Consider the following 57671-nt stretch of genomic DNA (forward strand, 5'->3'; position numbering starts at 1 on the left):
ATATCCTTAAAACGGATTTTTTTGTTTGATTAAAAAGTATCTTTGCAGACTAAATTTATAGTATGATCCAATTAGGGGAATTTCACGAATTAATAATTATCCGGGAGACCGATCATGGTATTTACCTTGAAAATGATGAGGGAGATGAGGTTTTGCTTCCCAATAAGTATGTGCCTGAAGCATGGATGGTACATGATAAAATTAATGTTTTCGTCTACTTAGATCATCAAGAACGGCCTGTTGCAACAACCTTAAAACCGAAGATAAAACGTGACCAGTTTGGAAATCTTACCTGTGTAGAAGTAAGTAAATTTGGAGCTTTTTTGGATTGGGGACTGGAAAAGCACCTTTTTGTTCCTTTCAAAGAGCAGGTGATTCCAATGCAAAAAGGAGAAAGATATCTTGTTTTTTGTTATCTGGATCTCGAAACAGAAAGACTTGCAGCATCCTCCAAAGTACATTCATTTTTAGATAATTCGGTGTTGACCGTAAAACCTTTTGAAGAGGTTGATCTTCTGGTAAGCAATCATACAGATTTGGGTTTTAATGTGATCATCAATCAACTTCACCTGGGGCTTATTTATCACGATGAAGTTTTTAAGCCTTTACATATTGGCGACGAAATTAAAGGATTTGTCAAAAAGATAAGGGAGGACAATAAGATTGATATTACGCTGCAAAGACCCGGATACAGAAGTATAGAACCTAATGCTCAGAAAATTTTAGACAGATTGAATGCTGCCGGTGGCTTTTTAGATTTAACCGATAAATCTTCACCTGAAGATATTAAGAATAGGTTGCAAATGAGTAAAAAGAGTTTTAAAAAAGCTGTGGGAACACTTTATAAGCAGCGAATTATAGATATTAAAGACGATGGTATTCTTTTAAGGGAAGAATAGATTAATAATTATAATTATACGGTGAGGTGTACCTTCTGGCTCCAAATCCACGTTGATTATAACTATTCAAAAAGGTTGGATAATATGGATTCATAAAAATATCATCCTGATCCCTGGTTCTTACTTCACCCGAAATTTCAAAGATTTTCTTTTCTTTTTTCCGCTGAGGTAATGGAGAACCAAGATCTACTTCCTGTTGAACACGATTTCTATTCATTTTGTCTATCACTGCGAGCATATCAACCTGATCATCTTGAATATGAGCTTTTAGATGTAAAAAAGAGCCGTCTGGCAAATTGAAGTTGGATTGTGATTGCCAGTTGAAACTGAATTCTTTCCAGGTATTATCAATACTTCTGTTCCTTATTTCAAAATCTTCGCGATCCCAATATTCCTGGGCCTGGACGAAGGTTCCAAATAGAAAGAGTAATAAAAATAGCCGAAATTTCATTTAATCCTTTTTTGAATTAATATCAAAAACAATGCAAACCTATAGATTTTCCACATTGAAATTAAAAAATACTTAAAAAATATTAATGTCTTAATTTCCGAAATCCAATAAACGCTTATTTTAGTGAACAAGAATATAAACCAATTTTTATTATGATTATGAAAAAAATTATCCTTTGTCTCGGTATTCTTGCAATTAGCATCCCTTCTGTTGCGCAGGAGGCAACTAGTTTTGAGCAAAAAGCCGTAAAGCTTATAAAATTAACTGCCGGTCAGCAATTTGAAATTATGACTGAACCCATTATCGAAATGGTTCCGCAAGAAAAACGTGAGGCTTTTAAAAAAGAACTTGCTGAAAGCACACAGGGACTTTACACGAAAATGGCTGCCGTCTATACGGAAAGTTTTACTGAAGACGAATTAGATAAAATACTGGCTTTTTATGCTACGCCAGTAGGAGAAAAGATGGTCGCTGTAACTCCTGAGCTTACCAAAAAAGGAATGGAAATTGGCCAGGCCTGGGGGATGGAGCTTCAGCCGTTAATGGCAAAATATATGAATTAATTTTCTGAAGAGGTTGTCTATAAAGTTGGAAAACGTCAGTCTGTTTTGATAAATATCAGAATTATTTCAGGATCATAAAAATTAATTCAATCAAAAGCTTAAACGAATTGAGCTTGATGAAATAACCTCTTACAAAAGCTCTTTTTATTCAGCTTTCTGAAATAAAAGGAAAGCTCTATTTTTACATTAAAATACAAATCATGTCTAAAATTGACTGGGAAACAGTAAAAGAATACGAAGATATCACCTATAAAAAGTCTAACGGCGTTGCAAGAATTGCTTTTAACAGACCAGATGTTAGAAATGCTTTTCGTCCCAAAACTACTTCGGAGCTTTTAGATGCGTTTCATGATGCCCATGAAGATACTTCCATTGGAGTAGTCTTATTATCAGCAGAAGGACCTTCTTCCAAAGACGGGAAATGGGCTTTTTGTAGTGGTGGAGATCAAAAAGCAAGAGGTCACCAGGGCTATGTAGGTGAAGATGGTTACCATAGACTTAATATCCTGGAAGTTCAGCGATTGATCAGATTCATGCCCAAAGCTGTAATTTGTGTAGTTCCAGGTTGGGCTGTAGGAGGTGGGCATAGTCTTCATGTAGTTTGTGATCTTACTCTGGCGAGCAAAGAACATGCAATATTTAAACAAACAGATGCTGATGTCACCAGTTTCGATGCGGGATACGGTTCAGCATACCTGGCTAAAATGGTGGGGCAAAAGAAAGCACGAGAAATTTTCTTTTTAGGAAGAAATTATTCAGCCCAGGAAGCCTATGAAATGGGAATGGTAAATGCTGTTATTCCGCATGAAGAATTGGAAGATACAGCTTATGAATGGGCTCAGGAAATTATGGAGAAATCCCCGACTTCTATTAAAATGCTGAAATTTGCCATGAATATGACCGATGATGGAATGGTTGGTCAGCAGGTTTTTGCAGGCGAAGTTACGAGGCTGGCGTATATGACAGATGAGGCTAAAGAAGGAAGGGATGCTTTCCTGGAGAAAAGAAAGCCGAATTTCGATAAAAAATGGATTCCCTAATAGGCTGATTTTGCCTGTTCAATGATATGTTCTACAATTTCTTCTGGCACTTCTTCCTGTAAGAAGTGTCTGGAAGATAAAGGTATTATTTGTTGAGCATCAGTCATTTTTTTCACGTCCTCACCATACTGGTCTATATTCAGCGCAGGGTCATCTTCCCCCCAAATTGCCTGTACCGGATAATCTACATTTTTAAAACTGGTGGCACATAATTTTTGAAATTCTTCTGTCTGTTCGAAATTCCGCATTATTTTTAGAAAAGCTTTTCCATTGTCTTCGCGTTTTAAAAGATCTACATAGGCTTTGATTTCTTCATCTGGAACCCTGGAGGAGTGGTTCACTCCCATTTTGCTAAACATAATTGGCCAGGTAGCATGAGTGATCGATTTTAATTCTGCTTCACCTAAAATTTTCTTTTCAAAAGCTCTCATGACCAGCGGTTTCTTGAAATTCTTGATATCAACCATGGTATTCAATAGTGTAAGCGATAATATTTTCTCAAGGTTTTTAGCCGCTAAGGAAAATCCAACTGGTCCGCCAATATCGTGCACCACTAAATGGTATTTGTCGATTCCAAGTTCTTCAAGTGCTTCAGCCATGAAATCTCCGAAATTTGAAAATTTATAGTTGAAATTTTCCGGTCTTTCCGACAGCCCAAGGCCGGGTAAATCTATAGCAATACCTCGAAATCCTTTTGCAGCGATAGAGGGAACCATTTTCCTATAGAGATATGAGGAAGTGGGAACTCCATGTATACATACAATAGCTTCCCCGCTCCCGGAGTCCAGTAGAAAGGTTTTAATCCCTCTTACTGTAATGTACTTCCCTGTGGCTTCATGTTTCTTAACCACCATATCTATCTTCCCTTGTGTATCCATAATTCCAAAATTAAAAGACTTAAAGATACGTTTTGTGTTTTTTGAAAAGACAAAAGAAATGGTAAGTATGGGTTAAATATTTCCAAAAAAGAAAGCTGACATTTATGTTTTTCAACTAAAGGCCAGCTTCTTATTCTTAAAATATTAAATGTATTACCTAAGTTTTGGATATTTAGAGGGATTGGACTCATGCATAATCGCATAAATCTTTTCAAAGATATCTTCAGCAGATGGTTTTGAAAAATAATCTCCATCGGTTCCATAAGCGGGTCTATGTTCTTTTGCAGTAAGTGTTTGCGGCTTGCTGTCTAAGAACCTGTAAGCATTTTGTTCGTCGAGTATTTTTTGAAGGATATATGCTGAAGCACCTCCGGGCACATCTTCGTCTATAACTAATAGCCGGTTTGTTTTTTCAACACTCTTCACAATATCATGGTTAATATCAAATGGAAGCAAGGATTGAACATCTATAACTTCTGCATCGATATCAACTTCATTTAATTCTCTGGCCACTTCTTCCACAATTCGCAAAGTGGAACCATAAGAAACCAGCGTGATATCATTACCTTCTTTTACCGTTTCAGTAACTCCAATTGGTGTTTTCAATTCTCCCAGGTTGGTAGGAAGTTTTTCTTTTAAACGATATCCATTTAGGCATTCAATAACCATCGCCGGGGTATCAAGTTCCAATAAATTATTATAGAATCCGGCGGCTTTGGTCATATTCCTCGGAACAAGGACATACATTCCGCGTAGGAGATTCAACATGCCACCCATTTGCGATCCACTATGCCATATACCTTCTAACCGATGTCCTCTCGTTCTAACGATTAGCGGTGCTTTTTGTTTTCCTTTTGTGCGATAATGAACAGTAGCAAGATCATCGCTCATGCCCTGTAAGCAATACATCACGTAATCAAGATATTGAATCTCGGCGATAGGTCTTAGACCCCGCATGGACATTCCAATTCCCTGGCCTAATATAGTTGCTTCCCTAATCCCGGTATCGGAAACTCTAAATTTTCCATATTTTTTCTGAAGACCTTCCAGTCCCTGGTTTACGTCTCCAATTTCTCCAGAATCCTCTCCAAATATGAGGGTCTGTGGGTATTTATTGAAGATAGCATCAAAGTTATCTCTTAGAATAATTCGAGCATCTACCTCTTCAGCATTGTCCTCATAGGTTGGAAGTACTTCGACTTGTGTATCTTCCTTTATATATAAATGGGATGCATAATCATCATAAGCCTGTTCAGAAAAGTCGTTTAACCAGTTAAGAATGTCGTTCTTTTCAGTACTTTCTGAGCCTATTAAAAATCGTAATGTTTTCCTGGCAGCAGACACCAGATCTTTTTTAAAGGGCTCCTTATTGCCAGCAACCTCTTTTTTTATAGCATTGATGAAATTAGCATTTGAACTTGCCTGGGCAGCATTTTCAAGCAGCTTTACAAGTTCCTTTTGCTTTTTGAGTGCTGGCTTTAAATATGCGGTCCAGGCTTTATGTTTCGCGCCTCTAATTTCTTTTTTAATCTCCTTTTCCAATTCATCCAATTGCTCTGAAGTCGCGAAATCATTCTCTATCATCCATTCCCTGAATTTCAGGTTGCAATCATGCTCCTTTTCCCACTTGAGCCTTTCTTCAGATTTATATCTTTCATGAGATCCGGAAGTTGAATGTCCCTGGGGTTGTGTTAACTCAATCACATGAATAAGAACCGGACAGTGTTCTTTTCTGGCGATTTGTGATGCCTTTTCGTAAGCATCTACAAGTGCAGGATAATTCCATCCTTCCACCACAAGGATTTCAAATCCTTCATTATCTCTATCTCTCTGAAATCCTTTAAGGATCTCTGAGATATTTTCTTTTGTAGTCTGATGTTTTGCGTGAACTGAAATTCCATATTCATCATCCCACACGTTCATAACCATTGGTACCTGCAAAACTCCGGCAGCGTTGATCGTTTCCCAAAAATGACCTTCACTGGTACTCGCATTTCCTATGGTTCCCCAGGCAACCTCATTTCCGTTATCAGAAAACTTTTCAGCCTGAATTCCATCTACATTTCGGTAGATTTTTGAAGCTTGTGCTAAACCGAGTAATCTTGGCATTTGCCCGGCAGTTGGAGAAATATCTGCACTGGAATTTTTCTGTTCCATCAGGTTTTTCCATTCTCCTTTTTCATCAAGGCTATGTGTCATAAAATGACCTCCCATCTGGCGGCCACCAGACATTGGTTCATTTTCAATATTAGTATCGGCATATAAACCTGCGAAGAATTGTTCAGGAGTAAGTTCATTGATCGCCATCATAAAGGTTTGATCACGATAATAACCAGATCTAAAATCCCCATTTTTAAAGGCTTTGGCCATTGCTAACTGTGGTACTTCCTTTCCATCTCCAAATATCCCAAATTTCGCCTTTCCGGTAAGTACTTCTCTTCGTCCCAATAAGCTACATTCCCTGCTGGTTACAGCAATTTTATAGTCTTCAAGAACCTGAGACTTGAATTCATCAAATGAAATAGAATTTTCAGTTTGTGTTTCGCTTTGCATGAACATTGTTTTGAATGAAAACAAATGTAGCGAAAACTATGATTAAATACAATTCAAATTTTTCGGCAAAAATTGATAATAATGGAATTTTAACCTTTATTTATTATTTATTTTAGAATTAATCACGCCTCTATTAAGAATTTATTGATAATACTGAAATTAACCTACAGATGTTTTAATCTTTTTTATATCCATATTAATACCAGCGCCGGGTGAACAATCTAATTAATGTACTAATATCCAGGGCTACAATAAAACGAATTCTCTGGTCGTAATCGGGTTCTGTTATTTCCCAGCCCAAATTTGAATAAACAGGGAAAAAAACTTCAAAATAATCCTGTACCAGGCTTAGCCGTATACCAGAATCGTATAAAAATTTACCATTATCGCCTTTGTTTTTTACTATTCCCACATCGCCATAAGCGTAGATCCAATTCCAGATATTCGTGCTGGCATTTACCGTGGTTATCCATTCATTCGCATACTCCGGCTGAAGCTGGGACTTAAAACCTCCTTCAGCTACGATAATCTGCTGACTAAATAATCCGCTTCCCTGGCTACGGCCGTAATAATTATAATCAAATAAGTAATCGGTGGGTCGGTCTAAGGCAAAACTAAAGTAATCGTTGGACCTCACGTCGTTATATAAAAAAGTACCACCAAAAAACCTTAGGTTTATTTGCCTGTTATTGGTGAATAACTTTCTGTATTCCGCAGTTACTGAAACTTTACTGAACTTATCTGAAAGCTGGTAATCTAAAGATGCGGTGAGGTGCTTTAAGAAATTAGGATTGCTATAGCTGTAATTAACGTTAAGGACGTTATAATCTGGGAATAGCAAAGGGTCTTCCGGATTTTGATCACGCTTAACATTTATATTCCTTATGGAAAGCCGTTGTCTTTCGTTACTCCTTAAATAGGAGTTTCGAAAAGAAAATACCAGAAATGGAGTAAACTTCTCATAAAATAGGTTGTAGCCATATGAAAAACGCGATCCTCCAATTCCATAATAAATCAAGTTGAGGTCTTTGTTCTCAAACTGATGCGCGTTATAAAATGAAGCGGAACCTACAAAGGTTTTACTGGTAAAGCCGTATTTGGGAGATATGGAAAAATTAAAAGTCTTACTTAGAACTGTTTTATTATATAATTTAGGCCCAATGGAAACACCGTCATAGAGGTTATATTCAAATTCCGGCATAAAAAATATCTGGTTATACCTGGGATCTTCCACATCCTGAAAAAGCCGAAACTGTAGAGGTTTGTCAAATAATTTTGTTACCCCTTCATAATTATTCCTTTGGTTGAATTCCGGAATTTCCTGTTCATAATTTAACGCCAGGCGTTCAATATCATTATTAGGTATTTTAACGCTTTTAGTATCCCTTACTTTTTCAACCCATTGTTTGTAAACTACCTTTCCGTCATTAAGGCCATATAGGCTTATGGGCATGTCGTTATCCCTTAGATTTTTGATAGTAACTTTAAGGGAGTCGTGGAGTTTATCTACATTGGTGATTTTAAAATCTATTTTTTTATTGGTTCCAACATATTCTTCATAGAACCAGGATATATCTTTTTCAGCATTTTTCTGAAGCAGCCGAACAAAATCCTTCTCATTCACCGGCTTCAATTTGTACTCTGTATAAAATTCAGAAATAGATTTTTTAACAGATTCATCACCCAGGAATTCTTCCAGATATTTTATTCCAACTCCTGCCTTATAAGCATTGGCTATATTTTTATTGAACTTCACCAAAGAATCCTGGCTCGTGGTAAGAGGCTGATCTATGTTCATCCTGGCCACATTCATATAGAGGAACTGGTACTGGTCATTAAATTCCAGATCTGCTGCGTGAAACCATCTTATTCCAATTATGTCACTAAGGTTGCCAATGAGTTTCATTTTCGGGTAATACTCATCTACATAATCCATCATTAGAGAAACCATAATGGCATCTGTCACCCATTTTTCCGATCGTGGATTAATAAATATAGTATTGTCGAGATAATTCCTGGTGATGGTTTTAAAAAGTTTGATATCGTATTGAAATCCGTCTGGGAAAGGCCGAATAAAACCGGGAAGTTGATTCAGCCCATATATGGGGCTGTTTAAATAATCTTCCTGGGTCACAAAGATGTTCCTGTGAGGGTATTTACCAAGTCTTTGGTGCAAAAAATCGAATGTTCTTTCCAGAAGGCTATTTTTGACCTCAAATGCAATATCCTCATCTTCTATATTGGTAATAACCTGGTTGGAATTGGCTTTGATAGATTCAAAAATAAAAGATTTTGTAAGGTACATCTTGGTATCTACCCGTTCATCGCCAGAAAAAGTAATGGTCTTGTAACCCTGACGCGTCTGGGTCTTCAATAGGTTGAGACCTGAAGCAGCATAAAATTCAGTAGGAATATCTATTGAAATATTTATTTTATGCGGTTTTACATATTGAAGGCCAAGATCTTTGTGGCTATACAGTTTCCAGCCATTATCCAGCGGTGCAGGCACCATGTACCAGTATCTTAATTTATAATTACCCTCATCGTCCCTTCCGTAGCGGGTGAATTTATCATCGGGTACTTTAATATTATAACTTAAGTTCAGCGTAATAGAATCTCCCGGAGCTAATGGTTCGTCCAGTTTAATGCGCAAAAGATCCACTACATTCCCGGGTCTGTCCCATTCCAGACTGTTCCCTAATTTTTTTTCTACGGAATTAATGCTGGTGTAGCCTCGCTCCCTGTCTTTGGCAAAATGAAAACGCCTGGCAAAATCTTCAGCAAAACGTTTTGCAAGGGGAGAAGTTTTGGAACTAAAAGCATTATTCCAGTCATTAAGGTAGAGACTTACCAGTTCCCTTTCTTCGGTATTAACGAAGGTAATTTCCTGATCTATTTCTATAGTGTGAAGGCTGTCAATAAGGCGTGCGTTCACATTGATGACATTCTGTGCAGAAAGCCAACCTGAGCAAACGAAAAAGATCAGGAATAACGAAGGGTTTTTCAACTAGCAATAGGTTTAGTACTGATAAGCAATCAGGGCTAAATATAAACAAACTTTAATACCTTCAATAAACCTATTAACTAGAAATTAGGACTAAGGTTATATTCATCATAGAATTGATCCAGGATTTCAATGACTTCATCTTCGGTATCTACCACCTGAACCAGATCTATATCTGCTTCGCTTATATTCTTAAAGCTATCTAACAAAGTAGTTTTAATCCAGTCTACAAGGCCTCCCCAGAATTCTCTACCGACCAGAATTATTGGAAATTTGTCTATTTTATGTGTTTGGATAAGCGTTATCGCTTCAAAAAGTTCGTCCAGGGTTCCAAACCCTCCTGGCATTACCACAAAACCCTGAGAATATTTTACAAACATCACTTTTCTTACAAAGAAATAATCAAAATCAAGGCTTTTGTCATTGTCTATATAAGGATTATCGTGCTGCTCAAAAGGTAAATCGATATTTAGCCCCACAGAAGTACCTCCGGCAAGATGGGCGCCTTTATTTCCTGCTTCCATAATTCCAGGACCACCACCGGTGATCACTCCATAGCCATGATCAACGATTTTCTTGGCAACCCTTTCTGCCAGTTTATAGTATTTCATATCTGGCTTGGTCCTGGCCGATCCAAAAATGGATACACAGGGGCCTATTTGGCTTAATTTTTCGTATCCGTTCACGAATTCGCCCATGATCTTAAAGATCGCCCACGAATCGTTGGTTTTTATTTCGTTCCAGGCCTTATTACTACTATGTGTCTTCATAATTTTGGTTAGTTTAATTCCTTTTTCAGGAATTGTGCTGTATAGCTTTTTTTATTTTTAATAATTTCTTCCGGAGTTCCCGTGGCAACTACTTCACCGCCCCCTTTTCCGCCTTCATAGCCTATATCAATAATGTAGTCTGCCATTTTAATAACATCCATATTATGTTCAATAATCAACACAGTATTCCCTTTGTTGGTAAGCGTATTCAGCACATCCATTAGCACTCTGATATCTTCAAAATGTAAACCTGTTGTAGGCTCGTCTAAGATATAGAAAGTATTTCCGGTATCCCTTTTTGAAAGTTCAGTGGCCAGTTTAATTCGCTGTGCCTCCCCACCAGATAGGGTAGTGGACTGCTGTCCTAAACTAATATATCCAAGGCCAACATCCTGAATGGTTTTTAATTTTCTATAAATCTTCGGAATATTTTCAAAGAAGGGTGTGGCTTCATCAATAGTCATTTCAAGAATATCGGCAATAGATTTGCCTTTGTACCTTATTTCAAGCGTTTCGCGATTGAAGCGTTTTCCCTGGCAGGTTTCACATTCCACATACACATCGGGTAGAAAATTCATTTCTATCACTCTAAGTCCGCCACCTCGGCAGGTTTCACATCTTCCACCTTTTACATTGAAGCTAAAGCGACCGGGCTTGTAACCACGTATTAATGCTTCCGGGGTTTTGGCAAAAAGACTTCGAATTTCTGAAAACACACCTGTATAAGTCGCCGGATTGGATCTTGGTGTGCGACCAATAGGACTTTGGTTGATATCGATCACTTTATCAATATGATCTAAACCTTTAATACTTTTATAGGGTTTGGGCTTTTTAACCCCATTAAAATAATGCGCATTCATAATGGGGTAGAGCGTCTCATTGATCAATGTGGATTTACCACTGCCGGAAACTCCGGTTACTGCGATCATTTTCCCCAGGGGAATACTGATATTTACTTTTTTCAGGTTGTTTCCCGTAGCTCCTTTAAGTTCTATTTTCTTGCCATTTCCTTTTCGTCTTTTTTTAGGAACCGGGATTTCTCTTTTCCCACTTAAATAATCAGCTGTAAGTGTATCATGTTTCATCAGTTCTTCAGGAGGGCCTTCGCTAATGATCTCCCCACCATGTTTACCGGCCCTGGGGCCAATATCTATCACATGGTCTGCACGCTCAATCATATCCTTATCATGTTCTACCACGATTACGGTATTTCCAATATCCCGAAGCGATTCCAGAGAGTTTATGAGTTTCTCATTATCCCGTTGATGCAGCCCAATACTTGGTTCATCCAGGATGTATAAAACTCCGACTAATTGTGAACCTATTTGTGTGGCCAGACGTATTCTCTGAGCTTCGCCCCCTGAAAGGGATTTGGAACCGCGGTTAAGGTTAAGATAGGTTAAACCCACATCTAGTAAGAATTGGAGCCTTGTCCTTATTTCTTTTATGACTTCTTCGGCAATTTGAAGTTGCTTTTCGCTTAACTGTTTTTCAATTCCATCGAACCAATTATAAAGATCGGAAATGTCCAGGTGGGATAATTCGGCTATATTCTTATTATGCACTCTAAAATAAAGAGCTTCTTTCTTCAATCTGGAACCTTCACATTCAGGACAAATAACTTTGTCCATATATTCTTTGGCCCATCTTCTTAAAGAAGTGGAATCATTATTACGATAAGTGGTTTCTATAAAGGTTGCGACACCTTCAAAATCTATTTTATAGTCCCTGGTGATTCCCAATGCTTTGGATTCACGGGAAAATTTTTCTTTTCCACCATACAAGATCATTTCCAGAGCTTCTTCAGGAACCTTATTTATTGGATCATTTAAACTGAATTCAAACCTTTCAGAAATCAATTCCAGCTGAGAAAAGACCCAGTTTTTCTTTTGGGGGCCGTGAGGTGCCAAACCGCCGCCTTTTATAGATTTCGAAGGATCGGGGATAATTTTATTAGTGTTAACCGTATAAAGAGAGCCAATTCCGTTGCAATTAGGACAGGCTCCTTTGGGAGAGTTGAATGAAAAACTGTTTGGTTCTGGATTAGGATAGCTTATTCCGGTAGTGGGGCACATAAGATTCCTGCTGAAATATCTAATATTGCCACTTTCCTGTTCCAGGATCATTAAAGTGTCATCGCCGTGATACATGGCTGTTTTGATGCTTTCTACAAGTCTTTTATCTGAATCTGGTTTATCTTCTATCTTTAATCTATCTATAACGATCTCGATATCGTGGGTTTTATAGCGATCTAGCTTCATTCCCTTTTCGATATCCACCACTTCCTCGTCTGTTCGAACTTTCAAAAAACCCTGTTTTGCGATCTGTTCGAATAATTCGCGATAGTGTCCTTTTCGGCTTCTAATGACCGGCGCCAGGATACTCACCTTTTTTCCTTTAAAATTTTCCAGGATGAGTTCCTGGATCTGAGAATCGGTATAACTCACCATCTTCTCACCTGTATTATAACTGTAGGCTTCTGCGCCCCTGGCAAAAAGAAGACGAAGAAAATCATATATTTCGGTAATGGTGCCTACGGTACTACGCGGATTCTTTGAAGTAGTTTTCTGCTCTATAGCGATCACCGGTGAGAGGCCTTCAATTTTATCTACATCTGGCCTTTCCAGACTACCTAAAAATTGACGAGCGTATGCTGAAAAGGTTTCAATATATCGTCGCTGGCCTTCAGCATAGATAGTATCAAAAGCAAGAGATGACTTCCCTGAGCCTGAGAGTCCTGTAATGACCACCAGTTTTTCTCTTGGTATATTAACATCAATGTTTTTTAGATTGTGAACCCGTGCTCCGAGTACTTCGATTTTATCTTCAGTTTTTGCCATAAATTTTTTCAAGGTGGCAAAGTTACTTATTGTATTAATATTTAGAAAGCCATTGGCAATCTACTGATGTTAAGATAGCTGTAAATTTTAGCGCAATACGGCTATTAAAGTATGAAGACAGAAAAATCCTGTTACAAAACAAAAAGTTAAGGAATGATTTTAAAGCCTTAAAATGCATCTTTTAACTGGTAAGTAGGTAACTCTTTGTGAGGATAATATTACTGGTATTTTTACAAAAAATAGGTGGAATCCCCTATATTTGATTATCCAAAAAATATTCTTTCCCCAATCTTTTTTTGAAATTAAGCACCATATGTGATGGCTGGAATACAATTCTTTGTATTCGTAAAATATTAAAAAAAATTAATGCAGATTGAATATGGAAAAAAGACAACTCTTAATTGTAAGTAACAATCAAACCTTCGTAAATGAAATTACAAATAGGGTAAACGCAAATTTTGAAATTACCTCAGAAAAATCTATTCATGTAGCTTTTAATATCGCGCTAAACCTCCTGCCCGATATTATATTTTTTGACAAAACGTCCTATAACAAAGCTTCCGATTTTAGAAATCTAAAGAATTTTAAATCCACACACTTTCTAACTAAAAGTTTTCTCATTGTGTATGGCAGCAACGAGGATTTATTGGTTATGAAAAAGAGGTATAAATCTGTCATAGATGAATATCTCTTGGAACAAATGAATCTGGAACAAATTACGTCCGTAATATTAAAGAGCTATAATCCAAAGAAGTTTAATTATTGGCATGAATGCTTTTTGGGATTATTTAATTTGATGGCGCAACCGGTAGTACTGCTTCAGCAGGATACTATTATTGCCATGAACGACGCATTTAAAAAAACGTTCAAATTGGATAAGACAGAAGGTTTAAAACTAACTGACCTGGTAAATATTGAAAATAAAGCAAAAGTAAAAACCAGTCTTAGAAATTTTACGCGGGGAAAACATATGAAAGCGGTGACAACTACATCATTATTAGTTCATAATGATAAGTTAAGAAATGCAAAGATTAGCTTTTCCAAGCTAAGTCGGAATATAATGGATCAATTTATTATGTGTATAGATTTCTCAGGAGAAGAATATCTTATTGATAAAAAGATTGGAAGCCATGCTACCCAGGTGGAAAAATGTTTTAAAGATAATAGTGAATTAACCGAATTTAGTTTTACTAAAAGGGAGAAGGAGATCATAAGTTTGCTATGTAAAGGGTATAAAACCAAAGAGATTTCTGAAGCTTTATTCATTTCACCTAAAACGATAGAAAAACATAGGTCTAATATCATTAAAAGAACAAACTCAGAGACAATTCTGGAAAGCGTTATCTATGCAATTAATCATAATCTGGTCGATATTCCAATATCTTAAAGAATACATAAAACATTGTTAAATAGGAGCTTATTCTTCATTATGGGGGATTTCCCCCATACAATTTCATAAAACTCTTTTATATATTTACACCATTCAATACAGAAACTCCCCCCTCTGTATTGAACCTACACTTAGCCCCCAATTCTTTTATTTTTTGTTTTAGATACATTTTTTCTCCCTAAGGGAGTTAGTATATATTATTAACCATTCTAAATATTAATTTTTAACCAAAACTTTTACACTATGAAAACTTAGCTACCTCCAACACTTTTACCTTCAAACAGGTATCCAAAAAATTTTAAAGCAAAAGAAATTTTCCTCGTGGATTTAGTCATACCATGATCGGAACAGGAATTTTATTGACCATTCTAAATTTATATTAACTAAAACTTTTTAATTATGAAAAAAATTAATCATTATCTGGCATTTTGTGCAGTTTTTGCACTTCTTTTAACCGGATGTAGTAAAGAGGAGAACAGTGAGTTGCAGGATCCCGCAGCTTCACCAGAATCTGCGGTTCTCACATTTGGAGCTGTATTAAATGACCTAAACAATAGTAGAGCTACATCAAAAGCTCACTTTGGGCAAGTTCCCGACTGTTCAGATGCGGAACCCGCTTTGGCAGTAATCGAATTTTCTTACGGGGATGTTTCCAAAACGGTAGAGGTGGATATCTTATCTGACGAAAATGGCTATTTCACAGATTATTCTGAAGAATTACGTATACCTGTTCCCAGTAATAGTACTACTACCGTTACTTTAACAGGTTTTAGAGTCTATGATGGTGACACCTCAGGTGGTTCAGACGATGATCCATATTTCAGTGATGAATATGGTAATCTTATTTGGATTGCTCCAGTAGAATCAGAAGAAGGCCAGTTTGATGGATATGTAGATAATCCACTGGATTATGAATTTGAAGTTAGCCCTGGAACCAAACCTTACATCGATATAGAGGTGTTATGTTTTGATCGTCGTATGGTTAATGAATATGGATATGTTTTCTTTGATATTGAAGAAAAAGAGCTTATCCAATTCTGTGTTTTCGGAAATTTCTGTCCACCTTCAGGTAGACACTATGTCGCTTCATATAGCTTAAACGTATGGACGGTAGATAATGACGGCAATAACGAAGTGCAAATTTATACAGATCTTACTAGAGAAGCTACTTTAGTGAATGGAGAGTATCAGGCAGATCCACTTTGTATAGTTCTTCCAGATGATCCAAACGAAACTGATGAATATCGTATAGAGATTACCATACTTGATGGCGATAACTATGATGCTACTGAAGAAGTGATCAGAACTGCGATCCTTACCGATGAAGAGGTGAGAACTTTCTTTGATGGCGATGATAATCTTGAATATTTCCACTTCTTTGAAGGATGTGATCAGAACGATAACCCACCTATTTTTGATGATCCTCGGGATAATAAAATGACATATAAAACTTGTCTTAAGGGGATAAATAATTCGGGAGCTGTGGCATTAGCAGCAGCAAGTCTTGAAGGTTCTACATTAGAGGTAAGTATTCTAGCGATGAATATGGCTACCGGAATGCAACACGCACAACATATTCATGGATTTACTGCAGAAGAACCTAGGATGCTTGCAGGTGGCGGTACAACCACCGATGCAATCTGTCCTCCAGAATCAGCCTCCGGAGATGATAATATTATCTCTGTTGCTGAAGGTGCTCCTTTCTATGGGGGAATTCAGCTGCCTTTAAGGATGATGGATGGAGATTTTCCTACACCTAATGGTTCTGGTACTTATTTATATAATAGAGTATTTACATTGGATGAGAGCCAAAAATCTGCACTAACAGCACTAGACGAAAAAGTAATAGTATTACATGGTGTGCCTGGTGATGCAATGAGACCTGTAGCTTGTGGTGAATTAATGAAAGTAGAATAAATTTGAATAAACTGCTTAATATCTTTTTTAAGCAGTTTATTTTTTATACAACCATTCTAAATAAATATTTAACTAAAACTTTTAATTATGAAAAAATTTAAAATTTGCATGGGAATGCTAGCAATATTTGCATTGCTGTTTACCTCATGTAGTAAGGAAGAAACAAATATTCCTAAGGAACCGGGCGAAGAAACTGCAGTCCTCTCTTTTGGGGCTGTTTTAAATGATCTGGCAAACAGGTCAATGACAAAAGGTCACTTTGACCAAATACCAACTTGTTCTAGTGAAGACCCAGCGGTGGCTAGAATACAATTTAGCTATGGAGGAAATACTTATAATGTGGATGTAGATATCCTTGAAGATGAACAGGGCTATTTTACAGATTATGCAGAAGAACTGAAAATACCAGTTACAGGAGCATCTACTACTGTTACCCTTGAAGAGTTTATGGTTTATAACGGAGATCCTGATGATGAGAATACAAGTCTTATCTGGATCGCACCTATTGCCTCTGAGGAAAACCCAAACCAGTTTGATGGTTACGTGGATAATCCTCTTCCTTTTGATATAATAGTTCAGGCAGGTACAAAACCATATATAGATGTGGAAGTGCTATGCTTTGACAGAAGAAATGTAAATGAATATGGATATCCTTTCTTTGATATTATTCCAGGTCAGTTAGTGCCACTATGTTTCTTTGCTAACTATTGTCCAACCCCAGATGGAAGACACTTCGTGGGTAATTATTCTGTAGCACTTTATTACTTAGATGGTGAAGATAGAGTGACTTTATACAGTGATTCAACTCCAGATTTAGATAATGATAATAATTCCGCAGACCCAGTTTGTCTGGTAGTTCCAGAATCTCCTTTCGATAATCCAGATGAAGATTATTTATTCTATGTTATAACCCCAGAAGACTGGATGGGAACATATGGAGATATTGATAATACTCCTTTACCAGAAGTTGGTTTAAGCTGGAGCGACGTAGAGGATCTTCTGAACGATGACGGAGAAACTAACGAATATATCCACTTATTTATAGGGTGCGATGGAAACCCAGGCGGAGGTGATGATTGTACTACCAATGGTGGTGATGTAGATGAAGATGGAATCTGTGATAATGAGGATGGTTGTATTAACGGTGTAGGTCCAGATTGTCCTGGTGGTGGAGATGATTGTACTACCAGCGGTGGTGATGCTGATGGAGATGGTATCTGTGACAATACTGATGACTGTATCAATGGAGTTGGTGACGGATGTGATAATGGTAATGGAGATGATTGTGATGAAACTGCCTATGTTGGTAGTGCCAGTGATGCAAATGCCATCCAATTTAATGAGTTAACTGATGGTCCTAATCGATGGGGATTCATTTATGACTTTAGGGCAACTGCTGATGTAACTACAAAAACTCTGGATATTTATGCAGGGGCAAGTACTCAGTACAATCTAAATGACAATACGGATATTGGGGATGTAACTATTACTTTTAACCGACTAACAGATGAGGTAGTGGTTACCTTTGATTTCGAAAATCCAAATAATGATTTCGATACTCTTCACGTCAATATTTCAGAAGATGTTCCATCCAGGCAAACATTACAAGCACCTGGACAGTACAACATGAATCGTGATGTAGAGGTTAATGATGGAGATTCTTTCACATTTACCTGGACTGGAGACGATAGTTTCTTTATTGTAATTCACGGTGAAGGTGTATGTATGGATATGTAGCAAGTGAAAACCGGTCAATTGAAATATTGACCGGTTTTATCAACCATTTTAAATATTAACCAAAAATAAACATTATGAAAATTATTAATAGATGTTTAGCCTATGTCGCTGTAATGACATTGATGTTAACTTCATGTAGTAAAGAAGAAAGTTCTGCTGTGATTGATGATCCATCAGGAGCTCAATCTGTAAATCTTCAATTTGGAGCAGTATTAAATGACCTGGCCAACAGAGGCATGAGTAAAGGTCATTTCAATCAGGTTCCTGATTGTTCAGATGAAGAGCCCGCGGTGGCAGTAATTGAATTTTCTTATGGAGGAAATAACTATTCTACAGAGGTAGATATCCTTGAAGATGAGAATGGATTTTTCACAGATTATTCTGATGATTTAAAAATTCCAGTTGCAGATAATAGTTCTGTAACTGTTAGCCTTAATGGCTTTATGGTATATGATGGTGATCCTGATGATGCTGATACGGAACTTATCTGGATTGCACCAAAAAGAACAGCTAATGCTCCAAATAATCAGTTTGCCGGTTATGTTGATCGCTCATTACCCTTCACTTTCGAGGTTGAAGATGGTACAAAACCATATATAAACGTAGAAGTACTTTGTTTCGATAGAAGAATGGTAAACGAATATGGCTACGTATTCTTTAATATCCTTCCTGAAGAAATTGTTCCATTATGTCTTTTTGTGAATTATTGTGATGAGAATGGAAGACACTTTGTAGCTGATTATTCTGTAGATCTCTATTTTGGTACTGATGATTCTGGTATCCAATTATATGATCATAATCAGGATATGGGTGCAATGGCGACTACTGGAACCCGAGATAATGGAGAGTATTATGCAGATCCGTTATGTCTTGTAGTTCCAGGTCCTCCTGCTAACCTTGATGATGATGAACCATATCTATACCTTATCATTTATCCTGAAGATTGGGATGGAACTGGCGATATAGATAATACTCCCGTTCCAGTTCAGTTAACCTGGGAAGCGGTTAACGATCTTCTTAATGGCGATGGCACTACCAACGAATATCTACATTTACTTATAGGTGAATGCGAAGATGCTCTTGAAGGGGATGAAACCATCGGTGGTGGAAACGGCAATGGAGATAACTGTCCTGGAGATACAGAAGGTGATGGATGTGATGATGACGATGATGGAGATGGGGTGATTGACAGAAACGATAATTGTCCTAATACTCCAGACGAGGTAGAACCTGGTGAAGTAGATGGAAATGGATGTCCTTTAGATAGCGACAATGATGGTGTTGATGATTACTTGGACGAATGTTCAAATACTCCAGCAGGTGCTACAGTTAATAATGTAGGTTGTCAAGTAAATGGCGGAGGAGATCCAGACTTTACCTGTAACTTTACTACTGATACAGATTGCACAACGTGGGATTTTGACCAGTCAGAAGAAACTCCTGATGCAATTACAGGTTCTTATAACATATTAGAAGGAACTGATTTGATTGGTGTTGTTACTATAACTACAGATGACGGAGATGTAATAGTTGATGTAGGTATGCAATTCGGCCACCTTATTGATGACCTTGGAGTTATCATTGATGATGGCACTGAGCAGTGTTTGAGTGACTTAGGAGGTCTAACGAATCGAACGGTAACATTTGCTGGTAACCATGGCGTTCAAAATAATGTTCAGATATTGCTGAACTATTGTCCAGCGAATTAATTATGGAATGTATATTAACCCGACTGAATTATTTGACCGGGGGGTGACTAATTTTGCGGGTTAATTTACTCATTCTCTCTAGGGAATGTAGTATGAGCTGTCCGGATCTTTTCCGGACAGCTTTTTTTATGTTAAATTTTTCTAAAAGAGTTTTATTGTAAAAAAAATGATATGTTAGATAATATATAACAGTGGTATGCAAACGATTTTATTTACATTAAAAATCCATAAAACCTTTAAAATTGGGCTTTTTGATATTTCATGATTTTTATAATCTGGAAGACTTTTCTTTTCCCAAATGAGATATTTCTTCTTAAGTATAAAAATTTGTAAGAATTTGACTGTTAAAAATTTAACTATAAATTAAGTTAATTTTTTTGGAACGGACTTTGCAAATCACTGACAGCAAACAAAATTTTAGAATTATTTTAAAACAAAAATTAAAAGACCTACTTATGAGAAAATTGAAATTAGTTTTCGTATTACCCCTCCTTGCAATTTTTGCATGTAGCGAAGACCCGGTTACAGATCAAATCAATTCAGAAAACACGCCTCAGACCCAATCTAAGAATCTTCTAGATAATGTTACGGAAGTAGCCTTTCCGGAACAGTTCGGAACAGTTTCAGACGTTTACTATACAGGATTAAAGTTACCTGTAGAAGATATAGAGGGACAATATGTCTATCAGGGAGATATCATCATACCTAGAAATAAGACTTCTAAAAGCCCTGTAGAGGTTATCTATGAGAAAGGACAAGCACCTCAAAAAAGCGTTGGCCGTACTTCCCATTATTGGCCAGATAATACCGTTTTTTACGACATAGACGGTAGTTTACCTGATAAGAATAGAGTTTACGATGCTATAAGTCACTGGGAAGCTAATACCAATCTTGAGTTTGTAAAACGGTCGGGACAGTCTAACTATATTTATTTCACACCAGGATCCGGTTGTTCTTCTTATATTGGTATGACAGGCGGGAAACAAAATATTACCCTCGCAGATGCCTGTTCTACGGGTAATACGATACATGAAATTGGTCACGCAATTGGGTTATGGCACGAGCAAAGTCGGGTAGATAGAGATAATCACATCACAATCCATTGGGATAACATAAAAAGTGGAAGAGATTATAACTTTGAAACATATGCTGCCCAGGGCTTTGATGGAGATGAATTTACCACTAACCTTGATTTTGGTTCTATCATGATGTACAGCGCTTATTCTTTCTCTAGCAATGGTCAACCTACGATCACTAAAAAAGATGGTAGTACTTATAATGCTCAAAGATCTAGTTTATCTAGCGGCGATAAGCAAGGTGTTAACGCAATGTATCCATCGACCGGTGGCGAAGTAACTACACCAAATTATATAAACGGTGAGTATTATACTATTGCTGGGGTAACAGTTTTAAGGTATTATGACAGCTGGTGGTATCAAACCAGATTTGGATGGAGAGCCGTACGCTTAGTGAATGGGAGCTGGGAGTGGGCATAGTCCATTAATTTATAATCAACAAAAACCTCGGTTTTATGGGAATATTATCGAGGTTTTTTTTGTGTAAAATATATGTTAAAATCACACCTAATGTAGATATTTTCCACAGTTAATATTTTAACTACCTAATTCTACCTGCAATCGTATTAATCTATAAAGTGTATTTATTTACCGACTAAAAGCAATAAAATTTTCAAGTCTGATTTAAACCCAAACAAATCAGATATTATCAATTAAATACCTACTTATGAAAAACTTAAAATTTCTTTTAGCAATTCCGTTATTGTCTATAATTGGCTGTAGCGAAGACAATTTTTCTGAATCTTCCATAGAACAGAATAAAGCAAGTTCCATTTTTAAGGATGATCTAACGGAAGTTGCATATCCTAATACAACAGGTAGTATTGCAGATATCTATTTTGCGGGTAGAAAACTTCCGGTTGAGGAAATAAACGGCAAATTTGTTTATCAGGGAGATATATTTCTTCCGGAAGCTAATATTTCTAAAAGTCCTGTGGATTCAATTCTTGACGCTGGCGAAAATCCTGGTGCGACAAATAAAAGTGTTGGAAGAACAAAATATTTCTGGCCAGATAATATAGTGTATTATGAAATTGATGCTTCATTGCCAAATCAGCAACGGGTAACTGATGCTATTAATCATTGGGAAAGTAATACAGCCGTTAAATTTGTAAGGCGATCTTCTGAATCTAACTATGTATATTTTACTCCGGGAGGAGGATGCTCTTCTTACATTGGAATGATAGGGGGAAGACAACCAATTACTTTAGCTGATGCCTGTTCAACTGGGAATACCATTCATGAAATAGGACATGCCGTGGGATTATGGCATGAACAAAGTAGAGCCGATAGAGATCAGACAATAACAGTTCATTTTGACAATATTCTTTCCGGAAGGGAACATAATTTTAAAACATATGAAGCTGCAGGTTGGGATGGTGCAGAATATACTGCAGGTTTAGATCTTGGTTCAATCATGATGTACAGTCCCTACTCATTTTCAGCAACCGGTAAGCCCACAATTACTAGAAAAGACGGCTCACTCTATTCCGTTCAACGTACAGCGCTTTCAAACGGTGATATTGAGGGAATTAATGTAATGTATCCCGGTGAAGTAACTGAGCCGGCACCAACGGAACCGGAGCCTACAGAACCGGAGCCTACAGAACCGGAACCTACTGAGCCGGAACCAACCAATCCGGAACCAGAGTATATTAATGGGGAGTATTATGTTATTGAAGGAGTGATGGTTTTAAGAAAAGATGATAAATGGTGGGTTGAGAAAGGAAAAAACCTGAAACAAGTAGAACTAATAAACGGAAGATGGAAATTTGTTAAGTAAAAATTTAATTTTTTCTAAAAAGAAAGACCGGTTCAAGCCGGTCTTTTTTTCTTCATAGGTTAGAAGCTTCCTGGTTAACTTGTAATTCTATAAATTATGAAATCTAATTTTTTAATTTTTCCTAGACTTTCCTCAGGGAACTTATAATATTTCTATTTTCTCAAGTTTGACCTTGCTGAACCTGGTTACATCATCAAAAAATATTTTAAATTCCTTTTCGAATTCCGGATAATACTGTTTTAGTTCTTTAACAGCGAGATTCATATTAGATTTTCTTCCGGTTCGTCTATTCATCCCGGAAAGAACTTTTTCAATTCCATCAATCTCAGCATAGCTTAACAACCAATTATCCTCTATCATGTAAGGAAGAAAACTCTTTACTTTCGTAGGTAGAATAGCAAAGTTCTCTTTCAGTAAGTCGTAAAAATTTAGGGTAAAATCTTTTAAAGGGACTGGAGAATATTTGGTCCAATTTGAAGCCAGAAAATGATCGTAGAATATATCTACAATAACTCCACTATAATGGCTGTATTCTGAAAATAATCTATGGGTACTTTCTCTAAAAACCGGATGTGTGTCGGTATAAAAATCTATAGCTCGGTGCAGTATAATACCTTTTTGAATATTCCTGGGATACTTTTGATATTTTTTTCCTTTAATCGAGTCGGCCATGAAATTGCCGATTTTAATCTCATCATTATTTCCAGAGAGGTAGATATGCGCCAAAAAATTCATTAGGGAAAGATACAAATAATAGCATACCAGGGTTAATTTTTGTTAAGTTTTGGAGAGAAGAAATACAGCCATGTATATTTGCTAAATATGGAAATCCCTGGATTTCTAAAGTGAACAAGTTATAAATATTAAATAGTACAATGACATTAATAAAATCAATCTCCGGAATTAGAGGAACCATTGGAGGCGCTACTGGTAAAAATCTTACTCCTTTGGATACTGTAAAATTTGCTGCTGCCTACGGAACCTGGTTAAAAAAAGAATCAGGAAAAAACAATATTAAAGTTGTGGTAGGCAGAGATGCCAGAATTTCCGGTAAAATGATACAGGAATTAACCATGAATACCTTAACCGGATTAGGGATTGATGTTATAGACCTGGGACTTTCAACAACTCCAACCGTGGAAATAGCAGTTCCCATGGAAAACGCAGATGGTGGAATTATTTTAACCGCAAGTCATAACCCAAAACAATGGAATGCTTTAAAACTACTTAATAAAAAAGGTGAGTTTCTTGATGGAGAAGCCGGAGCTGAAATTTTAAAAATTGCAGAGAACGAAGGTTTTGAATTTGCAGAAGTTGATGAGCTGGGACAAATAACTGCTATAGAGAATTATATCGAAAAGCACATTGAGGAAGTTTTAAAACTGAAGCTAGTTGATGCAGGTAAAGTGGCCACTTCAAAATTTAAAGTAGCCGTGGATGCAGTAAATTCAACCGGAGGAATAGCAATTCCTGCTTTACTGAAGAAAATGGGGGTTGAGGTGATAGAACTTTATTGTGAGCCTAACGGTCATTTCCCTCATAATCCTGAGCCTCTAAAGGAACATTTAACAGATATCTGTGAACTTGTAAAAAAGGAAAAAGCAGACCTTGGGATCGTGGTGGATCCTGATGTTGACAGATTAGCCTTTATTGATGAAAATGGAGAAATGTTTGGGGAAGAATATACGTTGGTTGCCTGCGCAGATTATGTACTTTCAAAAACACCGGGCAATACTGTGAGCAATTTATCGTCTTCTCGGGCGCTACGCGATATTACTGAAAAACATGATGGGAAATATGAGGCCAGTGCCGTTGGAGAAGTAAATGTTGTAAAGTTGATGAAAGATAACCAGGCCGTTATTGGAGGAGAAGGTAACGGAGGCATTATCTATCCTGAGGCTCATTACGGGAGGGATAGCCTTGTGGGAACAGCTTTATTTTTAACATACCTGGCTGAAAATGGGAAAAAAATTTCAGAAATCAGGAATGGATATCCTTCTTATTTTATGAGTAAAAATAAAATTGAATTAACACCAGATCTCGATGTAGATGGCATCTTAAAAGCTGTTGAAAAAAGACATGCTACAGAGGAAATTTCTACGGTAGATGGTGTGAAGATCGACTTTCCTGAAAATTGGGTGCATCTAAGAAAATCTAATACCGAGCCGATCATTAGAATTTATACCGAAGCTAAATCTCAAAGAGAAGCTGATGATCTGGCTCAAAAAATGATAAAGGAAATTAAAACGATTATAGCCTAATTTATTATGGTGGCATTTTCAGGAATGGGCTCATTGCGATGTTTCCATCGTTTATGAGTCCATAAATAATATGCCGGTTCCTTTCGAATTTGTTTTTCCAGTAACTCGATAAACTTTTCCGTGATATAATGCTCAGGTTCATTTGGCGCATCTTCGGTAATAGGCACCAGTGTGGCACTATATTTACCTCTTCCCACTTTCTCCACATGAAGGTATAAGACACTTAAATCTAACTTTCGGGCTAATTTTTCAGATCCTTCAAATACCGGTACTCGTATTCCCATAAAATGAAGCCAGTAAAATGCCCTACGCATTTTTGGGGATTGATCTGCAATCATGGCATAATTTGCCAGTTTTCCCTCTCTTTCATTCTGAATGATGGTCGCGGTAGCTTTATAAGAACTAATTAAAGTTCCACCAAACCGTCCCCTTATCTTTCTTACCAGATCATCAAAATGCTTATTTCTAATTCTTTTATAAATTCCAAAAGAATGAAATTTCAGTCCATGTAACTGCAATGCGTTCATCCATTCATAACTTGCATAATGTCCGCACATGACCACCAGGCTTTTGTTCTTTGCCTCCAGGGTTCTTAAATAATCAAGATTGGTAAATTCATATCTCTTTTTTATTTGCTTTTCAGAAATAGAGATGCTTTTTATCATTTCCAGGAACATATCGCACATATGGCTATAAAACCTCTTTCGGATCTTTTTCAATTCGGAATCTGACTTCTTCGGAAATACCAGCTTAAGGTTATTCCAAACTGTTTTTTTTCTATAACCTACTATATGATAAACCAGTACGAATACCATATCTGATACTAAATAAAAAAGCCGAAATGGTAAAATAGAAATAAGCCAAAGGAGTGGGTAGACTAACCAGAAAACTAAGCCTTGCATAAAAATTCTTTCCGCAAATATATGGTATATTTGAAATTAAACTTAAGCAAATATGGGAGATTTAAACCTGGTGACACTTGCCGTTATTGTGGTAAATGTTTTGGTTTCATTCAAGGGTTTTAGCGATAAAGCCTTCTTTAATAAATTCAAATTCAATGTAGCCGATATAAAAAGCGGTTCAAAATTTCAAATAGCCACCTCAGGTTTTCTTCACGTAGATACCGGTCATTTATTTGTAAATATGCTGACCTTGTATTTTTTCGCCAATGTGGTTATTTACGCCATGGGTGCTCCGGCATTCTTAATTATATATGTTGGGAGTTTATTATTAGGGAACTTGCTTTCGTATTATTTTCACAAAGACGATTTGAACTATACCGCAGTGGGGGCAAGTGGTGCAGTGATGGGGATTTTATATTCCGCTATATTATTACAACCGGATATGACCTTAGGCCTGTTCTTTGTTATTCCCATTCCTGCCTATGTATTTGGAATAGGATATCTCTTTTATACTATCTACGGAATGAAGCGTAGATCCGATAATATTGGGCATGATGCTCATTTTGGCGGCGCTACAGGGGGATATTTTTTAACCATGATGTTGGCGCCCTGGGTTTTTGAAAGCCATCTTCTTATGGTAATTCTTCTGGCTATACCAATTGTGATACTTTTTTTACTGCAAAGGACCGGTTATATATAGTTTGGTACCCTTCTTGCCATTCGGATTCTGAAACTAAAAACTATTTAATATGAAAAAGTTATTTTTTGTGCTGGCTCTAATTACTACCATCCCTATGTTTGCGCAGCAAAACCTGGAAAGATCTATGGTAAACGTCACAGGGGAAGGTGTCGTGAAAGTAGAACCAGATGAAGTCCTCATTAAATCCAGAATTGAACATGAGGGTTCCTCTGCTGCTGAAGTTAAAAAGCAAAATGACGAGGTGGTTAATAAGATCATTAAATATCTAAAATCTCAAAACATCGATGAAAAGGATATTAAAACCGAATATATTAACCTGAATAAGCGATATGATTATAATGACAAATCCTATACATATGTGGCTAACCAGGCTATTTCTATTAAATTGCAAGATCTTACAGATTATGAGAAAATCATGAAAGGTCTCCTGGAGAATGGTTTAAATAGAATAGACGGGATTGAGTTCAAATCTTCAGAAATAGAGAAATATGAAAAAGAAGCCCGAAAATTAGCTGTTCTTGATGCTCAAAACACAGCCAGGGAACTAGCAGAGCCATTAGGGCAGGGAATTGGCAAAGCAGTTTCTATAAGTGAAATGGATTCTAATAATTTTCAGCCGATGTATAGAATGGATGCTGTTGTAGAAATGAGTTCAGCTAAAGGCAGTCAGCAAACTATCGCACCGGGAGAACTTGAGATAAAGATTAAAGTAAACGTAGGTTTCGAGTTGCAATAAAAAAAAATGAAAGGCTGTATAAAAACTTAATGCCTGCTTCGTTATTCTAAATGAATGCCCACAACTTTTAGACAGCCTTTTTATTTAGAACCAGTGGTGTCCTATAAAAATTTTAAAGAACGAACCTGAATCCGATATTTTTGATAGTTGAAAGTATCTTCTATATACCCTGGTTTTATTAATTTATTTAAATGTGGCATTCTTTGAAAAACACAATTTCAGGCTTACTTTGTCTCTCGGTGAGTAAAATCTAACTTCTTAATATTAAAAGCTAACCGATCTGGTTTCTTTAACCGGATCTAAATAATTGGGAATATAAATTACTGAAGTAGTTCTCCAATCTTATTTTCCAGGGCATCACCTCTTAAATTTTTCGCCACAATTATCCCCTTTTCATCCAAAATAAAAGTCGCAGGTATTGCTGAAATTTTATATTTCCTGGCAATAGGATCATTCCAGAATTGCAGGTTTGAGACGTGGTTCCACTGTTCTAAATTATCTTCTTCAATTGCCTGAATCCATCGGTCTTTTTGCCCCGGTCTGTCTAAAGAAACACTAATAACGCTTAGTCCCTGGTCTTTATATTTGTTATACGTCCTAACAAGATTAGGATTTTCAATGCGACATGGCTTACACCAGGCAGCCCAGAAATCTACAATAGTTACTTTCCCCAAATTATCACTGAGGGATAATTCTTTTCCGTCTGGAGTAGGGCCTGAAAATTCAGGAGCTTTGCTTCCAACTTCCGCAGCTTTATTCTGCTCCAAAACTTTCTCTAAGTTTTTGGCCATGGGAGTTTTTTTAATTCTATCTGATACTTCATCGTACATTTCTCTTACTTCAGCTGAAGAAAGTGTCTTCATTTTTAACATATCAGTAAGTAGCATCACTGCTAAATAAGAATCTTTATTTCTATTGAATAAATCCTTTTTAAAATTTTCGTCATTATCCCTTAATTCCAGCTGAGTTTCTCGCATAGTTGCAAGTTTAGCTGTATCTCGGGAAGTCATGGCCTGTCTCATTTCCTGCTGCATTTTCCCCATTTTACGATTTAATTCATTTAAATGGTTTAAATATTCTGAAAGTCCTTTATTTTCTTTGCCTCCACTAATTTTAGCATTTCTAAGGCTGTCTTTATTTATATCAAAACTGATTTTCTCATTTTCGGCAATAAAAATCACATTTCCGTTAACTCCTTCAAAGCTTAAAAAACTAAGTTTAGGGAGATCGATATTTTGCATATCAAGCTCAAATTCGCCTTGCTGAATAGTGGTAGTGTCTAAAGGGCTGGTTGAATTTGTTTCAGCATCATATTCAGAAACATAGACTTTTTTCCCGTCTTCCATTCCGGAAACACTTCCGCTTAAAAAATATCCTTTATCCTCCTGGCAGCCCGTGAATAATAGAATCATCACGGAAAATAATATTGAGATTTTCTTCATTTTACTTATAGTTTAGTACAAAAATAAAGAACTCCCGTCTCATAGTGGTCCCTTAATTATAAATTATTGTTAATTTCATCAAGCTTCCACTTCAAGGGATTCTATAACTTTTAATTTTACTTTAAATTATCGGGCTATGACGCAGCAAATAAAAGATTTCCCTTTCGATATTCAGATAAGCTTTCATAAGGTGATAGAGGAGTATGAAAAGGAGGTCAAAGAAATTGAGAGTAGTATCTCCAAGGAATATATGGAGAATATGCTGGCTTATATTTCCAAATATCCTGAACTAACCGATGGTTTTGAAAATCCGGAACTTCTCAAAAAATATAAGGAACCTATTAAAATTCTGTTAGATGATCTATTTCCTGGGATTCTCACCAATAATGAGATTAAGGCTGCTGCCGTCCCCTTCCATAATATCCTTTTTAATTCTTCCAAACGTTTAAGACAAATTTTGAAAAATGCCGGGAAGGATTTTGAAATTAGGTTCAGAAATATGGATGAGGAAAATATTTACATTTTCGCCTGTATTCAAATCCTCAAACAGTACTACAAATATGAAGTAGATGTGTCCAGGCCGATGTATTATGATATTCCAGATAAAGAAGGAATAAAAAGACATTACAGGATAGCCATGAATGCCGATTTTGTAGAGATCGTAAAAAAGGAAAAAGCTCCTGAAGTTACTCAGGAAGATGTGGATATGTTACTGCAGAACGTGGATGATCTTGAATTGTGGAAGGAAAAGATACCTCCCAATTCTTATATTTTTAAAGGTTTTACAATTGTAAATTTAACCGATGTTACCATAGATGATGCAATTTCCGAATTAAAAACAACCCTTTTATTTGAAGAGGTGAATGAAGCGGAGGAACTAAAGAAACTACAGGAAATTTTTAGATCTATTTATAAAATTCCAGATCTTCGGGTAGGTTTTACGGTTTTCAATCGGCAGGAGATGATTTTCGAGCGAATGGAGAATAAAGAGGCAAAAAGTTTTATTCTTGATAAAGAGCTAACTAACGATTGTGATACGGGAATTTGTGAAACAGGTTTTCAGAAGCTGATCGATAACAACACTTACTTTACTATTTCCAATGTAGATAATTATATAAAAAAGAATGATAACCTACTGGCGAAGAATCTAAAAAAGAATAAGGTTAGAAGTTGTTTGCTGGCTCCTATTGCCAAAAATGGTAAACTTTTGGGGATACTGGAACTCGCTTCTGAAAGGAAGAATGAACTCAATAGCATAAATGCAATTAAGCTTGATGATATCCTTCCCTATATTATCACCACAGTTGAAAGAAACAGGAATGATTTTGAAAACAGGGTAAAGGCGGTGATCCAAAGTGAGTGTACTTCTATTCATCCCAGCGTTCTCTGGGTGTTTGAAAAAGAAGCTAAAAAATTCATTAAAGACTATGATAAAGACGGCCTTGCTTCTTTTAAGGATATTTCCTTCAAAGATGTTTACCCTCTATACGGACAGATAGATATTGTAGCTTCTTCGGAATCGCGAAATAATGCTATTAAAAAGGATTTATTGGATCAGCTGGATATTATCCTGGATATTATTCAAAAAGCCTACGCTATTGAAGAATTGCCCATTTATGACCAGGTTAAGTACAGGATATCAGATTTTAAAGAAGAACTTCAGGAAAAGCTGAATGCCAGTAGTGAGCAGAAAGTTTTTAACCTTCTTAAAAAAGAAGTCAATCCTTTGATGAGCCATTTAAAGAAGCAATCTAAGGATATTAAGGAACTGGTTGAAAAATATACGGCAATGCTCAATCCTGAAACAGGATTGGTTTATAACCATCGTAAAAAATATGATGAAACCGTTCAGCAAATAAACCGAACCATGTCCAGGTATATTGACAAAAAGCAAATCCAGGCTCAGGAAATATATCCTCATTATTTTGAAAGGTATAAAACTGATGGGGTAGACCATAATATGTATATAGGCGCTTCCATGGCTAATAAAAAGCCTTTCAATAAGGTCTATTTATTCAATTTAAGGCTGTGGCAGCTTAGCACCATGTGTGAAATGGAAAATCGTTTTTATCAGTTACAGGAAAACACCCCGATTAAATTAGAAGCTGCATCGTTAATCCTGGTGTATAATAGTACAATGTCTATTCGGTATAGAATGGATGAAAAGAAATTTGATGTGGATGGTACCTATAATGCCAGATATGAGATTATTAAAAAGCGAATAGACAAAGCTTTTGTCAAGGATACAGAAGAGCGCGTAACCCAAAAGGGAAAGATGACCATTGTTTATTCTCAAAGCAGTGATGAGCGGGAGTATCTCCAATACATCAAGTATCTTCAGGCTAAAAATTATTTTGGGGAAGATATTGAATTGCTGGAATTAGAAGATGTCCAGGGTGTAGTAGGATTAAAAGCAATTAGAGTGAATATACTTTACTCGCCAGATCAAAACCATCCTGAAAAAATTATCAATTATGAAGATTTAATGGAAGAATTACATTGAGTAGAACGCCAGAATAAATGCAATTACCGAAACGATAATCCCCGTCATAAATACCGTATAGGTGAGCCTTAAAAGAAAATATTTTCTATGCAGCACTTTACCCAGTAAGTGAAGGTCCAGCATAAGCATCTCATACACGTAATCCTTGTCTTTAATTAATTTATTCATTCCCCATTTAAATTGATCAAAAGGCATTTTATGATAGTTTCCGAAGAACAATAAATTTACATTTCTGTTTTTCACCTGCTCTTTGGTAAACTCACCACTGGTAACATTAGGGCGGGTGGACATTATAGATAGTATTATAGAGGCAACGCTAAATAATACCAAAACCAAACTGGGAATAAGTAAGTGCTTATTGGATTCTGCCTCTAATTTGGGGATTAGATTAGCCAGTGCCAGTGAAATGATGATCGCGTTTACTGAAAGTAAAATGTTGGCTTTAGTATCTGCAATATCACTTAATTTTATATGGTTTCTTAGGGTTACCCGAAAAAGCGTCTGGATACTTCTTTCAGGATTCTCATTTTTATATTTGGCCTTCATTCTGGCCTTATGCTCCTCCTTCTTTAATTTCTTTTCCTGCTTATTTTTACTCTCAATGAGTTCTAAAAGATTTTCCTCTTTTTTAGGTTTCCATTCTTTGAGGGCATAATCGGTATAGTACTGATGTTTTTCTGTAAAAACATAAATGTTCTCCTCTAGCCATTCAGCATTGGTGAAATTTTTAACATTATGAAGTTCCAGTTCCTGTCTTAAAAATTCACTGGTCTCTTCAAAATAATCTTTTCCGAAGTGGGATGAATCGGCATCTCTAATAATCTTTTCCCCGAGACAGGTGGGGGTATTGGAAAACCTGGTAGCTAAAATATATTGTTTTACTTTTTCAATAAGGTCTTCGGTAGCGTTATTCTCTTTGAGAAAGGAGTCGGCAATTTCAGCACTTTTTTCTTCATGCCCTTTATATTTGTGAATATAGCCGGTATCATGAAGCCATGCCGCCAGAATAAGTGCTTCTTCCTCTTTAACATTAATTTCAGAATTATCGATTAATTCTTTAGTACTTTTAACCACACGTTCTGTGTGCTGGTAGTTATGATAAATAAAGGTGTTTGGCAGTTTTTCTTTAAATAATTCTTCAACAAATTTATCAGCTTTCTCAATGAGATTATTCATACATGAAGTTCTTAATTACCTGGACCAAATTACAAAAAATATTGACCAATATTTTCTATGAAAAAAGTTAAACTTTTAGTCTCGCTTTTAGGAATATTCCTTGTTTTTTCTTGTGCTATTACGGAACCTAAATACAGGCAGGGAGAACCAACCTCAGATTTTGGATATCCTGAAAATAAAGAAATTGAAAAATCTTTTTATCTGCTTGGTGATGGAGGTTATTCTCCACCCGGTGGTACTTCTTTGGGTTTAATCGCCTTTAAGAGATTCTTAGATTCCGTAAATAAACCTGAGAACTACACGATCTTCCTGGGAGATAATATTTATCCGGATGGTATGCCCCCTGAAGGTTCTTCACAACGTGAAGCTGCAGAATACCGGCTGGATGCTCAACTGGATGCAATTGAAAATTACCAGGGCAGGGTAGTGGTTATCCCCGGAAATCATGATTGGTATAATGAAAAGCTCAATGGCCTGGAACGTCAAAAGAATTATCTTAAAAGTAAATTTGATGATATACTGGTTTGGAGCCCGGAGATTGGTTGCGGTCTGGAGTCACTCGAAATTTCAGAAAACATTCAGCTTATAGTGATAGATTCACAGTGGTATCTTGAAGATTGGGATAAAAATCCCAGGATTAATGATGATTGTGAGCAAATCAAGACCAGGGAGGCGATGTTTCTGGAGTTAGAATCTGAGATTAAGAAAAATCAGAATAAAACAGTTTTAATTGCCTTGCACCACCCTATTTATACTAATGGGGTTCATGGGGGGCAGTATACTTTTGACCGACATATTTATCCTTCTCAGAAGAAAATACCTTTGCCCATTCTGGGATCTTTGGCTACTTTAATTAGAACAACTGGAGGTGTTTCCATTCAGGATGCTCAAAATAACAGATATAAGTCACTGGCTAATAGATTATCTGTAATCGCTCAGGGATTTGAAAGGGTCATCTTTGCCTCGGGTCACGAGCATTCCCTACAATATATAGAACACGATAGTGTAAAGCAGATTGTTTCAGGATCGGGTTCAAAAGCTTCTTATGCCACATTGAGCAACGACGGTATTTTCGCATATAACGGGCAGGGTTTTGCAGTACTGGATATTTTTAAAGATGGTTCTTCCTGGGTTAGTTTTTACGGGAATCAGGAAAATAAACCCAAATTGCTTTTTCAGAAAGAGGTGCTGGAGACCCCAGTTCCCTTCGAATTCAAAGAATACCCAGATAGTTTTCCGCAGACAATAACCACTTCTATATATAAAGAAGAAGATACAGATAAAAGTCCTGCACATGAAACAGTTTGGGGTGAGCGATACCGCGAACTTTATGGCACTGATGTAACTCTGAAAGTAGCAGATTTAGATACTCTCTATGGAGGATTAGAGGTAGTACGCGAGGGTGGTGGCCACCAGACAGTTTCTTTGAGGGTGAAAGATAGTTTAGGCCGGGAGTATAATATTAGAAGATTACGGAAAGATGCCTTATTATTTTTACAAAATGTAGCATTTAAGAATCAGCCTGTAGAGAATAAACTGGAAAATACGGTTGCTGAAAATATTCTTCAGGATTTCTATACTGCTGCCCATCCGTATGGCTTTTTGGCAATACCTACGCTAAGCGAGGCTGCAGGAGTTTATCATACAAATCCTCAAGTATTTTATCTTCCAAAACAGAAAGCGCTGGGAAAATATAATTCGGTACACGGGGATGATATTTATATGATCGTGGAAAGACCGGAGGAAGGCTGGACGGGTTATAAGTATTTTGGAAGTCCGGATCACGATATTGTAAGCACGGCAGATATGTTGGAAAGGTTAAGGCGGGATGAAAAGTACGTTCTGGATGAGGCGGCCTATGTTAGAGCCAGGATATTTGATATGTTAATTGGTGATTGGGACAGGCACCAGGACCAATGGCGCTGGGCAGAGATTGAAGATGCGGAAGGAATACACCATTTTGAACCTATTCCCAGGGATCGTGACCAGGTATTTTCAAATTTTGATGGTGCTTTCTTTGGGACTTTGAGGGCACTTACCGGTTTCGCCAATCAGTTTGCAGTGTATGGTGATGATATTAAAGATGTGGAGTGGTTTAATATCGCTGCCATGGGACTCGATAGATCCCTTCTTCAAAATAAAGGGAAGGAAACATGGTTAGAACAGGCTCAGTTTGTTCAGGATCAAATTACAGATAAAGTTATTGCTGAAGCTTTTTCTAATTTGCCTGAAGAGACCAGGGGAGAGACCACCGAAGAGCTTATAGAAAATGTAAAAGGCCGCCGTAATAATATTGTGGATATCGCAGAAAGATACTACGATCAGCTGGCAAAGCTTGCAATTGTTACAGGGACAGATAAAGATGACTTTATAGATGTTGTTCGTCTTGAAGATGGAAGCACCAGGGTGACAATAACCAGAAATAAGGATGGCGAAAGAGCAGAAAATTTAAGCGATAAGGTTTATAAATTTTCTGAAACTAAGGAAATTTGGGTTTATGGTTTGGATGATGATGATAAGATTCAGGTGAAAGGAGATGGGCCTGCTAAAATATTTGTTCGGGTAATTGGCGGACAAAATAATGATGTCTATACAGTAGACAATGGTGGTAACCTAAAGCTTTACGATCACAAATCTCTGCCAAATACTATAAAGAAACTTGGAGATGCCAAACTTAGACTTACCGATAATTACGAAATTAATACCTACGATAAAGACAAAAAAACTTTCTCTTCAGGATCTATAATACCTCAATTGGATTACAATCCAGATGAAGCTTTTTCATTTGGTCTTGAATATGTGAAATCTGTAAATAAATTTAAAAGAAACCCCTTTACTTCTCAATATACTTTTTTCGGGGAATATCATTCTGCTACCAATGGTTTTGAATTGGGTTATGAGGCTGAATTTGCCAGTATTATGGGAAATTATAATTTACTTCTGGGACTGAATTATAAAAGTCCTCAATATTCCAAAAACTTCTTTGGATTTGGTAATGAAACTGAAAATTTTGATGATGACCTGGATTTTGATTACAACCGGGTAGGCTTGAATGAGTATTCAGGTAAAGTTGCTTTAGTAAACAAAACACCTTTTGGTAGTTTCTTTGGGTTTACGGCCAGTTTTGAAGCTATTGAAGTACAGAAGGACGAAGGAAGGTTTATCACAGAAGAGTTTGTGAATTTAGATGAGGATATATTTGAAAGAAAATATTTTGCAGGCTTAGATGCGATGTACAGGTATGAAAGTTATGATGATCGTTTAAATCCAACCCGAGGAATGCTTTTTGAATTAAACCTGGGAGCTAAAATGAATACGGCCGATCCAGACAGACAATATGGTTATTTTAAACCTTATATGGGGTTCTATAATGCATTGACTCGTAATAGAAAACTGGTGATTAAAACCAGAGCCGAGGCTCATATAAATATAGGCCAGGAATACGAGTTTTACCAGTCGGCACAATTAGGTGCTGCAAGTGGCTTGAGAGGATATCGGCTTGAGAGATACTCGGGTAAAAGTTCATTTGGTACTGGTGCAGATCTACGCTATTCTTTTAATACTGTCAAAACCAGCTTTTTGCCTTTCCAATTGGGTGTTTTCGGAGGTTATGATTTAGGTAGAGTGTGGACGGAAGAAGAAAATAGTTCAGTTTGGCACGATAGCTATGGAGGGGGTTTCTGGATAAATAGTGCAGAGGCTATTCAGGGTAAAATGAGTGTTTTCGCCGGAAGTGAAGGAGCCAGGCTTCAGTTTAGCCTGGGATTTAAATTTTAAAGAATCTCCGGTTTCATGACTCAAAAAAAAGCCGGTTCACGTTAAACTGAACTGGCTTTTTTTTTTGAGATTAATATTATCAATCTGCATTTTTATTGATAGATAATTTATTGGTAAAATCAATTGTTCTAATAGGGAATGGAATATTAATTCCTTTAGCATCGTAAGCTTTCTTAATAGCGATTATTGCAGTATTCTGTGCAACTAAAATATCGCGGTTTTTACTAACATCGGTCCAGAACCTAAGAACATAATTAATAGAACTATCACCAAATTCCTGAAACATAAGCTCGACTTCTTCATTTCCTCTCTGCGGAAAAATATCTTCAATTGTTTTGATGGTTAAATCTCTTACCATTTCAAGGTCTGAAGAATAGCCAACGCCACAATTTACAAATACTCTTGAACGAGGAGTTCTTGTGAAATTCTTAAAAGGCTCTTCAATGATCTTTCCATTTGGAATCACCACATAATTATTGTCTGATTGTTTAATTACAATATTTCTAAGGTTGATTTCCATCACAGAACCAGCAAAGCCATTAGTTTCTACCCAATCACCTATTTGAAGCTCAGGTAAAAAGCTTAAAATTAAACCTGAAAAGGTATTGTTTAAGGTTCCCTGTAGTGCAAGTCCGATTGCTAGACCTACCACACCGGCAGCTCCCAGTACAGAAGTAAGTACGGTGTCTAAATTTAAGAGACCCAGGGCGATAAAGAAACCAATAAGGATAACAATTGCTTTAATGACTTTTACAGCCATCTGCCGTATAGAATCCTGTTTAATACTCCGATGAAAAATTTTGTCGAAAATTTTTCCGACGTATTTGGCAATAAAAATAAAGATGACGAAGACCAGGATAGCTAATAGAAAGTTGGGCAGACCTAAAATTATAGTGTCCATCCAACCTTCTAATTTATCCCAGATACCTTTTATTGATTCTTGAAAGTTGAAGTCTTGCATGTATTAATGATTATTTCTTTACAGGTTTATGTTGCTCACTAGTTTTCATTTTCCATGCATCCAACATCCAACTAGTTTTTTCTAACTCACGTATGTAGGCACCTATAAGATCTATGGTTCCTTCATCGCCACCTGCATCAGCTACTTCAACCACTTTTCTCATTTGTTTTAGAAGTAAACCGTGGTCTTTCAAAAGTAACTCAATCATTTTACTATCAGAAATATCAGACGGAGATTCTTCTAGATTAGAATCTTCAAGATAATCACTGAGATTACTTGTTGGCTGATACCTCAAGGTAAGAATTCTTTCAGCAATTTCATCAACTTTAAGTTTCGCATCATCATAGAGTTCTTCAAATTTTTCATGAAGATCGAAAAAATTCTTACCTATTACATTCCAGTGAAAATTTCTTAATTTTTGATAATATAGATGATAATCTGCTAAAAGTATGTTGAGCTCCTCAACAGTTTTCTTTGTTTTGTTTGAGTCCAAACCTAAATAGTTCATAGTTTTTATTTATTGTTTTTTAAATTTCTATGCGAAAATACAATGATTGGGCGATTCGCCCAATTCGTTTTAACAGTTTAATAGAAGTTTAACTTCAGTTAATCTAATTCCCTATGATCTTTTAGATCCAGTTTATTCATCATCTTTTTGGAAATCTGTCCACTGGAAATTCCATAACCATCTACGAGGGTACCTTTGAGGTTATTTGAGGTTGTAATCGCGTAAAGTATGGCATTATCATCAGGATTGCTCATACCCTCAAAACGCAATACTTTATCCACTTCAAATTCTTCTGTGCCAAAAGTTTGTTTTTGAGATTTAAGCTCAATTTCTTCATCTAATAAATTAAAGTCTTCTTTATAACCTTCTTCCAGCTTTAATTTATTTATAGCTTGTGATAATGTACCGTAGTCTTTCATTTTTCGTTGATTTTGTTTAAAATTAAATTACACCGAAAGCTCCATTTTGGCAAAAACTACGGGATGTTTAGGATAAGTTTAACTTCATAATTAGAAAAATAAAAGTTTACTTATTTTTTCTATTAGAACTGAAAAATCCAAGAGGAATAACCAATAATAAAAAGAAATACCATCCTGTTACTATACCTATAATAGTAACTATAGCCGCGATAATATAAAACCAATAAGAGCCGGGAAGTTTCATAGAACAATTACTAATAAGCCAATTAGAAGGATGTAAAGAAACCAGTACGGTTTTAAATGCAGTGGATTTTTTCCAAATAAGGCTTTGGTAAGCTTAAAATAAAAAGACCTGTTCTTTGCAATATGATTGTATCCATGATTGCTTAAAGATCTAAATACAGAACTCGATTTATACAATTTATGCCATTTTTTATTACCGGCATGCCATAGACTGCGATAGGCAGAATCTGGGCCACTGTAAACGCTACCATCTATTTCTATGAGTCGGCTTGCTTTTTTAAATTCCTTCAAAGGAATATCTGGAAAGTGTTTAGCGAAAGCCTGGTAGGTTTCAAATAAGATCTTATCCCCGGTTTTGCTTTGCCATCTGGTTTTCCAGAATTTACAGAAACCACAATCACCATCCCAGATTAATACATTCTGAAATGGAGGATATTTAGTATGTTCTATTTTACCGAACAAATTATTTTTATTTTGAACAGTAAAGGACTGAAAAAAATAAGTTTACATCAAATCTAAAATCTTTATTTGTGCCATTTCAGTATTTTTTTTAACCTTTATAATTCATTTCTCTATTACCTATGAAAAGTAAAATCACCTTAAAAGAGCTGGCAAAGTTGCTGAATGTTAGCGTTTCAACAGTCTCGAAAGCCTTGCATGATAGCCCGGAAATAAGTCCGAAAACCTCTGAAAGGGTAAAAGAACTTGCCAGTTTACATAATTACAGGCCCAATCCGGTAGCGGTAAACCTGAAGAAAAGTAAAACGGGCACCATAGGCGTTGTAATCCCTAACATTTCCAATAGTTTTTTTGCCAGGGTACTTTCAGGAATGGAAGCGGAAGCACAAAAACACGACCAACAAATAATCACCTATATATCTAACGAATCTATAGAAAGGGAGAAGCAAATCTGTGATATGCTTACCTCTGGGCTTGTGGACGGTGTTCTCGTAGCCGTTTCAGAAGAAACTCAGAAAAAGCAGGATTATGACCATCTATTTGCTCTTCTGGATTATGAAATCCCGGTAGTGATTTACGATAGGATTAACCTTGGACTTCCAGCCGATAAGATTGGCGTGGACGATGAAAAAAGTTTTTATGATGCCACAAAATATTTCAGGGCAAAAGGAATTGAGAAAATAGGACTGGCTTCAGCGATTCACCATGTAGGTATAGGCCAGCTAAGAATAAAGGGTTATGAAAGGGCATTACAAAATGAAAGTTTGGCATTAATGGCTACCAGTACTAAAGCTACAGATCTTAAAAGAAAAATTAAAGAACTTATCACCCAAAAGAAAGTCGAAGCTTTGCTCTGTACAGATTTTGAAAGCGCTATTATGGCCAACCGCGTTGCTTATGAAGAAAAAATAAATATTCCCGAAGATCTAAAACTTATAGGATATATAAGTAAAGATATTGCGGAATTTTTAACCCCGTCTTTAAGCTATATTGAGCAACACCCGAAGGAATTAGGAATTAATGCGGTGGAAATTTTGAATAACCGCCTGGATGGAAGATATGAATCAGGTAAATTTGAAGAAAAAATAATTTCAACTACGCTAGTGCATTTAGAGTCAACGAGGTTTTAAAATTAGAAATGGTAAAAAATATAAAATCTATATTAATAACAGGAGGCGCGGGTTTTATAGGCTCACATCTAATAAGACATTTTGTTAGAAAATATCCAAATTACAACATATATAATTTAGACAGTTTGACTTATGCCGGAAATCTTGAAAATTTAAAGGATATTGAAGAGGTTTCAAATTATGAATTTATTAAGGCAGATATCACTGATGAAACGAAGATAATTGAACTTTTTCGAAAATATCAGTTTGATAAGGTGATCCATTTAGCGGCTGAATCTCATGTAGATAGATCAATTTCAGATCCATTAGCATTTGTAAAAACCAATATCATTGGGACGATTAATTTGCTGAATGCCTTTACGTCTTTGTGGAAAGGCAATTTTCAGGATAAATTATTCTATCATGTAAGCACAGATGAAGTCTATGGCAGCCTTGGTGAAACAGGCCTTTTTAAGGAAACCACCGCTTATTCCCCAAATTCCCCTTATTCAGCATCAAAAGCCGGATCAGATCACTTTGTAAGAGCCTATGGTGAAACTTATGGGATTCCATATATAATTTCTAATTGCTCTAATAACTATGGGCCTTTTCAGTTTCCTGAAAAATTAATTCCGCTAATGATCCATAACATTATACAGGGAAAAGAGTTACCTATTTATGGGGATGGTAAATATACCAGGGATTGGTTATATGTAGAAGATCATGTGGAGGCTATAGATTTGATTTTTCATAAAGCTGCCAAAGGAGAAACTTATAATATTGGCGGACTTAATGAATGGAAGAATATTGAGGTGATTAATTTTCTATGTGAGATTCTCGATGATAAATTGAACCGGGAAAAAGGATCTTCAGAAAAGTTAATTCGTTTTATTAAAGACAGGCCTGGACACGACAGGCGCTATGCAATAGATTCTACGAAGATCGAAAAAGAATTAGGCTGGAAACCAAAACATTCTTTTCAACAGGGTCTGGAAGATACCGTTTCCTGGTATATGCAGAATAAAGAATGGCTGGAAAATGTTACTTCCGGTAGGTATCTGGATTATTATAAAAAACAATATTTGTAAAATCATCTAAAGAATGAGAAAAGATTTTTCACTTTGGAATTTAATTTAACTATCGACTTTAAATTTTTCTGATATTTAGCGGTGGTACCGTATAAAGGTCTTTTTCTGGCAAGACTAATATCCTGATCAAATATTATTTTGAAAAAGTGTATTAGTTCCTTTGTGTTCAATTGCTCTGGAATTTTATTTCGCTTAAATGCCGGTTGTGCTAGCATAGCAAGATAAAGTTCTGTATTAGTGTCTATTTCCTTCACTTTTTCAATAACCTCCTCAAAATTGTTATATTCATGGCAGTTTATAAAGGCATGGTTATTAAAATCTTTTCCAACTTGGGGATTGCCCCAATAAATCGGGATCGAGTTGGCGATAAAAGCATGCATTATTTTCTCTGTAGTATAACCGGGAGATGAACTGTTCTCAAAAGCGATACTAAATTTACATTTTGATTGAAAATTCAATTTAGAATACATCCAGTCCTGCTGGAATCTTCCCCCGATATCGATTTGCATATTATTCAAATGCGATCCCGGCGAACTGACTTTTTTATATCGGTTCAACCTATAAAAAAAATCATCTCGTTGGGGAGCTGCTTCAGAGTTTGAATAAATAAAATTGCAGAAAAACTCCTTTTGGTTACTAAATTCTTCTGCAGGGCTTTCTAGTAAACTTTCAAACTGATCTTTGAATAGGGCAAAATTAGGATAACGGAGATATCTGTCGCCAAAATCAATAAAATGAAAACCAATGGCATAATCACATAAATTGAAGTTGGGAACAAGATTTTCACCTGTATAATAAATTCTAATACAATCATAGTTGAGATAATCATTGCCGTAGCATGAATAAATCAAGTAGTCGGGATTTTTTTGATTCAACTCTATGACATACATATCAGAAAGTAATGAATAGAAGTAATTCCTCTCAGCATCAAAACCTTTATAAAAATCTGTAAACCAAATTTTGATTGTTTTCATTAAATAGGTTCTATCGGGTTTCCAAACTTTATTTGAATTCTTATGTTAGAAATAAATTAATTTGAGCGCAGCTTAGCAGCTAAGTTAATAATGTTTTTAAAATATCTTCCCTGTCTATCCTCCTGATATAGTATTTATAAAATTCTATATCGAAAACCAAATTAATTTATAATATTTGGATGAGCTGATTTATTGATCATAAATTGGACTTTATAAAATAATTTAAAATATCATATGAAAAGAAAATTTTTTTAATGTCTTTAAAAAAACGAGTTACAGCCGGATTGGTATGGACTTTTACTGAGCAATTCGGCAATCAACTTATAGGTTTTGTGATTTCAGTAATTCTTGCTAGAATCTTATTACCTGAGCAATTTGGATTAATTGGTATGATTGCCGTATTTATTGCTATTGGTAATGCTTTGTTACATGCGGGATTGACAAAATCACTAATAAGAGGAAAAGATTTAGAATCTGCCGATTATTCAACAGTTTTTTATTTTAATCTTAGTGCAAGTTTCCTTATTTATTTTTTTATTTATTTTTCTGCTCCTTTAATTGCTCAATTTTATGAGGAATCAATATTGATTGGTCTTGTGAGACTTTACTGTACGACTTTTATTATCTCAGCCTTTTCTGCTGTACAATTAGCACGGTTGACAAAAAAAATGGAATTCCGAACTCAGACAATTATTGCAATTCCTTCCGCAATTGTAGGTGGATTTGTGGGTATAGTGATGGCTCTTTCGGGTTATGGCGTATGGAGTTTGGTTTGGAGCAGTATCTCAGGGGCTTTGATTAATTCTATTCTACTTTGGCTATATTCAGACTGGCGGCCAGAATTAGTTTTTGATTTTAAAAAGCTTAAGAACCATTTTAATTTTGGTTACAAATTAACCTTATCTGAACTTCTTGATAGAACATTTAGTAATTTGTTTTTAATAGCTATAGGGAAATATTTTTCCGCAGCTCAGGTAGGGTTCTACACCAGAGCAGAAACTATGAATCAGCTTCCGGTGAAGAATATTTCCAGGGCACTTGATAAAGTAACATTCCCATTATTCTCGAAAATTCAAAATGATGATAAGAGGCTCAAAAGGGTGTATGGAAAAATTTTGAAAATAATAATTTTTGTAATTACTCCATTATTAATTTATCTGGCAGTATTAGCAGAACCAATTTTTAGATTTTTATTTACTGAAAAATGGCTGCCTGCGGTACCGTATTTTCAAATACTCTGTGTTACCGGAATCCTATATCCACTACACTCCTATAATTTGGATATTTTGAATGTGAAGGGGAGGAGCGATTTGTTCCTGAAACTAGAGATATTCAAAAAAGTTTTAATCCTGCTTGTTCTTTTTATAACAATCCCCATGGGAATCATTGAATTATTGTTTGGACAAGTAATTATTTCCTTTCTCGCTTTTTTTATAAATGCTCATTATACCGGGAAATTTATTAATTATTCAGCTTTCCAACAAATATTGGATATAAGTCCAATATTAATTATAGCTGGTTTAGGCGGGGGGATAACTTTTTTAGTAGATCATTATTGGATGACAAATTACGAGGATATTTTGAGAATTTTAATCGGATTTATTTCTGGAGGAATTTTTTATATCACTATTTCGTATATATTGAAAATGGAAAGTTTGTTTGAACTTTATAAAATTATTTTGAAGAAATGATTCCGGTTACAAAAACATTTTTACCACCAAAAGAGGAATATGATGCTTTAATTCAGAAAATTTGGGATACAAACCAGATAGCGAATGGCGGTCCTTTGCATCAGGAACTTTGTCAGGCTTTAAATAATTCCCTCGCAACTGAATATATAATCTTAACTGCTAATGGCACTCTACCTATACAAATTGCTTTAATGTCTTTAGCTGCAGAGGGAGAAGTCATAACCACTCCTTTTAGTTATATAGCCACTACTTCTGCGATAATATGGCAGAACTGTACACCCGTATTTGTAGATATAGATCCAGTTTATTTAACAATAAATGAAAATAAAATTGAGGAGGCTATAACTCCAAAAACTACTGCGATTTTAGCAACTCATGTTTTTGGGAATCCTTGCGATACTGAGAAAATTCAGGAGCTAGCAAATAAGTACCGGTTAAAGGTTATTTATGATGCAGCTCATGCTTTCGGAGTTAAATATAAGGGAAAATCACTATTTAATTATGGTGATGTTAGTACCTGTAGTTTTCACGCTACCAAGATTTTTCATACGGGAGAAGGAGGAGCGATTTTTTCGCAAGATCAGCAGGTTTTTGAAGAATTATTTTATAGGCACAACTTTGGTCATAAAGGTTCTTTGGAGTATCACGGGCTAGGTATTAATGCCAAAATGAGTGATCTACAGGCAGCAATGGGACTAGCTGTCTTACCTTACGTAAAAGACTTAATTAAAAACCGGAAAGAACTAATAGGTTTATATGAACAAAATTTGGATTTTAATTCAATTGGAAAAATAAAAATCAGGAAAGATACGGAATGGAATTATAGTTATTTTCCAATTTTAGTTGAGAATGAAAAGGTCCTCTTAAAGATTCTCAAAGTTCTGAAAACATATAATATTTTTCCACGGAGATATTTTTATCCTTCTTTAAATACGTTACATTTTTTAAATTCGACTAAAATGCCTGTTTCCGAAGACGTAAGCAGGAGAGTATTATGTTTGCCATTATATCAGGGATTAAAATCTCAGGAGGTGGAAATGATTTGTCGATTAATAAATAAAGAGATGTTTAAACATTAATAATATGAAAAAAATAAGCGTTAGGCTACAAAAATTAAAAGCATTTATTCTAATTTTATGAAAGGAATCGTATTGGCAGGCGGCACAGGTTCACGTTTATTTCCAATTACCAAAGGAATATCTAAGCAACTTTTAGCTGTGTATGATAAACCAATGATCTATTATCCAATTTCTGTTTTGATGCTCGCGGGAATCAGGGAAGTTTTAATAATATCTACTCCAGAAGATCTTCCCACCTTTCAAAACTTATTAGGAGATGGGCGGGATATTGGAATGGAATTTCATTACAAAGAGCAGCCTTCTCCAAACGGACTGGCAGAAGCTTTCATTATTGGAGAAGAATTTATTGGTGATGATAGTGTTTGCCTTGTACTTGGAGATAATATTTTTTACGGTCAGGGATTTAGTTCTCTTTTAGAAAAAGCAAGAATTAATTGTGAAAGGAAAAATAGGGCCACTATTTTTGGATATTACGTGCAAAATCCAACACGTTATGGAGTTGTAGATTTTGATAAAGAGGGACACGCCTTAAATATTGAAGAGAAGCCTGAAAATCCTAAAAGTAATTTCGCGGTTACAGGATTATATTTTTATCCTAATAAAGTTATTGAAATAGCTAAAAAATGCGAGCCTAGCAAAAGAGGGGAATTGGAGATAACCAGTATAAATGAGAAATTTTTAAAAGAAAATGAATTAAATGTTGAGCTAATGGGAAGAGGGTTTGCATGGTTAGATACAGGTACTCATGATTCTTTACTGGAAGCTTCCAATTTTATTCAAACAATTGAAAAACGGCAGGGATTAAAAATCGCCTGTCTGGAGGAGATAGCTTATAGAAAAGGTTTTATTAAAAAGAAACAACTTGAAAAATTGGTCTTACAGTTTAAGAATAATGAATATGGTAAATATTTAAATGGAATATCAAAAAATATATTCAATTGATACAAAGATGAATTTACCAATTATTGTAAGTTTGTGCCCGAATAAAATTATTTTCTTTAATATTTTAAATAAATGCTGTTTAATTCCCTTGATTTTGCAATTTTTTTTCCAATTGTATTCATATTATATTGGTTTGTTTTTAATCGCAATTTAAAATGGCAGAATTTTCTCGTTGCAGGGGCAAGTTATGTCTTTTATGGATGGTGGGACTGGAGGTTTCTTTCCCTCATCTTATTCAGTACATTGGTAGATTACGCTGTAGGTAAACAATTAGATAAAACAAATAAGAACTCAGAAAGAAAAATTCTTTTATGGATCAGTATTCTGGTTAATCTTGGTTTTTTGGGGTTTTTTAAATATTATAATTTTTTTCTCGATAACTTTAAAAGTGCTTTTTCTTTTTTTGGGTCTGAAATTAATGCAAGTTCGCTGGATATTATTTTACCGGTAGGAATTAGCTTTTATACTTTTCAGACATTAAGCTATACAATTGATGTGTATAAAAAAAGGCTAGAACCATCCCGTGATTTTATTTCCTTTATGGCATATGTAAGTTTTTTTCCGCAATTGGTTGCCGGCCCCATTGAAAGAGCTACAAATTTATTACCTCAGTTTTATAAACATCGCAAATTTAAATACCCTGAGGCTGTAAATGGGATGCGTCAGATCTTATGGGGATTATTTAAAAAAATTGTAATAGCCGATAATTGTGCCTTATATGCAAATCAAATTTTCGAAAATTCGGCAGATTTACCAGGAAGCACTCTGTTCTTAGGGGCTTTATTTTTTACTTTTCAGATCTATGGTGATTTTTCAGGCTATTCTGATATAGCCATAGGGACAGCAAGACTTTTTGGTTTTAATCTAATGCAAAATTTTGCGTTTCCCTATTTTTCAAGGGATATCGCTGAATTCTGGAGGCGCTGGCATATTTCTTTATCTACCTGGTTTAGGGATTATTTATACATCCCCCTTGGGGGAAGTAGAGGTGGCATTTGGATGAAGGTGCGAAATACGTTTATAATTTTTTTAGTGAGTGGTTTCTGGCATGGTGCGAACTGGACGTTTATAGTTTGGGGAGCACTGAATGCTATTTATTTTTTACCGCTTTTACTTATGAAAAAGAATCGTCAGAATATTGAGGTCGTAGCTTATAATTCATTATTTCCGAATGTAAAGGAACTTTTCAATATGCTATTAACCTTTAGTTTAACGGTGTTCGCCTGGGTTTTCTTTAGAGCTGAAAATATAGGTCATGCATTTGATTATCTAAATAGAATCTTTTCGCTTTCAATTCTGGAAAAACCAGAATTATTTCCTAAAGAACTACTTTTTCTATTAGTAATGTTTGTAATAATGGAATGGCTGGGAAGGAAAGGTGAATATGCAATAGAACGGATTTCTTTTGGTCTTCCAAAACCATTCAGGTGGGTGACCTATGCCTTTTTAGTTATTTTCATTTTCCTTTTCAATAGTTCATCGAATGTTGAATTTATTTATTTCCAGTTTTAATGAAATTGTTTATTATAAAAATATTGCTTTTTTCAGGAATGATTTTCCTTATAAATTTAGGCGTGAAGTTGTTATTGGATAATTTGTATTTCAAGGAATATAATGAGGTTCATTTAAATGCCCGAACTTATTTACTTTCAGACTCTCATGGTGCAGCGATTGGGGAGTTTAAAGATTCCACCATTTATAATTTTTCCTCACCAAGTGATTCTTATTTCGATATAGAAACTAAACTAAAGTACTTAATAAGAAACTCAAAGGTTGAAAGGGTTTTGCTAACAGTTGATGAGCACACTTTATCACCTTATCGTAAATCTTTAAATAATTTAGATAGATCCGTGTATTTTTCTTCAAAAGAAGATTTTTTAAATTTTTTTAGTTTTGTGTGGCATAGATATGTGAAATATAATTTGGTGCTTTTGAATCCAAAATATGGACCTATAATTAAAAATTATTTGAAATCCTTGGTCGGAATTACTTCAGCAAACTTAAATGAAAAATCATGGAATGAGGTACCTGTTAACCAAAGGATTAAATTTTCATTAAAACGATATGCTGATCAATTTGTATTTGATCATTCTTCTAAGGGACTTTCAAACTCTTTAAAGAGGATTATTTATTTATCTAAAACCAATAATATTGAATTAATAGGTATTAAATTTCCGATAACCGAGGAATATCGACAAATTATTGGAGAAAAAAATTATCGCGCTGATTCCTTTTTGAACAAAAATGGTTTTGAAATTTATAACTTTAATTCTAAAGAGTTGAGTGATCCCAAATATTTTAAAGATCAGGATCATTTAAATCAATTGGGAGCTAATATATTTAAGGAAGCTATTTTAGATTCATTATCATACTGATTTATTAATAATTATTTTCGATTTTTGGCACACCCGAAGGGCTTTAAGCCTTATCTTACGATTTTTTACAATCCTTTTTTCTTGGTTTTATTTTCTATATATCTGGTAATTCTGGTAAGCATTGCCCGAAAAATATATGATAATCTGGGCGTTAAAGCTGACCATCCTGTGGATAAAGAAATGCTTAATCTGGTTGAGAAAGATTTCATTGTAACCCCTTCCCCAAATTTCAGGTATAGTTACTCTATTATGCGAGAGGGAGTTGTTCAGCATTTAGATAGAGATTACACATATGATATAGTGCCGAAAGAATTGGAAAATGGAATTCTTTTTCAGGGAATACATAGATTACCCAAGGGAACATCCTTCTTAATTGAATTGAAAAAACCTGCAACAGTATATTTCATTTTTCATCAATCTTCAGACGGTGGGTACTCTAAGATTTTCCCCTATTTAGAAGGTTGGCAAAAATGTGGATTAGCTCCAAAATATGATATAAGTAATGGAGCCCATGGATTGAATATGAGCATGTATAAATTAGATGGAAAAACAGGGACTTATAATATAAACCCTTCAAATGAAGAGAGGGGTTGCGTTAGTATTGTTTTTAAACTCTTGTAAGTTTTAATACTTCACCTACAATTAAATTATCATAAGAGGGGCGTGAAATTAAACATCTGAGAAATCCTTTACTTTTGGCAATTCTTTAAGAACAACATCTTTAAATCTTAACTGAGATAATATATATTTGCAAAATCAAAATTGTTAAAGAAAATACCTTGATTATTGAATCTCAGAAAGAAAAAATCTCTTCTTCAAAAATTCTTGTGACTGGCGGAGCTGGTTTTATAGGCTCCAATCTTTGTGAAGTTTTACTGCAATTAGGCGCCCAAGTTACCTGTTTGGATAATTTCGCTACGGGGTATCGCAGCAATCTTGATAAGATCATAAACCATAAAAATTTCACTTTAATTGAAGGCGATATCCGCGACCTGGAAACTTGCCAGAAAGCATGTGAGAACATGGACTTCATCCTGCATGAAGCTGCCTTAGGTTCAGTGCCCAGATCACTAAAAGATCCTATTACCAGCAATGAGGTGAATGTTACCGGATTTCTTAATATGCTTATTGCTGCCAGGGATAATACTATAAAGCGCTTTGTATATGCGGCCAGCTCTTCAACTTATGGAGATTCTAAATCTTTACCTAAAGTAGAGGATAAAATTGGGAAGCCTTTATCTCCTTATGCCATTACAAAATATGTAAATGAGCTGTATGCAGATAATTTTCATAAATCATATAACCTGGATACTATAGGCTTGCGATATTTTAATGTTTTTGGTAGAAAGCAGGATCCTAATGGAGCTTATGCCGCCGTAATACCAAAATTTGTAATGCAATTTATGGCGCATGAAAGTCCTATAATCAATGGAGATGGGACCTACTCGAGGGATTTCACTTATATAGATAATGTGATCCAGATGAACTTGTTGGCCATTACCACAGAAAATGCAGCGGCTGTCAATGAAGTATATAATACCGCGGTGGGGGATAGAACAAATTTGGTAGAACTTACAGAGCTTTTAAAAAAATATCTTTCAAAATTTGATCCTGAAATTGCTAAGATCGAAGTTGGACATGGACCAAATCGTCCTGGAGATATCCCACATTCCTTAGCTTCCGTTGAAAAAGCCAAAAATTTATTAGGCTACACTCCAACTCATAAATTAGATGCAGGTTTAAAAGAAGCGGTGGAATGGTATTGGGAGAATTTATAATTAAATATTTATTTTAATGAACAAAAACGCTAAAATAGCAGTTATTGGTCTTGGGTATGTAGGTTTGCCTCTGGCTCGTTTGTTCGCTACAAAATATTCAGTCGTTGGATTTGATATTAATGAAGCGAGGGTAAAAGAATTAATGAATGGAACAGACTCCACTTTAGAAGTAGAGGATGATTTGTTGCAATCGGTTTTAAAAAATTCTTCCACAGAAGATAATGGTTTGTATTGTTCAACAGATCTGAGCGATCTTGAAGATTGTAATTATTATATAATCACTGTTCCTACACCGGTTGATAAAAATAACAGACCAGATCTCACTCCTTTATATAAGAGTAGTGAAACAGTGGCTAAAGTCCTGAAGAAGGGAGATATCGTGGTGTACGAGTCTACAGTATATCCGGGTGTAACCGAGGAAGAATGTGTTCCGGTTCTGGAAAAGCATAGCGGTTTAAAATTCAATAAAGATTTTTATGTTGGATATTCTCCTGAGCGAATTAACCCTGGAGACAAAGAGCATACGGTTGAAAAGATATTAAAGGTAACGGCCGGATCCACCCCCGAAATTGGGAAACAGGTCAATGATCTTTATGCAGAGGTTATTACCGCCGGGACTTATTTAGCTCCAACAATAAAAGTAGCGGAAGCGGCAAAAGTAATTGAGAACTCCCAACGTGATATCAATATAGCTTTCGTAAATGAGTTGGCTAAAATATTTAATATGATGGGGATAGATACCCAGGATGTCCTGGAAGCTGCAGGGACTAAGTGGAATTTTTTACCATTCAAACCGGGATTAGTTGGAGGTCATTGTATTGGTGTAGATCCATACTATCTGGCGCAAAAAGCTCAGGAAATAGGTTATCATCCTGAAATTATTCTGGCAGGTAGAAGGATGAATGATTCTATGGGGCAATATGTGGCTTCAGAAGTTGTTAAATTGATGCTTCAGCATGATATTAAGGTAAAGGGGTCCAAAATTCTCGTTCTAGGTATAACTTTTAAGGAAAACTGTCCTGATGTACGTAATACAAAAGTAGTAGATGTAATAAAGAGTCTTAAAGAATATGGTGTAGAAATTACTATATATGATCCTCTGGCAAATGCAGAGGAAGTTAAACATGAATATGGGCTTGAAACGGTAAACAAATTACCTTCGGAAAAATTTGATGCGGTAGTACTGACCGTCGCTCATAAGGAATTTATGGAAATGGATCTTGATCAGCTGAAAAATGGTAGTACTGTTGTTTATGATGTGAAGGGGGTGTTGGGTGATAAGTGTGATCGAAAATTATAATAAAAAGTAGTTTAAAGCCATAAGCTAAAAGCTTAAAAAATGAAAATAAAAAACATTTGCTGCATCGGTGCAGGTTACGTAGGAGGACCAACGATGGCGGTAATCGCTCAGAAATGTCCTGAAATTAATGTAACCGTTGTAGATATAAATGAAAAAAGGATTGCTGCCTGGAATGATAATGATGTTGATAATATACCAATTTATGAGCCGGGATTATCTAAGATAGTGGCAGAAGCAAGAGGTAGAAATCTTTTCTTTTCTACTGATGTGGATGCTGCAATTGATAAGGCAGACATGATCTTTATTTCGGTAAATACACCTACTAAAACTTATGGAATAGGAAAGGGAATGGCTGCCGATTTAAAATTCATTGAATTGTGTGCGAGACAAATTGCTCGGGTCTCCACTTCAGATAAAATTGTAATTGAAAAATCCACACTTCCAGTCAGAACTGCTGAAACTTTAAAAAATATCCTGGATAATACAGGAAATGGAGTAAATTATCAAATCCTTTCTAATCCTGAATTTTTAGCTGAAGGAACTGCAGTAGACGACCTTATGAACCCAGATAGGGTTTTAATTGGTGGAGATATCGAAACTGAGAAAGGTAAAGAAGCTGTCCAGGCTTTAGTAGATGTTTATGCACATTGGGTGCCAAATGAAAGAATTCTTACCACCAACGTTTGGTCTTCTGAGTTATCAAAACTTACGGCAAACGCATTTTTGGCTCAGAGAGTCTCTAGTATTAACGCCATGAGCGAGTTATGTGAGAAAACCGGAGCAGATGTAAATGAGGTTGCCAAAGCGGTAGGAATGGATTCGAGAATTGGTTCAAAATTCCTCAAATCTTCGGTTGGTTTTGGAGGATCTTGTTTTCAAAAGGATATCCTGAACCTTGTTTATATCGCCAAGTCTTTTGGCCTTCATGAAGTAGCGGACTATTGGGAGCAGGTGATTCTTATGAACGATCATCAGAAAAGGAGATTTGCTGCCAATATCGTTAAAACCCTGTTTAATACAGTTTCCGGCAAGAAGATTGCAATCCTTGGCTGGGCATTTAAGAAGGATACTAATGACACCAGGGAATCGGCTGCCATTTATGTTGCCGATTATTTATTAAATGAACAGGCAGAGATCGTAGTATACGATCCCAAAGTAAAATCGGAACAGATATATACCGATCTTGATTACCTGAATTCCCGTGCCGAAAAAGAGAACAGAACGCATGTGACTATAGTTGGGAATCCTTATGAGGCAGCTAAAGACTCGCATGCCATAGCGCTTCTTACCGAATGGGATGAGTTTAATGAACTGGACTGGAAAAAGATATATGATGATATGTTAAAACCAGCTTTTCTTTTTGATGGTAGAAGACTGCTAGAAAGAAAAACTAAAGAAAAGATTGGGTTTGAATTTTACGCGATAGGAAATTAACATGGAAATATTAGTTACAGGTGCTGCTGGATTTATTGGTTTTCATCTATCAAAGAAGTTGGTAGAGGCGGGGCATAATGTGGTTGGTTTGGATAATATCAATAATTATTATGATCCCCAACTAAAGTATGACCGGCTAAAAGAACTAGGGATATCAGAGAAGGATGCCATAAAATTCAATAATATCTGCAAGAGCAGTAAATTTAAAAACTTTGAGTTCATAAGATTAAACCTTGAAGATCGGGGAAATCTTCCAAAATTATGTGCAAGTTTTCGATTTGATAAGGTAGTAAATCTTGCCGCACAGGCAGGAGTTCGTTATAGTATTGAGAATCCTGAGGCTTATATAGATAGCAACCTGGTAGGTTTTTCCAATTTACTGGAATGTTGTCGGCAATATAAAGTAAGTCATTTAATTTATGCCAGTAGTTCCAGCGTATATGGGCAAAATAAAAAAGTTCCTTTTTCTACTGATGATAATGTAGACCATCCTATTAGTTTGTATGCAGCTACCAAGAAAAGTAATGAATTAATGGCTTATACCTATAACCATTTATACGGTTTTAAAACTACCGGTTTGCGATTCTTTACCGTTTATGGTCCATTTGGCCGGCCAGATATGGCCATGTTCCTTTTTACCGATGCGATAATTAATAATAGGCCAATCAAAGTATTTAATGAAGGATATTTAGAGAGAGACTTTACTTATATCGATGATATCGTGGAAGGTGTTTTTCAGGTGATAAAAAATTCAGATAATAAAAAGGATTATAAACTTTATAATATTGGAAATAGTAAACCGGTGAATTTGCTTGAATTTATTCATGAAATAGAAAAAAAGCTTGGAATTCTCGCGAAGAAAGAAATGTTGCCAATGCAACCAGGCGATGTGGTAAGAACCTGGGCAGATGTTGGTGCTCTGGAAAAGGATTATAATTATAAACCTTCAATGTCTATAAAATTAGGGATTGAAAGATTTATTGAATGGTATAAAAGTTATTATTAATTAGTGAAAAAAGTTCTGTATTTATTAGATACTATTCAAACCGGGGGAGCGGAAAAAAGCCTAGCTCTTATAGCCTCTTATTTTGAAGAATATGAGGCGGTGTTTGTGCAGATATATAAAGGGGATAATACAATTCCTCCAAATACCACATTTGAGAATTTCAAAATAGTAAAATTAAATATTATCGGGAAGTATAATTTTAATGAAGCGGTTAAAGCTCTGATTCCTATTTTTAAGAAGGAAAGACCAACTATCATTCATAGTGCATTATTCCGGGCAGATATTATTTCCCGGAAAATGAAAAGAATTTTCCCGCAAATTCCACTAATTAATAGCTTTGTTAATAATTCTTATGCTAAAGTTCGTTATGAAAAACTTGATTTCGAGCATAAAGTGAAATTAAAGTTAATCGAATGGTATGATCGTTGGACGGCGAATAGAGTGGATCTCTTTTTTTCAAACTCTCATACCATAAGCCAATCTAATATTAAAGCCCTTAAAATAAATCCGGAAAAAGTAAAAGTTGTATTTAGAGGAAGAATAATAGATGATATAAAATTACAATCCGGTAAAAAGAAGATTTTTCTCGACGAAATTAACCTCCATAATCGGAATATTTTAATCAATGTAAGCCGATTACTCGATCGGAAAGGGCAGCTGGACTTGATAAATGCAATGCCAGGCATTATTAAGAAGTTTCCAAATTCCATCTTATTGATAGTTGGAGAGGGGAACTATCGGAAGAGGCTGGAAAAGGCGATCAGGGAACTAAATCTAAAAGGCTATGTTTTTTTATTAGGTTATAGAAAGGATATAAATGAATTACTTTCCATTTCAAATGTTTTTGTGTTTCCTTCATATTATGAAGGCCTACCTGGGGCGTTGATCGAAGCGATGATAGCGGGTATACCGATTGTTTGTTCAGACATTCCAGAAAATAAAGAATGTGTTAATGAAGAATCTGCAGTCTTTTTTAAATCTGGAAATATACATGACCTTGAAAAAAAACTAAAACTTATTTTAGACGCACCGGAAGAAACATTGGTTAATATTGCTGCACAAAGACAGGCAAGAGAAAAATTTGATGTAAGAAAAATTGCCGCTGAATACGAAAATATATATAAATCTCTCTATATAAAATAATATGGATATACTTTCACTTATTGGAAGAAATACAGGATTATTTATTGAAGATATTGATAAATATAATGGGAAATTGAATAAAATAATTTCTAAATCCTCTTTTCTGGTGCTAGGTGGTGCTGGATCAATTGGACAGGCGGTCACCAAAGAAATATTCAAAAGAAATCCTTTAAAACTACATGTTGTTGATATTAGTGAAAATAATATGGTAGAGTTGGTAAGGGATATTCGCAGTTCCTTCGGTTATATAGATGGAGATTTCCAAACGTTTGCTCTTGATATTGGTTCCATGGAGTACGATGCATTTATAGAATCTGATGGTAAGTATGACTATATTTTGAATCTCTCTGCCTTAAAGCATGTGCGTAGTGAGAAAGACCCTTTTACCTTGATGAGGATGATTGATGTTAATATCTTTAATACAGATAAGACCATTGGGCAGAGTATAAAGAATGGTGCAAACAAATATTTTTGTGTATCCACTGATAAAGCTGCTAATCCTGTAAATATGATGGGGGCTTCAAAACGTATTATGGAAATGTTTTTAATGCGAAGAAGTGAAAGTATTGAAATATCCACTGCTCGTTTTGCTAATGTAGCCTTTTCAGATGGTTCTCTTTTGCATGGCTTTAACCAGCGTATTCAGAAAAAACAACCAATTGTTGCACCTAATGATGTCAAACGTTATTTTGTGACACCTCAGGAAAGTGGAGAACTTTGTCTGATGTCCTGTATTTTTGGCGATAATAGAGATATATTTTTTCCTAAACTTAGTGAGAAACTACATTTGATTTCTTTTGCGGATATTGCTGTTAAATTTCTTAAGCAAGGAGGTTATGATGCCTATCTATGTAAAGATGAAGATGAAGCAAGGGATCTTGTCCATACTCTTCCACAACAAAATAAATGGCCGTGCTTATTTACCAGAAGTGATACTACCGGAGAAAAGGACTTTGAAGAGTTTTTTACCGATAGTGAGACTCTGGATCTTGAAAAATTTAAGAATATGGGAATTATAAAAAATGTTTTGAATGTAGAGAATGAAAAACTTCAAAGATTTGAGAATGTGATAGGAGAATTTCGAAAGAAACATCAATGGACCAAAGAGGAGGTTGTTGAACTTTTCTTTTATATGATTCCAAACTTCGGGCACCTGGAAACAGGAAAGTACCTGGATAGTAAAATGTGAGATTAATTTTGAGTGTAAGACCTGAAATAGTTTTAGTTGGTGGGGGTGGTCATTGCCATTCTGTGCTGGATGTTATTGAACAGGAGAATAGGTTCAAAATAAAGGGAATTATTGATAATAATCTCCCCGTCAATTATAACGTTCTTAACTATAAGATTATAGGTGGGGATGATGATATTGTAGACCTAGCTAAAGATCAGGTTTACTTTTTAATTACCGTTGGTCAAATTAAATCTTATTCAGTAAGGCTGAAGCTTGCAAAACTTTTGCAGAAGCATGAATGTAAAATTGCTTCTGTTGTATCCCCAAGAGCCTATGTTTCCCAACATGCTAAAATTGGGAGGGGTACTGTTGTAATGCATAATGCTTTCGTGAATGCTAATGTAGAAATAGGAGATTATTGTATTATCAATACTAATGCTGGAATTGAGCATGATTCAATTATAGGAGATTTTTGTCATGTTTCTACAGGAGCCATTGTTAACGGAGATTGCGAGGTAGGAGATGGATGTTTTTTTGGTAGTAATTCTACCATATCAAACGGAAAGATAGTAAAAACGAATTCTATAATAGGAGCTGGTAGCTTCCATAAATAAGAAAATAACACTTAAATGAACTATAAAATACCATTATTTGATCTTAATTATGACGATAAAGAGGAGAGAGCTGTAATTGACGTTCTGCGCTCCAAATGGATTTCTACAGGACCTAAATCACAGAAACTGGAAGAAATGTTTTGTGAATACTTTAATGTTGAACATGCGGTAAGTTTGACCAATTGCACCGTAGCTTTACATCTAGCTATGGAAGTTTTGGAAATCCAGGAGGGCGATGAAGTAATTTGCCCTTCATTTACTTTCGTTGCAACAGCCAACGCAATCAAATATGTTGGAGCTACTCCAGTATTTGCAGATATAATAAGTGAAGATAATCTTACAATAGATCCTGAACATATAAAAAAACTTATTACAGAAAGAACTAAGGCAATTATTGTAATGCATTATGCTGGATTTACCTGTAATATGGACGAAATATTGGCTATTGCCCACGAACATAATCTTAAGGTTGTAGAGGATGCCTGTCACGGCCCTCTCTCTGAATATAAGGGTAAAAAACTGGGAACAATTGGAGATGTGGGATGTTTCAGTTTCTTTAGCAATAAGAATTTAAGTACAGGAGAGGGGGGGATGTTCCTCACTAACAACAAGGAACTTGCAGAAAAAGCAAAACTATTACGTTCTCATGGGATGACAACCATGTCTTATAACCGTGCAAAGGGACATTCAACTTCATATGATGTGGTGAAATTAGGATACAATTACAGGATGGATGATATAAGAGCTAGCCTTGGTATCGTTCAGTTAGAAAAACTTCCGGAGGATCTGAAGAAAAGATATAAAGTGAGATCAGTTTACGAAAAAGCTTTGGAATCAGTAAATAATGTTATTGTTCCCTTTAAGGATCACCCCTATTTCAGTTCAAACTATATCTTTCCTATAGTTCTTTCTGAATCGGTAGAAAAGTCAAGAGACGAGATCAGGGATATGCTTCATGATTCTGGAATACAGACCAGTGTCCATTATCCTCCTGTTCATTTATTCGATATTTATTATAATGAAGAAGAAAGAGGATTAAGGAAAACCGAATCGATATACAACAGGTTAATTACCCTACCAATGTATGGAAACCTAACAGAAGAGAAGGTGGAATATATTTCTAAGAAACTAAAAGAGTATGCAGTCTAAACAAGTTATTCTAATTGGTGGTTTTCATGAGGTTATTGAGCAGATTTTTGCTTTGGACCTGAAGTTGATGGGAATCATAGATAATAATAAAACGGGAGAATATTATGGTATTCGGGTACTG

46 protein-coding genes (1 of these 46 running past the window's edge) are annotated in these 57671 nt (G+C 35.7%); 31 read left to right on the top strand and 15 right to left on the bottom strand.

The annotated features are described in order from the left end of the window. Nucleotides 1-62 precede the first annotated feature (62 nt). Nucleotides 63-899: a S1-like domain-containing RNA-binding protein gene (locus Q1K34_RS13785; protein WP_300439989.1), complete on the top strand. Its 837-nt coding sequence runs from the start codon at nt 63-65 to the stop codon at nt 897-899. A 1-nt stretch (nt 900) separates the two neighbouring features. Here the strand turns inward: Q1K34_RS13785 and Q1K34_RS13790 are convergent, their stop codons facing one another. Further along, complete coding sequence (locus tag Q1K34_RS13790) at nt 901-1350, bottom strand: hypothetical protein (protein ID WP_300439991.1); 450 nt, start codon at nt 1348-1350, stop codon at nt 901-903. Between the two features lie 158 nt (nt 1351-1508). Here Q1K34_RS13790 and Q1K34_RS13795 point away from each other — a divergent pair, with 158 nt between their 5' ends. Together Q1K34_RS13795 and Q1K34_RS13800 are read left to right on the top strand one after the other, a co-directional pair. Then, a complete protein-coding gene (locus Q1K34_RS13795) occupies nt 1509-1913 on the top strand; it encodes a DUF2059 domain-containing protein (protein WP_300439994.1) in 405 nt (134 codons plus the stop codon). A 200-nt stretch (nt 1914-2113) separates the two neighbouring features. Further along, nucleotides 2114-2953 (top strand): 1,4-dihydroxy-2-naphthoyl-CoA synthase, encoded by an 840-nt coding sequence (locus Q1K34_RS13800; RefSeq protein WP_300439997.1) that lies wholly within the window; start codon nt 2114-2116, stop codon nt 2951-2953. On the opposite strand, the gene Q1K34_RS13805 is transcribed toward Q1K34_RS13800, so the two are convergent. The 5 genes from Q1K34_RS13805 to uvrA form a co-directional block, all read right to left on the bottom strand. Further along, the gene (locus Q1K34_RS13805) at nt 2950-3831 is read right to left on the bottom strand and encodes an alpha/beta hydrolase (protein ID WP_300440000.1); all 882 of its coding nucleotides are present in this window, start codon (nt 3829-3831) and stop codon (nt 2950-2952) included. The two genes, Q1K34_RS13800 and Q1K34_RS13805, sit on opposite strands and share 4 nt — an antisense overlap. A gap of 153 nt (nt 3832-3984) precedes the next feature. Next, entirely contained in the window at nt 3985-6384 is a 2400-nt protein-coding gene (locus Q1K34_RS13810; protein WP_300440003.1) for a thiamine pyrophosphate-dependent enzyme, read from the bottom strand. Between the two features lie 196 nt (nt 6385-6580). Further along, complete coding sequence (locus tag Q1K34_RS13815; RefSeq protein ID WP_300440006.1) at nt 6581-9391, bottom strand: metalloprotease; 2811 nt, start codon at nt 9389-9391, stop codon at nt 6581-6583. A 77-nt stretch (nt 9392-9468) separates the two neighbouring features. Continuing rightward, nucleotides 9469-10158, bottom strand: a complete 690-nt coding sequence (locus Q1K34_RS13820; RefSeq protein WP_300440009.1) for a TIGR00730 family Rossman fold protein — start codon at nt 10156-10158, stop codon at nt 9469-9471. Nucleotides 10159-10166: 8 nt separating this feature from the next. After that, nucleotides 10167-12998: an excinuclease ABC subunit UvrA gene (gene uvrA, locus Q1K34_RS13825; RefSeq protein WP_300440011.1), complete on the bottom strand. Its 2832-nt coding sequence runs from the start codon at nt 12996-12998 to the stop codon at nt 10167-10169. Nucleotides 12999-13377: 379 nt separating this feature from the next. Here uvrA and Q1K34_RS13830 point away from each other — a divergent pair, with 379 nt between their 5' ends. The 6 genes from Q1K34_RS13830 to Q1K34_RS13855 all read left to right on the top strand — a co-directional run bounded on the left by Q1K34_RS13830 (nt 13378) and on the right by Q1K34_RS13855 (nt 22610). Then, nucleotides 13378-14385: a LuxR C-terminal-related transcriptional regulator gene (locus tag Q1K34_RS13830; protein WP_300440014.1), complete on the top strand. Its 1008-nt coding sequence runs from the start codon at nt 13378-13380 to the stop codon at nt 14383-14385. Between the two features lie 402 nt (nt 14386-14787). Further along, the gene (locus Q1K34_RS13835) at nt 14788-16305 is read left to right on the top strand and encodes a hypothetical protein (RefSeq protein WP_300440016.1); all 1518 of its coding nucleotides are present in this window, start codon (nt 14788-14790) and stop codon (nt 16303-16305) included. Between the two features lie 87 nt (nt 16306-16392). Next, nucleotides 16393-18042, top strand: coding sequence for a hypothetical protein (locus tag Q1K34_RS13840; RefSeq protein WP_300440019.1), 1650 nt, complete (start codon nt 16393-16395; stop codon nt 18040-18042). A 74-nt stretch (nt 18043-18116) separates the two neighbouring features. Then, a complete protein-coding gene (locus Q1K34_RS13845; protein WP_300440021.1) occupies nt 18117-19751 on the top strand; it encodes a thrombospondin type 3 repeat-containing protein in 1635 nt (544 codons plus the stop codon). A gap of 455 nt (nt 19752-20206) precedes the next feature. Next, on the top strand, nt 20207-21247 hold the full coding sequence (locus Q1K34_RS13850) for a M12 family metallopeptidase (protein WP_300440024.1): 1041 nt from the start codon (nt 20207-20209) through the stop codon (nt 21245-21247). A 247-nt stretch (nt 21248-21494) separates the two neighbouring features. Then, nucleotides 21495-22610: a M12 family metallopeptidase gene (locus Q1K34_RS13855; RefSeq protein WP_300440027.1), complete on the top strand. Its 1116-nt coding sequence runs from the start codon at nt 21495-21497 to the stop codon at nt 22608-22610. Between the two features lie 141 nt (nt 22611-22751). On the opposite strand, the gene Q1K34_RS13860 is transcribed toward Q1K34_RS13855, so the two are convergent. Next, on the bottom strand, nt 22752-23345 hold the full coding sequence (locus Q1K34_RS13860) for an ACP phosphodiesterase (protein ID WP_300440030.1): 594 nt from the start codon (nt 23343-23345) through the stop codon (nt 22752-22754). A 140-nt stretch (nt 23346-23485) separates the two neighbouring features. Here Q1K34_RS13860 and glmM point away from each other — a divergent pair, with 140 nt between their 5' ends. After that, the gene (gene glmM / locus Q1K34_RS13865) at nt 23486-24871 is read left to right on the top strand and encodes a phosphoglucosamine mutase (protein ID WP_300440033.1); all 1386 of its coding nucleotides are present in this window, start codon (nt 23486-23488) and stop codon (nt 24869-24871) included. Here the strand turns inward: glmM and Q1K34_RS13870 are convergent. Beyond that, on the bottom strand, nt 24868-25773 hold the full coding sequence (locus Q1K34_RS13870; RefSeq protein ID WP_300440037.1) for a lysophospholipid acyltransferase family protein: 906 nt from the start codon (nt 25771-25773) through the stop codon (nt 24868-24870). The two genes, glmM and Q1K34_RS13870, sit on opposite strands and share 4 nt — an antisense overlap. 52 nt (nt 25774-25825) lie before the next feature. Between Q1K34_RS13870 and Q1K34_RS13875 the strand changes: the two genes are divergently transcribed. Next, a complete protein-coding gene (locus Q1K34_RS13875) occupies nt 25826-26473 on the top strand; it encodes a rhomboid family intramembrane serine protease (RefSeq protein ID WP_300440040.1) in 648 nt (215 codons plus the stop codon). A gap of 49 nt (nt 26474-26522) precedes the next feature. Beyond that, the gene (locus tag Q1K34_RS13880; protein ID WP_300440042.1) at nt 26523-27209 is read left to right on the top strand and encodes an SIMPL domain-containing protein; all 687 of its coding nucleotides are present in this window, start codon (nt 26523-26525) and stop codon (nt 27207-27209) included. Between the two features lie 320 nt (nt 27210-27529). Here the strand turns inward: Q1K34_RS13880 and Q1K34_RS13885 are convergent, their stop codons facing one another. Further along, nucleotides 27530-28651, bottom strand: a complete 1122-nt coding sequence (locus tag Q1K34_RS13885) for a TlpA disulfide reductase family protein (protein ID WP_300440044.1) — start codon at nt 28649-28651, stop codon at nt 27530-27532. A 136-nt stretch (nt 28652-28787) separates the two neighbouring features. Here Q1K34_RS13885 and Q1K34_RS13890 point away from each other — a divergent pair, with 136 nt between their 5' ends. Continuing rightward, on the top strand, nt 28788-31154 hold the full coding sequence (locus Q1K34_RS13890; protein ID WP_300440046.1) for a GAF domain-containing protein: 2367 nt from the start codon (nt 28788-28790) through the stop codon (nt 31152-31154). Here the strand turns inward: Q1K34_RS13890 and Q1K34_RS13895 are convergent. After that, the gene (locus tag Q1K34_RS13895; protein WP_300440049.1) at nt 31146-32330 is read right to left on the bottom strand and encodes a Pycsar system effector family protein; all 1185 of its coding nucleotides are present in this window, start codon (nt 32328-32330) and stop codon (nt 31146-31148) included. The two genes, Q1K34_RS13890 and Q1K34_RS13895, sit on opposite strands and share 9 nt — an antisense overlap. Nucleotides 32331-32387: 57 nt before the next feature. Here Q1K34_RS13895 and Q1K34_RS13900 point away from each other — a divergent pair, with 57 nt between their 5' ends. After that, nucleotides 32388-36107, top strand: a complete 3720-nt coding sequence (locus tag Q1K34_RS13900; protein ID WP_300440052.1) for a metallophosphoesterase — start codon at nt 32388-32390, stop codon at nt 36105-36107. Between the two features lie 79 nt (nt 36108-36186). On the opposite strand, the gene Q1K34_RS13905 is transcribed toward Q1K34_RS13900, so the two are convergent. From Q1K34_RS13905 to Q1K34_RS13920, 4 genes are all read right to left on the bottom strand, one after another. Then, entirely contained in the window at nt 36187-37008 is an 822-nt protein-coding gene (locus Q1K34_RS13905; protein WP_367183337.1) for a mechanosensitive ion channel family protein, read from the bottom strand. Nucleotides 37009-37078: 70 nt separating this feature from the next. Next, the gene (locus tag Q1K34_RS13910; protein ID WP_300440057.1) at nt 37079-37576 is read right to left on the bottom strand and encodes a Dps family protein; all 498 of its coding nucleotides are present in this window, start codon (nt 37574-37576) and stop codon (nt 37079-37081) included. Between the two features lie 98 nt (nt 37577-37674). Next, a complete protein-coding gene (locus tag Q1K34_RS13915; RefSeq protein WP_300440060.1) occupies nt 37675-37995 on the bottom strand; it encodes a phosphoribosylpyrophosphate synthetase in 321 nt (106 codons plus the stop codon). Between the two features lie 240 nt (nt 37996-38235). Further along, nucleotides 38236-38700, bottom strand: coding sequence for a thiol-disulfide oxidoreductase DCC family protein (locus Q1K34_RS13920; RefSeq protein ID WP_300440063.1), 465 nt, complete (start codon nt 38698-38700; stop codon nt 38236-38238). 119 nt (nt 38701-38819) lie between these two features. Between Q1K34_RS13920 and Q1K34_RS13925 the strand changes: the two genes are divergently transcribed. Continuing rightward, nucleotides 38820-39827: a LacI family DNA-binding transcriptional regulator gene (locus Q1K34_RS13925; RefSeq protein WP_300440066.1), complete on the top strand. Its 1008-nt coding sequence runs from the start codon at nt 38820-38822 to the stop codon at nt 39825-39827. A gap of 8 nt (nt 39828-39835) precedes the next feature. Next, nucleotides 39836-40894 (top strand): dTDP-glucose 4,6-dehydratase, encoded by a 1059-nt coding sequence (gene rfbB, locus Q1K34_RS13930; RefSeq protein ID WP_300440069.1) that lies wholly within the window; start codon nt 39836-39838, stop codon nt 40892-40894. Nucleotides 40895-40896: 2 nt separating this feature from the next. On the opposite strand, the gene Q1K34_RS13935 is transcribed toward rfbB, so the two are convergent. Then, nucleotides 40897-41868 carry a glycosyltransferase family 10 gene (locus Q1K34_RS13935; protein WP_300440071.1) on the bottom strand — a complete coding sequence of 324 codons (972 nt, stop codon included), beginning with the start codon at nt 41866-41868 and terminating at the stop codon, nt 40897-40899. A 254-nt stretch (nt 41869-42122) separates the two neighbouring features. Between Q1K34_RS13935 and Q1K34_RS13940 the strand changes: the two genes are divergently transcribed. From Q1K34_RS13940 to Q1K34_RS14010, 15 genes are all read left to right on the top strand, one after another. Next, the gene (locus Q1K34_RS13940) at nt 42123-43559 is read left to right on the top strand and encodes a lipopolysaccharide biosynthesis protein (protein ID WP_300440074.1); all 1437 of its coding nucleotides are present in this window, start codon (nt 42123-42125) and stop codon (nt 43557-43559) included. After that, nucleotides 43556-44638 (top strand): DegT/DnrJ/EryC1/StrS family aminotransferase, encoded by a 1083-nt coding sequence (locus Q1K34_RS13945; protein WP_300440077.1) that lies wholly within the window; start codon nt 43556-43558, stop codon nt 44636-44638. Before Q1K34_RS13940 ends, Q1K34_RS13945 begins: the two co-directional genes overlap by 4 nt. A gap of 57 nt (nt 44639-44695) precedes the next feature. Beyond that, nucleotides 44696-45580 carry a glucose-1-phosphate thymidylyltransferase RfbA gene (gene rfbA / locus Q1K34_RS13950; RefSeq protein ID WP_300440080.1) on the top strand — a complete coding sequence of 295 codons (885 nt, stop codon included), beginning with the start codon at nt 44696-44698 and terminating at the stop codon, nt 45578-45580. Between the two features lie 72 nt (nt 45581-45652). Next, nucleotides 45653-47092: an MBOAT family O-acyltransferase gene (locus Q1K34_RS13955; protein ID WP_300440083.1), complete on the top strand. Its 1440-nt coding sequence runs from the start codon at nt 45653-45655 to the stop codon at nt 47090-47092. Continuing rightward, nucleotides 47092-47955: a hypothetical protein gene (locus tag Q1K34_RS13960; protein ID WP_300440085.1), complete on the top strand. Its 864-nt coding sequence runs from the start codon at nt 47092-47094 to the stop codon at nt 47953-47955. The genes Q1K34_RS13955 and Q1K34_RS13960 overlap by 1 nt, the downstream gene beginning before the upstream one ends. A gap of 81 nt (nt 47956-48036) precedes the next feature. After that, nucleotides 48037-48576 carry a hypothetical protein gene (locus tag Q1K34_RS13965; RefSeq protein WP_300440087.1) on the top strand — a complete coding sequence of 180 codons (540 nt, stop codon included), beginning with the start codon at nt 48037-48039 and terminating at the stop codon, nt 48574-48576. 158 nt (nt 48577-48734) lie between these two features. Continuing rightward, entirely contained in the window at nt 48735-49733 is a 999-nt protein-coding gene (locus Q1K34_RS13970) for an SDR family oxidoreductase (RefSeq protein WP_300440090.1), read from the top strand. 16 nt (nt 49734-49749) lie between these two features. Continuing rightward, nucleotides 49750-51033: a nucleotide sugar dehydrogenase gene (locus tag Q1K34_RS13975; protein WP_300440092.1), complete on the top strand. Its 1284-nt coding sequence runs from the start codon at nt 49750-49752 to the stop codon at nt 51031-51033. 39 nt (nt 51034-51072) lie between these two features. After that, nucleotides 51073-52467: a UDP-glucose 6-dehydrogenase gene (locus tag Q1K34_RS13980; protein ID WP_300440094.1), complete on the top strand. Its 1395-nt coding sequence runs from the start codon at nt 51073-51075 to the stop codon at nt 52465-52467. 1 nt (nt 52468) lies between these two features. Further along, entirely contained in the window at nt 52469-53473 is a 1005-nt protein-coding gene (locus Q1K34_RS13985; protein WP_300440097.1) for an NAD-dependent epimerase, read from the top strand. A gap of 3 nt (nt 53474-53476) precedes the next feature. Then, the gene (locus Q1K34_RS13990; protein WP_300440100.1) at nt 53477-54616 is read left to right on the top strand and encodes a glycosyltransferase; all 1140 of its coding nucleotides are present in this window, start codon (nt 53477-53479) and stop codon (nt 54614-54616) included. A gap of 1 nt (nt 54617) precedes the next feature. After that, nucleotides 54618-55805: a UDP-N-acetylglucosamine 4,6-dehydratase gene (locus tag Q1K34_RS13995; protein ID WP_300440103.1), complete on the top strand. Its 1188-nt coding sequence runs from the start codon at nt 54618-54620 to the stop codon at nt 55803-55805. Beyond that, entirely contained in the window at nt 55802-56401 is a 600-nt protein-coding gene (locus Q1K34_RS14000) for an acetyltransferase (RefSeq protein WP_300440105.1), read from the top strand. The genes Q1K34_RS13995 and Q1K34_RS14000 overlap by 4 nt, the downstream gene beginning before the upstream one ends. 15 nt (nt 56402-56416) lie before the next feature. After that, complete coding sequence (locus Q1K34_RS14005; RefSeq protein WP_300440107.1) at nt 56417-57550, top strand: DegT/DnrJ/EryC1/StrS family aminotransferase; 1134 nt, start codon at nt 56417-56419, stop codon at nt 57548-57550. After that, on the top strand, nt 57540-57671 hold the start of the coding sequence (locus Q1K34_RS14010) for an acetyltransferase (RefSeq protein ID WP_300440109.1). The gene runs 477 nt beyond the window's last position; 132 of the gene's 609 nt are visible here — the first part of the coding sequence; it begins with the start codon at nt 57540-57542; the stop codon falls past the right edge of the window. Before Q1K34_RS14005 ends, Q1K34_RS14010 begins: the two co-directional genes overlap by 11 nt.

The sequence above is a fragment of the Christiangramia sp. genome, from assembly GCF_029937855.1.
In the GTDB taxonomy this organism is placed as follows: domain Bacteria; phylum Bacteroidota; class Bacteroidia; order Flavobacteriales; family Flavobacteriaceae; genus Christiangramia.

Excerpts from the sequence above, each read along its gene's own strand:
- Q1K34_RS13975 (WP_300440092.1), top strand. The coding sequence starts at position 49,750 with ATGAACAAAAACGCTAAAATAGCAGTTATTGGTCTTGGGTATGTAGGT.
- Q1K34_RS14005 (WP_300440107.1), top strand. The coding sequence starts at position 56,417 with ATGAACTATAAAATACCATTATTTGATCTTAATTATGACGATAAAGAG.
- Q1K34_RS13850 (WP_300440024.1), top strand. The coding sequence starts at position 20,207 with ATGAGAAAATTGAAATTAGTTTTCGTATTACCCCTCCTTGCAATTTTT.
- Q1K34_RS13840 (WP_300440019.1), top strand. The coding sequence starts at position 16,393 with ATGAAAAAATTTAAAATTTGCATGGGAATGCTAGCAATATTTGCATTG.
- Q1K34_RS13845 (WP_300440021.1), top strand. The coding sequence starts at position 18,117 with ATGAAAATTATTAATAGATGTTTAGCCTATGTCGCTGTAATGACATTG.
- rfbA (WP_300440080.1), top strand. The coding sequence starts at position 44,696 with ATGAAAGGAATCGTATTGGCAGGCGGCACAGGTTCACGTTTATTTCCA.
- Q1K34_RS13880 (WP_300440042.1), top strand. The coding sequence starts at position 26,523 with ATGAAAAAGTTATTTTTTGTGCTGGCTCTAATTACTACCATCCCTATG.
- Q1K34_RS13810 (WP_300440003.1), bottom strand. The coding sequence starts at position 6,384 with ATGCAAAGCGAAACACAAACTGAAAATTCTATTTCATTTGATGAATTC.
- Q1K34_RS13995 (WP_300440103.1), top strand. The coding sequence starts at position 54,618 with ATGGATATACTTTCACTTATTGGAAGAAATACAGGATTATTTATTGAA.
- Q1K34_RS13830 (WP_300440014.1), top strand. The coding sequence starts at position 13,378 with ATGGAAAAAAGACAACTCTTAATTGTAAGTAACAATCAAACCTTCGTA.
- Q1K34_RS13945 (WP_300440077.1), top strand. The coding sequence starts at position 43,556 with ATGATTCCGGTTACAAAAACATTTTTACCACCAAAAGAGGAATATGAT.
- Q1K34_RS13915 (WP_300440060.1), bottom strand. The coding sequence starts at position 37,995 with ATGAAAGACTACGGTACATTATCACAAGCTATAAATAAATTAAAGCTG.
- uvrA (WP_300440011.1), bottom strand. The coding sequence starts at position 12,998 with ATGGCAAAAACTGAAGATAAAATCGAAGTACTCGGAGCACGGGTTCAC.
- Q1K34_RS13860 (WP_300440030.1), bottom strand. The coding sequence starts at position 23,345 with ATGAATTTTTTGGCGCATATCTACCTCTCTGGAAATAATGATGAGATT.
- Q1K34_RS13935 (WP_300440071.1), bottom strand. The coding sequence starts at position 41,868 with ATGAAAACAATCAAAATTTGGTTTACAGATTTTTATAAAGGTTTTGAT.
- Q1K34_RS13805 (WP_300440000.1), bottom strand. The coding sequence starts at position 3,831 with ATGGATACACAAGGGAAGATAGATATGGTGGTTAAGAAACATGAAGCC.
- Q1K34_RS13910 (WP_300440057.1), bottom strand. The coding sequence starts at position 37,576 with ATGAACTATTTAGGTTTGGACTCAAACAAAACAAAGAAAACTGTTGAG.
- Q1K34_RS13980 (WP_300440094.1), top strand. The coding sequence starts at position 51,073 with ATGAAAATAAAAAACATTTGCTGCATCGGTGCAGGTTACGTAGGAGGA.
- Q1K34_RS13960 (WP_300440085.1), top strand. The coding sequence starts at position 47,092 with ATGAAATTGTTTATTATAAAAATATTGCTTTTTTCAGGAATGATTTTC.
- Q1K34_RS13790 (WP_300439991.1), bottom strand. The coding sequence starts at position 1,350 with ATGAAATTTCGGCTATTTTTATTACTCTTTCTATTTGGAACCTTCGTC.
- Q1K34_RS13800 (WP_300439997.1), top strand. The coding sequence starts at position 2,114 with ATGTCTAAAATTGACTGGGAAACAGTAAAAGAATACGAAGATATCACC.
- Q1K34_RS13955 (WP_300440083.1), top strand. The coding sequence starts at position 45,653 with ATGCTGTTTAATTCCCTTGATTTTGCAATTTTTTTTCCAATTGTATTC.
- rfbB (WP_300440069.1), top strand. The coding sequence starts at position 39,836 with ATGGTAAAAAATATAAAATCTATATTAATAACAGGAGGCGCGGGTTTT.
- Q1K34_RS13885 (WP_300440044.1), bottom strand. The coding sequence starts at position 28,651 with ATGAAGAAAATCTCAATATTATTTTCCGTGATGATTCTATTATTCACG.
- Q1K34_RS13875 (WP_300440040.1), top strand. The coding sequence starts at position 25,826 with ATGGGAGATTTAAACCTGGTGACACTTGCCGTTATTGTGGTAAATGTT.
- Q1K34_RS13985 (WP_300440097.1), top strand. The coding sequence starts at position 52,469 with ATGGAAATATTAGTTACAGGTGCTGCTGGATTTATTGGTTTTCATCTA.
- Q1K34_RS13855 (WP_300440027.1), top strand. The coding sequence starts at position 21,495 with ATGAAAAACTTAAAATTTCTTTTAGCAATTCCGTTATTGTCTATAATT.
- Q1K34_RS13895 (WP_300440049.1), bottom strand. The coding sequence starts at position 32,330 with ATGAATAATCTCATTGAGAAAGCTGATAAATTTGTTGAAGAATTATTT.
- Q1K34_RS13870 (WP_300440037.1), bottom strand. The coding sequence starts at position 25,773 with ATGCAAGGCTTAGTTTTCTGGTTAGTCTACCCACTCCTTTGGCTTATT.
- Q1K34_RS13835 (WP_300440016.1), top strand. The coding sequence starts at position 14,788 with ATGAAAAAAATTAATCATTATCTGGCATTTTGTGCAGTTTTTGCACTT.
- Q1K34_RS13905 (WP_367183337.1), bottom strand. The coding sequence starts at position 37,008 with ATGGACACTATAATTTTAGGTCTGCCCAACTTTCTATTAGCTATCCTG.
- Q1K34_RS13900 (WP_300440052.1), top strand. The coding sequence starts at position 32,388 with ATGAAAAAAGTTAAACTTTTAGTCTCGCTTTTAGGAATATTCCTTGTT.
- Q1K34_RS13890 (WP_300440046.1), top strand. The coding sequence starts at position 28,788 with ATGACGCAGCAAATAAAAGATTTCCCTTTCGATATTCAGATAAGCTTT.
- Q1K34_RS13940 (WP_300440074.1), top strand. The coding sequence starts at position 42,123 with ATGTCTTTAAAAAAACGAGTTACAGCCGGATTGGTATGGACTTTTACT.
- Q1K34_RS13820 (WP_300440009.1), bottom strand. The coding sequence starts at position 10,158 with ATGAAGACACATAGTAGTAATAAGGCCTGGAACGAAATAAAAACCAAC.
- glmM (WP_300440033.1), top strand. The coding sequence starts at position 23,486 with ATGACATTAATAAAATCAATCTCCGGAATTAGAGGAACCATTGGAGGC.
- Q1K34_RS13925 (WP_300440066.1), top strand. The coding sequence starts at position 38,820 with ATGAAAAGTAAAATCACCTTAAAAGAGCTGGCAAAGTTGCTGAATGTT.
- Q1K34_RS13795 (WP_300439994.1), top strand. The coding sequence starts at position 1,509 with ATGAAAAAAATTATCCTTTGTCTCGGTATTCTTGCAATTAGCATCCCT.
- Q1K34_RS13785 (WP_300439989.1), top strand. The coding sequence starts at position 63 with ATGATCCAATTAGGGGAATTTCACGAATTAATAATTATCCGGGAGACC.